The following is a 55,037-nucleotide window of genomic DNA, read 5'->3' as shown; positions in this document are numbered from 1 at the left end:
GGAGCACGGTGAAGGCGTCGAACGCCTCGCTGCGCAGCTTCGAAGCGCGGCAGCCGTGTAGCAGCTGACCGTGGAAGTACAGCTGCACGCCGTCCTCCAGGCCGTTTTCGAACAGGTTCAGGGCTCCGACAAGGTTGGCCCAGGCATCGCTGTCCGGTGCGCCGGCCGGCAGCATGGAACCGGTCAACAGCACCGGCGCCGGCAAACCCAGCAGCAGGAACGACAGGGCCGCGGCGCTGTAGGCCAAAGTATCGGTGCCATGCAGCACCAGCACGCCGTCGTGGCCGTCACGCTCGACCGCCTCGACGATGGCGTCGCGCATCGCCAGCCAGTTGGCCTGTTGCATGTTGGCGCTGTCGATCAGCGGATTCAGTTCACGCAGCGACCACTGCACCTTTGGCGCGTCGCCGCAGGCAGCGAAATGTTCGCGCATGCGCGTTTCAAAGCCACCGGCCGGCGCGAGGCCTTCGGCGGTCTGCAGCATGCCGATGGTGCCACCGGTGTAAAGGACGAGAAGATTCTTGACTGCACGCATGGGAATTTTCCGTAGCGATGTAGCGAAGGAAGAGGCAGCCGCCCACGAACGGGGCGGCTGGGGCAGGGGAGAATATCAGCGCTGAGCGTGCGCCTGAACGGCGGCTTTGTCAGTGGCTGTTTCAGCCTGCGGATTGGCCGGCCAGGCGGCACGGTCCAGGTCCAGGTCGGTGAACTTGCTGGAGTCGAACACCGGCTGCTTGATACCGGCCTTGCGCTGTGCGTCGTAGTCGCGCATGACGCGCAGGCCGACCTTGAACAGCATGGCCAGGGCGATCAGGTTGACGAACGCCAGGCAGGTCATGGTGATGTCGGCGAAGGCGAACACGGTCGACAGGTCCTGCGTCGAACCCCACACCACCAGCGCCAGCACCAGGCCGCGGAAGGTCATCAGCACGGCGCGGTTGCGGCTGAGGAACTGCAGGCTGTTCTCGCCCAGGTAGTAGTTGTAGAGAATGCAGGTGAAGACGAACAGCGACAGCGCGACGCTGACGAACACACGGCCCCAGTCACCGACCACGGCGGCCAGCGAGTTCTGGGTCAGGACGATGCCGTCACCTTCGAAGCCCGGGGTGTAGAAGCCCGACAGCAGGATCAGCAGCGCGGTGCAGGTGCAGATCACGAAGGTGTCGAGGAACACGCTGAAGGCCTGGACTACGCCCTGGGCGCCAGGGTGTTTCACGGCGGCCACGGCGGCGACGTTCGGCGCGCTGCCCAGGCCTGCTTCGTTGGCGAACACGCCACGCTTCACGCCCATGACGATGGCGCTGCCCAGCAGGCCAGCGAACGCAGGGTCGAGACCGAAGGCGCTTTTGAAGATGGTTTCCAGCATGGCCGGGACGTGTTCGATCTGGGTGCCGATCACGTACAGGGTCACGCCGATGTAGGCCAGGGTCTTGACCGGTACCAGCAGATCGGACACCGCGGCGATGCGCTTGATACCGCCGATGAAGGTCAGGGCCAGCAGCGCTGCCAGGACGATACCGGTGTGCTTCGGATCGAAGGCAAAGGCGTTCTGCAGCGAGTGGGTCACGGTGTACGACTGCAGGCCGATGAAGGCGAAGCCGTAGGTGACTAGCAGCAGGATCGAGAACACGATCGCCATGCTTTTCAGCTTCAGGCCGTGCTGGATGTAGTACGCCGGGCCGCCGCGGTACAGGCCATCGCCATCGGCGCGCTTGTAGACCTGGGCCAGGGTGCATTCGAAGAAGCTGCTGGACATGCCCACCAGTGCGGTAACCCACATCCAGAACACGGCGCCCGGACCGCCGAGGGTCACGGCGATACCGACACCGGCGATGTTACCGGCGCCGACGCGACCGGCCAGGCTCAGCATCAGGGCCTGGAACGAGCTCAGTTGGCCTGCCTGGCCGCGAAGGGATTCCTTGAAGACACCGAACATGTGGCCGAAATGGCGGAACTGGACGAACCGAGAGCGGATCGTGAAGTAACTGCCGAGACCGACAATCAGCACGATGAGAAGCTTCCCCGAAAGGAAATCGTTGAGTGCTTCGAGCATTGGAAAATGACCTCGATTCTTATTCTTCGCGTGGAAAGACCAGCGGGCGGCAGGCGCACCGCTATTCATTGGGGGCGCATGGTTGGCTATGACAACTGTGGTTACAATTTCGCGGGTTGCTCCATTTTGGTGCGACTTGATGCTAGAATGGCGTCACTCGCATCATCCGGACCCACGCATCATGGGCGATCACTTCGCTACCAACCTCAAATTGGCCTGCAGCCACTACCGCTCTATCTCCGAGGTTTGCCGGCAGCTGTCGATCAATCGCGCGCAGTTCAACAAGTACCTGAGCGGCCAGAGCCGTCCGACGGCCTACAACCTCAAGCGCATCGGCGACTTCTTCGGCGTCGAGGATTACGAGCTGGGTCTGCCGCCCGAACAGTTTGCCCGCTTGATCGGCGCACGCAGTCAGGATCAGCGGGTCGGTTCCCAGGACGACCCGATCAGCGAACTGTTCAAGCCGCTGCATAAAGAAGCCGGCAACCTGTCGCGCTATTGCGGCTACTACTTCGAATACTCCAACTGCATGTCGGTGCCGGGCTCGATCCTGGTGTCGCTGGTGCACCTGTGGGAGGAGCGCGGCAGCTTTTTGTTCGAGCGCCAGGAACGCCAGGAGCGCAGCAGCGGCCTCGACCAGCACGCCGAGGTGCGCTGTCGCTATCTGGGCGCGGCGTTCCAGTTGCAGGACAGGATGTTCCTGATCGACTACGAGTCGCTGACCCTCAACGAGATGAGCCAGACCGTCCTCATCCCCAGCTTCAAGAGCCGCATCAGCCGTCTGAACGGCCTCAAGACCGGGGTCTCCAGCGGTGACCGGCGCAATCCGGCGTGCACCCGGGTGGTGTGGGAATACCTGGGCGAGGAGATCAATCGCATCAACGCCTTCCGGCAGATCAAGCTGTACCGCCCGGATGATCCGCGTATCGACGACGACATCCGTGACCGGCTGAGCGCGGGGATGGTCAGCAACGGGTTGTTCGAGATCGAGTGAGCCATCATTGATGGCGCATTGAGGGCGCATTGAGGGCGCATTGATGCGTGGGAGTGGGCTTGCCCCGCGATGGCGTCAGCACGACCAACGAGGTCGCCCGATCGGACGCCATCGCGGGGCAAGCCCGCTCCCACGCAAGTACAGCAGTCTTCGACCCACTTCAATCGAGAATGAACGCCGCCACCGCATCGGCCACCTGGTCCGCCACCTCCGGTCGGTCGCGCAGGTGCGCGGCGATGCCGTGGTCGCAGTCGGTGAGCATCAGGCATTCCACATGGGGCGCGGGCACCGAGCGCAGCAAGGCGTGGGTGACCTCCTCGGGAATCGGGCTGTAGCGCTCGACGCCCGCCAGCCGCCGGGTGCCGGCCGAGGTGCCGGGCCCCTGGCCGTGGACCCTGGAGTTGAGCCCGTCGTATTCACCAATCACCAGCAGCACCCGGCCCTGGAACTGGCGCAGGAAGGCGTAGCTGTCGCAGTCGAGGAAGGCAAAAGGCTTGCGGATGGCCTCGCTGAAGGCCGGCCCGAAAGGCGCGGCATGGGCCGCGTCGGGGTAGACCGCCGGGCAGATCAGCACCAGCTTGCGTACGCTGGGGCGCTGGGCGGCCAGCTTCAGGGCGATGGCGGCGCCCAGGCTGTGGCCGACCAGGGTGTCGCTGCGGGCGTCTAGGTGTTGGTGAAAGCGCAGGGCCTCATCCAGGTTGCTGGCCAGCGAGGCGTCCTTCGCCCCGGGTTCGCTGGCCAGGCTGTGGCCGGAGAGGTTGCCGGTCAACGAGCCGATACCCTGTTGCTGGAGGCGATAGAGCAACGGGTTGAGGCGGGTGAAGTCGGAGCGTGCGCCGCCGACCACGAATACCGTGGGGGCACGCTCGGTGTCCGGTAGCAGCAGGCGCGCCTGCTGGCGATAGTCGTCGAAATCCTCGTCGATGAACCGCTCCGGGCCGGGCGCGGGCTCGTCGAATTGCCAGCTGGCGCGTTGCGCAGTGTTCAGTTCGGCATCCATGTTGATCTCCTTGAACAGGCCTGGCGCAGTATAAGTAGCTGTCGGCAAAGGCGGAATACCGCCCCGACCGGCGCCAATCGCCACGCGGTGCGTGCCAGGCCTTGCCTGGGTTGGACTTCCCCTGCCGGAAACAGCAAAATGAACCCTTTCCTCCATCGACCAGACCGGACCTGTTGACTCTATGCGTATGCGCCTGATGCTGTTGGGTGGTGGCAATGCCCTCGGGCAAGCGCTGATTCGTCTCGGGGCCGAGGAAGACATCGCCTTCCTGGCGCCTCGCCCGCCGGAAAACGGCTGGGATCCGGCCAGCCTGACTCTGCTGCTCGACGAGCAACGCCCGCACGCCGTGGTCAACCTGGCCTATTATTTCGACTGGTTCCAGGCCGAGTCCGTCAGCGAGCAACGTCTGGCCCAGCAGGAGCGGGCGGTGGAGCGGCTCGCCGAACTGTGCCAGCACCACGAGATGATCCTTGTGCAACCGTCCAGCTACCGTGTGTTCGATGGCTCGCGCGCCACCGCCTACAGCGAGAAGGACGAGCCGGTGCCGCTCGGCCTGCGTGGCCAGGCGCTCTGGCGCATCGAGCAGAGCGTGCGCGCTACCTGCCCGCAGCATGTGCTGCTGCGCTTCGGCTGGCTGCTGGACGAAAGCATCGACGGCGCGCTCGGGCGCTTCCTGACCCGCGCCGAACAGCCCCAGGAACTGCTGCTGGCCGATGACCGACGCGGCAACCCGACGCCGGTGGACGATGCCGCGCGGGTGATCCTCTCGGTGCTCAAGCAGCTCGATTGCCAGGCGCCGTTGTGGGGCACCTACCACTATGCTGGCAACGAGGCCACCACGCCGCTGGTGCTCGGCCAGGCGATCCTCACCGAGGCCACCCAGTGGCGCAAGCTGGCCGTGCAGGCGCCAACCGCCCAGGCCCACGCCGCCCGCCCGGATGCCAGCGAAGAGCCGCAGCACGCGGTGCTGGCCTGCAAGAAGATCCTTCACACCTTCGGCATCAAGCCCCGTGCCTGGCGCGCCGGCTTGCCGCCCCTACTGGACCGATTCTACCGACATGGCTGACGCCCCCATCCTGATCACCGGCGGTGCCGGCTTCATTGGCTCCCACCTGTGCGATGCGTTGCTGGAGAAAGGCTACGCGGTGCGTATCCTCGACGACCTGTCGACCGGCAAGCGCAGCAACCTGCAGCTCGGCCATCCGCGCCTTGAGCTGCTCGAAGGCGATGTCGCCGACGCCGCCCTGGTGGCCCGTGCCGCCAGTGGCTGCCAGGCGGTAGTGCACCTGGCCGCGGTGGCCTCGGTGCAGGCCTCGGTGGAAAACCCGGTGAAGACCCACCAGAGCAACTTCATCGGCACGCTCAATGTCTGCGAGGCGATGCGCCTGAATGGCATCCGCCGCGTGCTGTTCGCCTCCAGCGCGGCGGTGTACGGCAACAATGGCGAGGGCCAGTCGATTGCCGAGGACACGCCCAAGGCACCGCTGACCCCCTATGCGGTGGACAAGCTGGCCAGCGAGCAATACCTGGACTTCTACCGTCGCCAGCATGGGCTGGAGCCGGTGGTGTTCCGCTTCTTCAATATCTTCGGGCCGCGCCAGGATCCTTCCTCGCCGTATTCGGGGGTGATCAGCATCTTCTGCGAGCGCGCCACCCGGGGTACGCCGATCACCGTGTTCGGTGATGGCGAGCAGACCCGCGACTTCCTGTTCGTCGGCGATCTGGTCCAGGTGATGGTGCAGGCGCTTGAGCAGCCGGTGGTGGAAGAGGGCGCGGTGAATATCGGCCTGAACCAGGCGACTTCGCTGAACCAGCTGCTCAAGGCGCTGGAGCAGGTGGTGGGCGGTTTGCCGGCGGTCAGCTACGGTCAGGCCCGCTCGGGCGATATCCGCCATTCGCGGGCGGACAATTCGCGCTTGCTGGCGCGCTTCGCGTTCCCTGAGCCGACGCCGTTCGTCGAGGGGCTGGCGCGGTTGCTCGGCAAGGTCTGAATCCCCATCGCGGGGCAAGCTCGCTCCCACGCCGCCATGGGGGGCTGGTGGGAGCGGGCTTGCCCCGCGATGACATCACGAGTGTCGGACCACCCGCCGGCGGCAATCCTCCGGCCGCACCTCCCGCCCATCCCGGGCCCGCACCTGCAGCGTCTCCAGGCCCTGGCCACGATCATCGACCAGCTGCGAGCGTGACTCCCCCGCTGTGAACAGGTAGCGCTCCCCCCACTGACGCAAGCCGATCACGATCGGAAACACCGAGCGCCCCCGTTCGGTCAGCACATATTCCTTGTAGGCACTGCCATCCGAGGCCGGCTGCTGCACCAATAGCTCAGCCTCCACCAGCAGCTTCAAGCGCGAAGCGAGGATGTTCTTCGCCAGCCCCAGGTTCTTCTGCAATTCGCTGAAGCGGCGCAGGCCGTCAAAGGCATCGCGCAGGATCATCAGCGCCCAGCGGTCGCCGAGCACCTCCAAGGCGCGGGCCACAGGGCATTGCTGGTTGTTCTCGTCGAGCATGGCGCGATCCTTGGGTGTCTATCTGGTTGCAGAATAAAACCACCTTTGTTAAAAGGCCAGTCATGTGGTTTTAAATTGAAACCAGAATTGAAAGGGAGTCTTCGATGTCGACGCTCACCCGCGGATTGACGTTGTTGTTGGCCGCCGCCTGCGCCCTGGCCGTGGCCACGGTGTATCTCGCCCAGCCGCTGCTGGAGTCGATGGCGGCGAGCCTTGGGGTGAGCAGCGCCCGCGCCGGCCTGGTAGTCGGGATGACACAGGCCGGCTATGCCTTGGGGTTGCTGCTGATTGTGCCGCTGGGGGATCTGCTCGATCGCAAGCGGCTGATCCTCGGCCAGTTGCTGGTCTCATCCGGCGCCTTGCTGGCCGTGGCCTTTGCCGTGGACTGGGCCGTGCTGCTGGCCGCAATGGCCCTGGTCGGCCTGGCCGCGGTGGTGGTGCAAGTGATGGTGGCGCATGCCGCCACATTGGCCACGCCCGCCGAACAAGGGCAGGCGGTGGGCACGGTGACCAGCGGCGTGGTGCTGGGCATTCTCTCGGCGCGCCTGGTGTCGGGCGCAGTGGCCGACCTGCTCGGCTGGCAGGGTGTGTATGGCGTGGCGGCGGTGCTTGCACTGGCAATGGCGGGGCTGCTCGCCTGGCGCTTGCCCGCCGCCAGGCCGCAGGGGCAGAGGCAGCGCTATCGGGCGTTGCTGGCATCGGTGCTGCGGCTGTATCGACATGACCGCCTGCTGCGTCAGCGCGGCCTGTTCGCGGTGCTGGTATTCGCGGCGTTCAGTGTGCTGTGGAGCGCGATGGTGCTGCCCTTGAGCGCCGTGCCACTGGCGCTGGATCACACGCAAGTCGGGCTGTTCGGTCTGGCCGGCGTGGCGGGGGCACTGGCGGCATCGCGTGCCGGGCGTCTGGCGGATCAGGGGCATGGACGGCGGGTGACTGGCTGGGCATTGGGCCTGCTGACCCTGTCGTGGCTACCCATCGCCTACCTCGAGCAGTCATTGCTGGCGCTGGTAATCGGGATTCTGATGCTGGACCTGGCCGTGCAGGCGGTGCATGTGACCAACCAGAGTCTGCTGCTGGCGGGGCGCGGCGAGATGGCCAGCCGGCTGATCGGCGCCTACATGTGCTGCTATTCGATCGGTAGTGGGGTGGGAGCGATCGTGGCGACCTGGGTGTACGGGCAGTGGGGCTGGGTGGCGGTGTGCGGGTTGGGGGCGGGGATAAGCGCGCTAGCCTGGGGCTACTGGGGGTATCTCTGGAGCGTCGAGACGATGCGTGGCGCGCCCGCTCCAGAGGGAGCAGGCGCGCCTGCGGATCAGAACTTGTAGCCGATACCGACCATGTAGACCCACGGATCGACATCGACGTCGACCTTGGTCTTGCCGACGCCCAGGGCGCTCGGGCCGTCGATGCTGGCCTTGGTGTCGATGTCGACGTACCAGACCGCGGCGTTGAGCAGCAGGTTGTCGGTGAGCATGTAGTCCATGCCCAGCTGGCCGGCGATGCCGACCGAGTCCTTCAGTTTCATGTTGCTGAAGCCCTGGGCCTTGCGGTCGCTGGTCAGGTCTTCATCGAAGAACATCGTGTAGTTGATGCCCACGCCAGCGTACGGCTGGAACTTCGAGGACGGCGCCATCGGGTAGTACTGCAGCGACAGGGTCGGCGGCAGTTGCTTGATGTCGGCCAGCTTGCCGTCCAGTCCAGGGCCGAGGCCCTTGACGCCGACTTTGTGCTGGAACGGGGTGGCGGCCAGCAGTTCGAGACCGATGTGATCGGTGAGCATATAAGCGAAGGCCAGGCCCAGCTGGGTGTCGCTGTCCAGGGTCGCCTTGGTGCCCGAGACCTTGGCGCCGTCGAGCTTGATGTCGCCGCTGTTCTCGTTAGGCGCGGTGGTGATGGCGCCGGCGCGGAGGATGAAGTCCCCCGCCTGGTGGGCGTGGGCGACAGGGGCTGCAAGCGCCAACGCGACGAGCGAGGCACCGAGCAAGGACTTGTTCATGGAAGCTCCCAGAGGACGTGAGTAATCGAGTAGTCCAATGGTACGAAGCTGACTAAACAGAAAGTTTGACCCAGCTCAAAGAAGCCGTGCTATCGGGGTGACGCAGTGCTCACTTCAGCTCGTAAGCGTAGATTTTCTCTGCTTCCATCTGGTAGCCGGCATCCGCCAGCTCGCTGCTGCTGGCCTTGACCTGCATCGTGCCCTCGATCCAGTAGGGCTGGTAAAGGTCCTCGATGCGCACGCCCATCTCGCTGAAGATATGCACGATCTGGTTCGACGGCGGGGGCGGCACATGGATGCAGGCGCCGTAGTAGGGCACCAGGAGGAACTCGGTGGTGCGGCCTTCCTCGCTGACTTCCAGCGGCACGATGTAGCCGGGGATCTTCACCTGCTGGCCGTCCAGGGTTTTCACCACCGGCGCGTTGGGCGCCTGCTGGCGGGCGGCGGGGGCCGCCTCGGCGGACAGCGCGTCGCTGATCTGCGACAGGTCGTGCAGGGGCGTCAGTTGTGGCGGGATGACCGGCGCGCCCTCGGGGATCAGGGCAGGCCAGTCCAGTTCGCGAGGGTCGGCGGCCCAGGCTGGCAGTGAGAACAGCAGCAGTGCCACGAGCAGCACCCTGGCGTGGGAGCGGGCTTGCCCCGCGATCACCGGCAGCGCCGGTGCCAGGTGTCGAGGCGTCTGCTTCGCGGGGCAAGCCCGCTCCCACGCAGAGGCGCCGACCACGTTCGCTGGGGCTGCGAGACAGGCAGCGAGGATTCGGATCATTGGCATTTCTCAGAGATGAATCGACAAACCATCGGCCAACGACTGCCGATAGGCGCGCCAGGCTGGCACGCTGCCCATCAGCAGCGCCGCGCCGAGGATGATGGCCAGCAAGGTCCACTCGTGGGCGCTCGGCCAGGCCAGTGGCAGGTATAGCCCATAGTTGGCCTGCACATAACCCTGGGCCAGGGCGATGCCCGCATACAGCAACCCCAGCCCGGCGGCGATGCCCGCCAGCGCCAGGGCCAGCGCCTCGAGCACCAGCAGCCCGGCGATGTGCCAGGGGCGGGCGCCCACCGAACGCAGGATGGCCATTTCCCGGCGGCGTTCGTTGAGGCTGGTGAGAATGGCCGTGAGCATGCCGATCAGGCCGGTGAGCACGACGAACAGCGACACCACGAACAACGCCTGCTCTGCCGTGCCCATCAGGCTCCACAGCTCCTGCAGGGCCACGCCTGGCAGGATCGCCAGCAGCGGTTCGGCGCGGTACTCGTTGATCTCGCGCTGCAGGCTGAAGGTGGCGATCTTGCTGTTGAGCCCGAGCATGAAGGCAGTGATGGCCGCGGGCTGCAGGTCCATGGTGCGGGCCTGCTCGGCGCTGATGCGCCCGGCGCCACGGGCCGGCACGCCGTTGTGCCAGTCGATGTGGATCGCCTCCATGCCGGCCAGGCTGATGTGCAGGGTGCGGTCCACCGGGGTGCCGGTGCGCTCGAGCACGCCGACCACGGTGAACGGTTTGTCGTCATGCTTGACCAGGCTGATGGCGGCTACACCATGCGCCAGTACCAGCTTGTCGCCGAGCTTGTAGTGCAGCGCCTCGGCCACTTCGGCGCCGAGCACTACCTCGAACGGATCGTCGGCGAACGCCCGGCCCTGGTCGAGTGCCAAGTGCTGGCGGCGGCCGAACTGGTAATGGCTGAAGTAGTCGGTGGTGGTGCCCATCACCCGGTAGCCACGGTGCGAGTCGCCCAGGGAGATGGGGATCGCCCATTTCACCCGCGGGTCGCTGGCGTAGTGCTGGTAGCTGTCCCAGCGGATGTTGTTGGTGGCGTTGCCGATGCGGAACACCGAGTACAGCAGCAGGTTCACCGACCCCGAGCGGGCGCCGACGATCAGGTCGGTGCCGCTGATGGTGCTGGCGAAGCTGGCGCGGGCCTCGGTGCGCACCCGCTCGACGGCCAGCAGCAGGCACACCGACAGGGCGATGGCAAAGGCGGTGAGCAGGGCGGTGAAACGGCGGTTGGCCAGGCTGGCCAGGGCAAGGCGAAGCAGGTACATCAGGCCTCCCGGGGCTTGGCGGCGCGGTTGAGCTCGGCCAGGGACAGGTGGCGGTCGAACAGCGGCGCCAGGCTCTGGTCATGGCTGACGAACAGCAGGCTGGCGCCGGCGTCGCGGCACTCGTCGAACAGCAGGCGGATGAAGGCCTCGCGGGTATCGGCGTCGAGGGCCGAGGTGGGCTCGTCGGCGATCACCAGCTCGGGCTGACCGATCAGCGCCCGTGCCGCGGCAACCCGCTGCTGCTGGCCGATCGACAGGCTGTCGGCGCGGCGGGCGAGCAGGGTCGGGTCGTCCAGGCCCAGGTGAGCGAGCAGTTGGGCAGCGGCCTGGTCGATGCTGCCATGGCGCTGGGCGGCGCGGGCCGCGCGGCTTTTCGAGAAGCGGCAGGGCAGCTCGACATTCTCCCGCACCGACAGGAACGGAAGCAGGTTGAACTGCTGGAAAATGTAGCCGGTGTGATCGACCCGGAAACGGTCGCGCGCGCCCTGGCCCATGGCCGCGAGGTCCTGGCCAAGCAGGCGGATGCTGCCTTGCCCGGGACGGTTGACGCCGCCCAGCAGGCCGAGCAGGGTGGTCTTGCCGCTGCCGCTGGGGCCCTTGAGGAACAGTGCCTCGCCGGGCTCCAGGCGAAATGAAGGGATTTCCAGCAGCGGCGCCTGGCCGGGCCAGGCGAACACCAGGTCATGCAGTTCGATCAGCGGCTGGTTCATTCAGAACGCGACCACGGCCTTGGCGGGGGTGGCCTCGATGCCTTTCTGGCCGTTGGGGCCGATCAGTTGCACGTTGATCTTCTGGGTCTGCGGGAAGGTCTTGAACAGTGGGCCGAGATCGATCTGAGCGAGTTTGCCCGGGGTGGCGCAGGTCAGCTGATAGTGGGCGTTGACGTCGGCGTGGGCGTGACCGTGACCGTGCTCATGGCTGTCGCCATCCTCGTCGGCCTGGGCGGCGTCACCGAACAGCGGGCTTTCCAGCTCCTGGGCGTCTTCCTTGCAACCGGCGGCCGGGGCAACGCCAAACAGTTTCAGGGGCTGTTCGAGCTGCTGGCGGGCGGCGGCGACCTTGGCCTTGTCGGCATCGCTGCTGGCCACATGCTCGAAGCCGACCAGGTTCATCGCCGGGCTGTCCAGTTCCAGTTCGAGGGTGTTGCCGTCGAGCACCGCATTGAGCTTGGCCACGCCATGCTCGTGGGTGCCGAGGGTGCCATGGGCGTGGTCATGATCGTGGTCGTCGTGGGCATGGGCCACGGCCAGGGGCAGCAGGGCGAAGGGCAGGGCGAGCAACAGACGACGCATGGACGGCTCCACAGGCGGCTTGGAAAGATTTTGTGATGTTATAACAATTTTTCTTTGCCCCGCCAGCCTGCCTGGCACAGGTTTCATGTTCGTGGGAGCATGGCGGCATCGAGACTGGAGGCAGGGTACCTATCGTGAGAATTCGTGGACAGATCGGTGAATGGCCGGTGGACCTGACCGTCGAACTGGCGCCGGAAGAGTGGGCGCAGCTGGGACGTCGGCTGGAAGTGCCGGCAGCCGTCGAGACTCAGCCGGTCAGTGGCAGCCCGGCGCCTCGGCAGGATGACGGGCAGTGGGTGGCGGCGCGTGACGTGCTGCGCCAGGCGGGGCAGATGAGCGGGCCGGAGCTGCTGGAGCGCCTGGAAGGGCTGGCCGGGAGCGTGGCGGCGGGCAAGCGGCTGCTGGTGCGCTTGCGCCACAGCAGTGAGGTGAAGGTGGAAAGCGGCGTGGACGCGCCGGTGTATCGCTGGGTGGGATGAGGGGGCTGCAATGCAGCCCCAACAACCTCAGAACAGCGCAGCGGACAGCTTGCGGCGATACACGCTGACCAGCGGGTGAGCATTGCCCAGCAGTTCGAACACCTGCAGCAAGGCCTTTTGCGGCAGGCCGTTCTCGTAGGCGCGGTTGCGCTGGAACAGCTTCAGCAGCCCATCCATCGCGGCCTCGTACTGCTGGCGCGCCAACTGCTGGATGCACAGCTGGTAGGCCGCTTCGTCGTCCTGCGGATTCTGCGCCAGGCGGCTCTTCAGCTCGGCGGCTTCCGGTAGGCTGGCGGCCTGGCGCAGGAAGGTCAGCTGGGCCTTGGCGCCGGCCAGGGCGGCCTTGTGCTCGTCGGTCTTGACCGCGTCGAGCACCACCTGGGCCTCGCCCAGCTCGCCGCGCTCGGCCAGGCAGCGGGCGTAGAGGATCAGCGCCTCGGCATTGCTGTTGTCTTCACCCAGCAGCACCTGCAGCAGTGCCTCGGCTTCGCTGAAACGGCTTTCGGCGAACAGCGCCTTGGCCTGCTCCAGCGGCGCGGCGGCGGGCGGCGCGGGCATCTGTACATGGGGTTCGAGCATGGCGCGGATGGCCGACTCGGGCTGGGCACCGGCGAAACCGTCGACCGGCTGGCCGTCCTTGAACAGCACCACGGTCGGCAGGCTGCGGATGCCGAACTGGGCGACGATTTGCTGCTCGACGTCGCAGTTGATCTTGGCCAGCAGCAGTTCGCCCTGATAACCCTCGGTAATCTTCGCCAGCAGCGGCATCAGCGCCTTGCATGGCGCGCACCACTCGGCCCAGAAGTCGACCAGCACCGGCTTGTGGAAGGAGTTCTCGATGACCAGTTGCTGGAAGTTGGCATCGGTGGCATCGAAGATAAATGGTAGGCTTGTGTTAACAGGAGCTTGGCTCATCGTGACTCTCGCAAATCCGTGAATACCCCCACTATAAGGGCTCGCGGCTGGCATGGTACAGGCTGACCCGGCGGAATTCGTGCGGCTCGGCCAGATCCGGCAGGGTCAGCGCCTCGAGCACCCCGAGGGGGCGATACAGCGGGTGGCTGAAGTCGCGCACCCGCGAGTCGGCCACCAGCGCCTGGCGACCACGGCTGAGGAACTCGTCCAGCAGCGGCAGGTTGGCGCGGTCGTAGAGCACATCGGCGACCAGGATCAGGTCGAAGCGGTCGGCCTCGGCGAAGAAATCGCTGCTGTAGCTCAGCGTCACGCCGTTCAGCGCGGCGTTGGCGCGACAGGCGTCCAGCGCCAGCGGATCAAGGTCGCAGGCCACCACCTCCAGGGCGCCGGCCCGGGCGGCGGCGATCCCGGCGATGCCGGAGCCGGCGCCGAAATCCAGCACGCGCTTGCCGAGCACCCACTGCGGGTGCTCGGCCAGGTAGCGCGCCATGGCCAGGCCGCTGGCCCAGCAGAAGCTCCAGTAAGGCGGCTCCTCGAGAATGCGCCGGGTTTCCTCGCGGGTGAATTCGCGGTCCATGTTCTGGTCGTCGATCAACCAGAGCTTCAGGTCGCACCCGGGCAGCTCGCTGACGATCAGGCGCGCTTCGCCGATCAGGCCGCTCAGGGCCTGTTGCAGGATTGCCGGGGCCATCTAGGGTGCCTTTTCGAAACGCAGCGGGCCGGTGGCCTGAGTCTGGGCCTGAGCGATGCGAACCGGCGGCAAGTGCAGGATCAGCTGGCCGGAGCGGCTGGCGCGGCCGCGCAGTTCGACCCGGGCCCCGGCGGGGAAGGCTTCAGGGTTGAAGCGCAGGCGGTAGGGCAGGGCCTGGCCGGTGCCGTTCAGGGTGCTGCTGGCCAGCAGTTGCTGTGGCCGGCCGCGCTCGTCGATCACCAGCAGGGCCAGCTCCACGTCGGCGCCCGCCGGGATTTCCAGCAGGGTGCCGCTCAGTTCGCGCTGGTAGGCCGGCAGCGGGCCCAGGGGTTCGGTTTTCTTCGCCACCTTGGCCGGCACCGGGGGTGGCGCTTGTTCCGGCTTGGGGCGGTCGCTGCCGCAGGCGGCGAGCAGGGCGGCGCAACACAGCACGACGAGCGCTCGAGGGTGCATGGGGTAGTCCTTCACGGGCAGATTTGCATGGATGGTAAACCCTTTGGCTTGTCTTGCCAGTGCAATGCGCTACCATGGCCCTCCCTTTTTTTGTTGCCTGCCACCATGCACTGTCCGTTTTGCGGTGCCAACGACACCAAGGTCATCGACTCGCGTCTGGTCGCCGAGGGCGAACAGGTGCGTCGCCGGCGCGAATGCGTCGCCTGCGGCGAGCGCTTCACTACCTTCGAAACCGCCGAGCTGGTCCTGCCCCGGCTGATCAAGCAGGACGGCACGCGCCAGCCCTTCGACGAAGACAAGCTGCGCGCCGGCATGCAGCGCGCGTTGGAAAAGCGCCCGGTCAGCGTCGAGCGCCTGGAAGCGGCGCTGGCGCACATCAAGAGCCGCCTGCGCGCCACCGGCGAGCGCGAAGTGAAGTCGCTGGTGGTCGGTGAGATGGTGATGGCCGAGCTGCGCAAGCTCGACGAGGTGGCCTACATCCGTTTCGCCTCGGTCTACCGGCGGTTCCAGGACCTCGACGAATTCCGCGAAGAAATCGACCGCCTGGCCCGCGAGCCGGCTAAAGAGTAAGCATGTCCAGCCAAGCCATTCTCGACGCCCACTACATGGCCCGCGCCGTGGAACTGGCCCGCAAGGGCCTGTACAGCACCCACCCAAACCCCCGCGTGGGTTGCGTGATCGTGCGTGACGGCGAGGTGGTCGGCGAAGGCTGGCATGTGCGTGCCGGCGAGCCGCACGCCGAGGTCCATGCCTTGCGCCAGGCCGGCGAGCGCGCCCGCGGCGGCTGCGCCTACGTCACCCTCGAACCCTGCAGCCACCATGGCCGCACGCCGCCGTGCGCCGAGGCGCTGGTCAAGGCCGGGGTGGCGCGGGTGGTGGCGGCCATGCAGGACCCCAATCCGCAAGTGGCCGGCAATGGCCTGCGGCGCCTGCGCGAGGCCGGCATCGAAGTCGCCAGCGGCGTGCTCGAGGCCGAGGCCCGCGCGCTCAATCCCGGGTTCCTCAAGCGCATGGAGCAGGGCCTGCCGTTCGTGCGCGCCAAGCTGGCCATGAGCCTGGACGGCCGCACCGCCATGGCCAGCGGCGAAAGCCAGTGGATCACCGGCCCTGCGGCGCGTGCCGCGGTGCAGCGCCTGCGCGCGCGTTCCAGCGTGGTACTGACCAGCGCCGAGAGCGTGCTGTTCGACAACGCCCGCATGACTGTGCGTGGCGAGGAACTGGGCCTGGATGACGCCCTCACCGCCCTGGCCCTGTCGCGTCCGCCGTTGCGCGTGCTGGTCGACGGGCGCCTGCGCCTGCCGCTGGACGCGCCGTTCTTCCAGGCCGGCCCGGCGCTGGTGGTGACCGCCGCGGGCGAAGACCCGCGCTACGCGGCCGCCGGCCATGAACTGATCAACCTGCCCGGCAGCGCGGGCCGCGTCGACCTGCCTGCACTGCTGCGCACTCTGGCCGGGCGCGGGGTCAACGAAATCCTGCTGGAGGCCGGCGCCGGCCTGGTCGGCGCCTTCGCCCGCCAGGGCCTGGTCGACGAGTACCAGCTGTTCGTCGCCGGCACCTTCCTCGGCTCCGACGCCCGTCCGTTGCTGGACTGGCCGCTGTCGAAAATGAGCGAGGCGCCGCGACTGAAGATCACCGAAATGCGCGCGGTCGGCGATGACTGGCGAGTCACTGCCATCCCCCTGCCGCCCCCCGGCGTATAATGCCAGGCTTGCCTCGCGCAGCCCGTATCTAGGAGAACACCATGTTCACCGGCATCATCGAATCCATCGGCACCATCCGCAGCCTCACCCCCAAGGGCGGTGACGTGCGCGTCTACGTAGAGACCGGCAAGCTCGACCTGGGCGACGTCAAGCTCGGCGACAGCATCGCGGTCAACGGCGTGTGCCTGACCGCCGTCGAACTGCCCGGCGACGGCTTCTGGGCCGACGTCAGCGTCGAGACCCTCAAGCGCACCGCCATGGTCGATCTCAAGAGCGGCAGCCGGGTCAACCTGGAAAAGGCCCTGACCCCCACCACCCGCCTGGGCGGCCACCTGGTCAGCGGCCACGTCGACGGCGTCGGCGAGATCGTCTCGCGCGCCGATAACGCCCGTGCCATCCAGTTCCGCGTGCGCGCACCCAAGGAGCTGGCCAAGTACATCGCCCACAAGGGCTCGATCACCGTCGACGGCACCAGCCTGACGGTCAACGAAGTCGATGGCGCCGAGTTCGAGCTGACCATCGTCCCGCACACCCTGTCCGAAACCATCATGGCCGACTACCGCGCAGGGCGTCGGGTGAACCTTGAGGTCGACCTGCTGGCCCGTTACCTGGAGCGTCTGCTGCTGGGCGACAAGGCCGCCGAGCCGAACAAAGGCAGTGGCATCACCGAAAGCTTCCTGGCCGCCAACGGCTTCTTGAAATCCTGATTGAGAAGGGGGTGCCGCGTGGCGCTCAACAGCATCGAAGAACTGGTCGAAGACATCCGCCAGGGCAAAATGGTCATCCTCATGGATGACGAAGACCGCGAGAACGAAGGCGACATCATCATGGCGGCCGAGTGCTGCCTGCCCGAGCACATCAACTTCATGGCCAAGCACGCCCGTGGCCTGATCTGCATGCCGATGACCCGCGAGCGCTGCGAGACGCTCAAGCTGCCACTGATGGCGCCGCGCAACGGCTCGGGCTTCGGCACCAAGTTCACCGTGTCGATCGAGGCCGCCGAAGGCGTCACCACCGGCATCTCCGCCGCCGACCGCGCCCGCACCGTGCAGGCCGCCGCCGCCAAGGACGCCAAGGCCGAGGACATCGTCAGCCCCGGCCACATCTTCCCGCTGATGGCCCAGCCCGGCGGTACCCTGGCTCGCGCCGGCCACACCGAGGCCGCCTGCGACCTGGCGCGCATGGCCGGCTTCGAGCCGAGCGGGGTGATCTGCGAGGTGATGAACGACGACGGCACCATGTCGCGTCGCGCAGAACTGGAAGTGTTCGCCGCCGAGCACGGCCTGAAGATCGGCACCATCGCCGACCTGATCCACTACCGCATGATCCACGAGCGCACCGTGCAGCGCGTCTCCGAGCAGCCGATCGAGAGCGAGCTGGGCCAGTTCAACCTGGTCACCTATCGCGACGCGGTGGAAGGCGATGTGCACATGGCCCTGACCCTGGGCAAGATCTGCGCCGAAGAGCCGACCCTGGTGCGCGTGCATAACATGGACCCGCTGCGCGACCTGCTGATGGTCAAGCAGCCGGGCCGCTGGAGCCTGCGCGCGGCCATGAGCGCCGTGGCCGAGGCCGGCAGCGGCGTGGTGCTGCTGCTGGGCCACCCGCTGGACGGCGACGTGCTGCTGGCGCATATCCGCGAGAGCGCGGGCGATGCCCCGGCGAAAGCGCCGACCACCTACAGCACCGTCGGTGCCGGTTCGCAGATCCTGCGCGACCTCGGCGTGCGCAAGATGCGCCTGATGAGTTCGCCGATGAAGTTCAATGCGATATCCGGATTCGATCTGGAAGTTGTAGAATACGTGCCCTCCGAGTGACTTGAGGCGGCCTGATCGCCCATAGACTCGAGTCAAAACCCTCCCGAGGCCGCCACAGCGCGGCCTCGCTCTTGAAGATGAGAACTCCGGAATGACCCTGAAGACCATCGAAGGTACCTTCATTGCCCCCAAAGGTCGCTATGCTTTGGTGGTTGGCCGCTTCAACAGCTTCGTCGTCGAAAGCCTGGTAAGCGGTGCAGTCGATGCCCTGGTACGCCACGGCGTCAGCGAAAGCGACATCACCATCATCCGTGCCCCGGGCGCGTTCGAAATCCCGCTGGTAGCGCAGAAAGTCGCCCAGCAGGGTGCTTATGACGCGATCATCGCCCTGGGCGCAGTGATCCGTGGCGGTACCCCGCACTTCGAATACGTGGCGGGCGAGTGCACCAAGGGCCTGGCCCAGGTGTCCATGGAGTTCGGTGTTCCGGTGGCCTTCGGCGTCCTGACCGTCGACTCCATCGAGCAGGCCATCGAGCGTTCCGGCACCAAGGCCGGCAACAAAGGTGCCGAAGCTGCCCTGTCGGCCCTGGAAATGGTCAGTCTGCTGGCGCAGTTGGAGGCCAAGTGATTAGCGACGAAAGCGATCGTTTCAACCCGCGCGATCCAAAACCTGCGGATGCCGGCAAGCCCTCGAAGAGCGCCAAGCGTCGCGAAGCCCGCAAGCTCGCCACGCAAGCGCTCTACCAGTGGCACATGGCCAAGCACTCGCTGAACGAAGTGGAAGCGCAGTTCCGGGTCGATAACGATTTCTCCGATGTCGACGGCGCCTACTTCCGCGAGATCCTGCACGGGGTCCCGGCGAAGAAGGTCGAGATCGACGAGGCGCTCAAGCCTTGCCTGGACACGCCGCTGGAAGAACTCGACCCGGTCGAGCTGGCCGTGCTGCGCCTGTCCACCTGGGAGTTCATGATGCGCGTCGACGTGCCGTACCGCGTCGTCATCAACGAAGGCGTGGAACTGGCCAAAGTCTTCGGCGCCACCGACGGCCACAAGTTCGTCAACGGCGTGCTGGACAAGCTGGCTCCGCGTCTGCGTGAAGCGGAAGTCAAGGCGAACAAGCGCTGATCGCGGCGCTGACCAGCCATGGGTGAGTTCGAGCTGATCCGTCACTACTTCGCCGCCGCGCCTTGTGCGCAGGGTGGCGAGGGCGTGGCCCTGGGGATCGGCGACGACTGTGCCCTGCTGGACCTGCCCGCCGGCGAGCAGCTGGCGATCTCCACCGACACGCTGGTGGCCGCTGTGCATTTTCCTGCGGTCTGCGACCCGCTGCTGCTGGGCCAGCGTTCGCTCGCCGTGGCGGCCAGCGACCTGGCGGGCATGGGCGCCACGCCCATTGGCTTCACCCTCGCCCTGACCCTGCCCGAAGTCGGCCCGGACTGGCTGGCAGCCTTCGCCGATGGCCTCGGCCGCATGGCTCACCGTTGTCGCATGAGCTTGATCGGCGGAGACACCACCCGTGGGCCGCTGAGCATCACCGTGACCGTGTTCGGCCGGGTACCGGCAGGCCAGGCCCTGCGCCGCAGCGGCGCGCAGCCGGGCGACCTGCTGTGCGTCGGTGGTTTCCTGGGTAACGCGGCGGGGGCCTTGCCGCTGGTGCTGGGCGAGCGCGAGGCGGCTGCCGAGGTGGCCGGCCCGCTGCTGGAGCACTACTGGTCGCCCTTGCCCCAGCTGCAGCTGGGCGAGCGCCTGCGCGGCCTGGCCACGGCGGCACTGGATATCTCCGACGGGCTGTTGGCCGACTGCGGGCATATTGCCAAGGCGTCCGGCGTCGCGCTGGAGGTGAACCTGGCGCAGGTCCCCGTGTCTGCACCTTTACAGGCTTTCCTTGGGCGCGAGGCGGCAGTGCAGGCGGCGCTCACTGGCGGCGACGACTACGTGCTGGCGTTCACCCTGCCGGAAAGCGCACTGACCTCCCTGGCCCGCGAGGTGCACGTCATCGGGCGTGTGCTGCAAGGCCAGGGCGTGACCCTGCGTGACCCGCAGGGCCAGGACATCACCCCCGTGCAGCGGGGCTATCAACATTTCAGGGAGACACCGTGACCGACCACCCCAACCAGGTGCCTGCGGAGTTCGTTCCGCCTTCGGTCTGGCGCAACCCGTGGCACTTCATCGCCTTTGGCTTCGGCTCCGGCACCCTGCCCAAGGCCCCCGGTACCTGGGGCTCGCTGGTGGCGCTGCCGTTCATCCCGCTGTGGCAGATGCTGCCCGACTGGGGCTACTGGCTGCTGCTGGGCATCAGCATGCTGTTCGGCGTGTGGCTGTGCGGCAAGGTGGCCAACGACTTGCGCGTGCACGACCACGAGGGCATTGTCTGGGACGAGATTGTCGGCATGTGGATCACCCTGTGGCTGGTGCCGGAAGGCTGGCAGTGGCTGCTGGCGGGGTTCCTGATGTTCCGCTTCTTCGACATCCTCAAGCCTTGGCCGATCCGCTGGGTCGACCGCCATGTGCATGGTGGCTTCGGGATCATGCTCGACGATATCCTGGCCGGCGTGTTCGCCTGGTTGGGCATGCAGGTTCTGGTGTGGGCGGTGGCCTGATACAAGGAGCGTTGCGATGGCCTTGAGGAGTGTGTTGCTGGCGTGGGTGCTGCTTTGCGCGGCGCCCGGCGTCATGGCGCAGGAGCAGCAGGTGCGCCTGGTCAGCGAGGAGTGGCTCGACTACACCAACGCCGATGGCAGTGGGCTGGCCTGGGACGTGCTGCGCAAGGTGTTCGAGCCGGCCGGGGTCAAGGTCAAGGTGCTGAGCGCGCCGTACAGCCGCTCGGTCGGTTTGGTGAAACGGGGCGAGGCGGATGCCTGGGTCGGCTCGTACAAGGAAGAGAACGACGACAACCTCTATCCGCGCTGGCATTTCGACCTGGACCATATCTACGCCCTGGGTCTGGCCGGCAAGCCGCAGCCCACGTTGGACACCATCGGCCAGTACCGCCTGGCCTGGGTGCGTGGCTATGACTACGCCAGCTACCTGCCGAACGTGCACAATTTCCGCGAGGTCCAGCGCCGCGAAGGGATCCTGCCCATGCTTGAGCATGACCGGGTGGATTTCTACGTCGATGCGCAGACCGAGGTCGAGTATGTGCTCGGACAGGCGCCCGAGCCCCAGCGTTTTCGCAGCACCCACGTTGCCGAGCTGCCGCTGTACCTGGCCTTCACCCGCAGTGCGCAGGGCGAGGCCTTGCGCGACCTGTTCGACCGGCGCATGGAGCAACTGGTGCGCAGTGGTGAGTTGAAGCCGATCTTCGAGCGTTGGAAGCAGCCGTATCCGTTTACCAGCGATAGTCAGCCCCACTGACAACGCAAGGCTGGACATCATCCCTGTGGGAGCGGGTTTACCCGCGAAGGCTGCAGTGAGACAACCAACGCATTCGCGGGTAAACCCGCTCCCACAGGAATCTTGTGAGTCCATAAGCATCGAACTTTTCGATCTTAAGCCACCATATTCCTCCTGCGCACCTGCGCCGGGCTGCTGATACAATCGGCCGATCTGAAAAATCCTACTATCCAGGAGCACAACGTGCCCGTCGTCTTTGTTGCCGCCTCTAAACTCCCGACTCCCTTTGCGATCTTCACCATGCATGGCTTCCTCGACGAAGCCACCGGCCGTGAGCATGTGGTGCTCAGCCTGGGTGACATCGCGGACGGCGAGCCGGTGCTGGGGCGCCTGCATTCCGAGTGCCTGACCGGCGATGCGCTGTTCAGCCAGCGCTGCGACTGCGGCTCGCAACTTGAAGCCGCGCTGCAGGCCATCGCCCGTGAAGGCCGTGGCGTGCTGCTGTACCTGCGCCAGGAGGGCCGTGGCATCGGCTTGCTGAACAAGATCCGCGCCTATGAGTTGCAGGATGGCGGCGCCGACACCGTCGAGGCCAACGAGCGCCTGGGCTTCGCCGCCGACCAGCGCGACTACGCCATGTGCCTGCCGATGCTTGAGCACCTGGGCGTGAAATCGCTGCGCCTGATGACCAACAACCCGCGCAAGGTCAAGGCGCTGACCGACATGAGCATCAAGGTTGCCGAGCGCGTGCCGCTGCACACCGGTCACAACCCGCACAACCGCCTGTACCTGGCCACCAAGGCCGACAAGCTTGGCCACATGATGGGCAACAAGCACCAGGGCGAGGTGCCACAGGCGTGACCCGCGGCGAGGTGAAGCGGCGGCTGGCCCTGGCCTGGTGGCAGTACCTGGCCGTGGGCCTGTTGCCATTGCCGATAATGGCCTGGGCGTTCGGCGCTGGAGAACCGCTGATCCCGGTGCTGGCCATGCCCTTGTTCATCGCCGGGGCCGCGACCATGTTCCTCAGCCTGCCGCGCTTCGGCGCCTACAAGCGAGCGTTGATCGCCACCGATAAGCAATTGGGCACGCCGGACGAACCCGCTGCCTGGATCGAGTTGGCGCGGGTCAGGCGTCTGGCCATGCTGTTCGCCTGCTTCCCGGCCTGGGTCGCGGCGCTGTCGGTGTTGGTCGGGCTGGAGGCGGTGCCGCAGATCCTCCTTGCCCTGTCCACCGTCGTGGTGCTGTACCTCTACCGTATTCCGCGCCAGCTCGGCTGATGCGGGCGTTTCTCGCCTCCCTCGCTTTATTGTGCCTCGGTACCCTGGCCGAGGCCGGGCCGCGAGTGGTCAGCCTGGCACCGTCGATGACCGAGATCGTCCTCGAGCTGGAGGCCGGCGACCTGTTGGTGGGCCTGCTGGACGCGGGTGAGCGTCCGCCGAGCCTTCAGGCCCTGCCCTCGGTCGGGCGCCATGGCCAGCTGGACATGGAGCGCTTGCTCAGTCTCAAGCCTGACCTGCTGCTGCTCTGGCCCGGCAGCGTCGCGCCGGCCCAGCGCGACCAGCTCAAGCGCCTGGGCATCGCCACGTTCAGTGGCGAGCCCGGCGACCTCGACCAGTTGATCGAGCAGATCGAAGCCATTGCCCGGCGCCTCGGGCGGGATGAGCAGGGCCGCGCCTATGCCGCCGACCTGCGTGAGCGACTGCAGGCGCTGCGGGAGCGCTATCGGCGTGACACGCCGCTGAGGGTGTTCTACCAGGTCTGGGACAAGCCGCTGTACACCCTGGGTGGGCGCCAGGTGGTCAGCGATGCCCTGCGCGTCTGCGGGGGGCGCAATGTGTTCGATGACCTGACCCAGCCCGCGCCGCAAGTCAGCGTGGAGTCGGTGCTGTTGCGCGATCCCGAGGTGATCCTGGCGGGTGACACGGCGCAGCTGGCCAGCTGGCGTCGCTGGCCGCAGCTGAGCGCGGTGAAGGAGGAAGGCTTGCTGGTGGTACCGGACAAGGGCCTGGAGCGGCCCAGCGGGCAGATGATCGAGGCCACCGCCCGGCTGTGTGCGCTGCTGGAGGCTAGAGGGTCGGGGTCCAGGTAAAGCTCAGCAGCCAGGTGCGGCCTTCTTCGCGGTAGCCGTAGTCAGTCCCCTGATGGTTGTACAGGGTGCGGCTGTAACCCTTGTCCAGCAGGTTGTCGAGCTTCAGGTCGACCTTCAGCTCACGGGTGGCCGTCCAGCCGCCGCGAATACCCAGCAGCCCATAACCACCGATGGGAGCGTTGTTGGTTTCGTCGTTGTAGCTGCCGCTGACTGCCTGCCAACTGGCGCCGACATTGAAGCGGTCGAATTGACGATCGATATCCAGGCTCAGGGTGCGCCGCGCACGACGAGCGAGTGTGTGCCCGCTTTTCTGGTCGCGCGGGTCGATCAATGCCAATCCCAGCTGCGATTTCCAGCCCCCCCATTGCTGCTCCAGCGCCATCTCGAAGCCATTGATGCGGGCTTGGGCAACGTTGCCCATGTTGTTGGCCTCTACGTCGTAACTGATGGCGTCTCGCAAGTCGGTGCGATAGAGCGAGGTTTCCAGGCGGCTGTTGTCGGTCAGTTGGCTGCGCCATTGCACTTCATAGGACTTCGAGTGCTCCGGCTTGAGGTCAGGGTTGCTGAACCCCGGGTAGTAGAGGTCGTTGAATGTCGGGGCACGGAAGCCCTCGCTGTAGGACAGCAGCAGGTCATTACGGGCGTTCAACGGCAGCGTCAGGCTGCCGCTCCAGGTGGTCTGGCCGCCGAACTGCTGGTTCTTGTCGTGGCGCACGCCAAGCTCGGTCGAGAAGTGCTCGCCCTGGAACCGGTGCTGGGCGAAGGCTGCACGGTTCCAGCGGCTGTCCTCGTTGAAGTCGGTGCTCGCGTGTACCCGATCCTCGTACCACTCGCCACCCAGCACCAGGCTGTTGTCGTCATTCAGGGTCAGATCGTTCTGCCAGGTGACCTGGTCGCGGTAGGTGTTGAAGGGTGAGCTCTTGTGCGTGAGCTTGTCGCGGCTGTCATCGCGGTTTTCACTGTGGGCCACTTCCAGTCGGGAGTGCCACTGCTCGGCCAGTTGGGCGTCAAGGTAGCTGCCCAGGCTGCTGACGGCGAAGTTCGAGTAGGGCATCTGCGGGCTGCTGCCACGAGGTTCGTCGAACTCACGACGTCCACGGTTATCGAGCAGGTTCAGACCTGCCTCGAAACGCTCGTTGAAGGTATGGCTCAGGCTCAGGTTGAGCGAGCGGTTGCGATAGGCGTCATGGTCGCCATCGCTGGCATACGACGGTCCGGTCGAATCGATGCCGGCGGTCTCGTCCAGGCTGGCGCCGAGGTTGAAGCGGGTCGCGCCATCACCGCCCGACAACCCCAGGCTGCGTTGCCAGGTCTGATTGCTGCCGGCCGCCAGGCGCAGGCGCGGTTGCAGGCCCTGGCCGCTGCCGCGACGGGTGAAGATCTGGATCACCCCGCCAATGGCGTCGCTGCCGTAGATCGCTGAACGCGAGCCGCGCAGCACTTCCACACGTTCGATCTGGTCGACGTCGAGAAACTGCAGGCCACTGTCGGCAGAGGTGGCGTTGGCGATGCGCACGCCGTCGACCAGCACCAGGGTCTGGGCGGCCTTGGTGCCGCGGATGAAGATGCCGGGCAGGCTGCCGCGACCGCCGGTGGGCGCCACCTGCACGCCGGGGACGCGGGCGAGCAGGTCGGTGACGCCGCTGGGTTGCAGGCGGTCGATATCGGCACGGGTGAACACTGTGTTGGCGGCGCTGGTGGCGGTGCGCGACTCGACCTGGCGGCTGGCGCTGATCAGTACGTCGGGAAGCTTCAGGGCGTCGTCGCGGGAGGGTTCGGCGGCCAGGGCGGCGGCGGGGAGGCAGAGCAGGGGGAGGGCGCGGATCTTCATGGGCAGTTCCATTGCAATCGCGGGGCAAGCCCGCTCCCACGAAACCTGCCAGGCATTCGTGGGAGCGGGCTTGCCCCGCGATTGGGTCTTAAAGGCCTAGCTTGGCCATGCGGGCCTTGACCGAGGCTTCGATCCCGGCCACATCCAGCCCACACTCAGCCAGCATCTGCGCAGGCTTGGCATGCTCGACATAGATGTCCGGCAGGCCCAGGTGCAGCAGCGGCTTGACCACGCCCTCGCGGGCCAGGAACTCGCCGACGGCGGCGCCGGCGCCGCCCATGATGGCGTTCTCCTCGATGGTCACCAGCAACTCATGGCTGGCGGCCATCTCCAGTACCAGGGCCTCGTCCAGCGGCTTGACGAAACGCATGTCGACCACGGTGGCGTCGATCTGCTCGGCCACCTGCAGGGCCTCGGTCAGTTGCACGCCGAACACCAGCAGGGCGACCTTGCCGCCCTGGCGGCGGACCACGCCCTTGCCGATCTCCAGTGGCTCGAGGTCACCGCTGATCGGTGCATTCGGGCCGGTGCCGCGCGGGTAGCGCACGGCGGCCGGGCCCTTGTAGTGGTGGCCGGTGCTGAGCATCTTGCGCAGCTCGTTCTCGTCGCTTGGGGTCATCACCAGCATGCCGGGGATGCAGCGCAGGTAGGACAGGTCGTAGGCGCCGGCATGGGTCGGGCCGTCCTCGCCGACCAGGCCGGCGCGGTCGATGGCGAACAGCACATCGAGGTCCTGCACCGCCACGTCGTGGATCAGTTGGTCATAGGCGCGTTGCAGGAAGGTGGAGTAGATCGCCACCACCGGCTTGGCGCCCTCGCAGGCCATGCCCGCGGCAAAGGTCACCGCGTGCTGTTCGGCGATGGCGACGTCGAAGTAGCGCTCGGGGTAGCGTTCGCTGAAGTCGATCAGGTCCGAGCCTTCCTTCATCGCCGGGGTGATGCCCACCAGGCGGTTGTCGGCGGCGGCCATGTCGCACAGCCACTGGCCGAATACCGAGGCGTACTTTGGCCCGCTGGCTTTTTTCGGCGCGACCGGCTTGTCGGCCGGCTCCAGCTTGGTGATCGCGTGGTAGCCGATCGGGTCGACCTCGGCCGGGGCGAAGCCCTTGCCCTTCTTGGTCACCACATGCAGGAACTGCGGGCCCTTGAGGTCGCGCATGTTGCGCAGGGTGGCGATCAGGGTCGGCAGGTCGTGGCCGTCGATCGGGCCGATGTAGTTCCAGCCCAGTTCCTCGAACAGGGTGCCGGGCACCAGCATGCCCTTGGCGTACTCTTCGGTGCGACGGGCAATCTCCCAGGCCCCGGGCAGGCGCGACAGCACTTTCTTGCTGCCTTCGCGCATGCTGGCGTAGGTGCGGCTGGAGAGGATCTTGGCCAGGTAGTTGGACAGGCCGCCGACGTTGCGCGAGATCGACATGTCGTTGTCGTTGAGGATGACCAGCATGTTGGCATCCACTTCCTGCGCGTGGTTCAGCGCCTCGAAGGCCATGCCGGCGGTCAGCGCGCCGTCGCCGATCACGGCGATCGACTTGCGCGGATCGTTCTGCAGGCGGGCGGCGATGGCCATGCCCAGCGCGGCGCTGATCGAGGTGCTGGAATGACCGACGCCGAAGGTGTCGTACTCGCTCTCGCTGCGGCGCGGGAAGGCGGCGATGCCGTCCTTCTGGCGCAGGCTGAGCATGCGCTCGCGGCGGCCGGTGAGGATCTTGTGCGGGTAGGCCTGGTGGCCGACGTCCCACACCAGCCGGTCATCCGGGGTGTCGAAGACGTAGTGCAGGGCGATCGTCAGCTCGATGACGCCCAGGCCTGCACCAAAATGCCCACCGGTCTGCCCCACGGTATAGAGCAGGTCCTGGCGCAGCTCGTCGGCCAGGGTCTCCAGGTCGGCTTCGGCCAGCCGGCGCAGGCCGGCGGGCGTGTCGGCGCGGTCCAGCAATGGCGTGACCGGGCGTTCGCGGGGGATCTCTTGAAACGTCGTGGGCATCAGGCGTGTCGTTATAGGTGTGAAGACGCGGCAGTTTACCCCATTGTAGGAAAAGCTGCCCATTCGGACGGGTGTATGAGGGCCACCGGTGCGGCAGAGATCCTGTAGGCGCGGCCTTGTGTCGCGAAAGGGCCGCACAGCGGCCCCGGCAATCTTTGCGTCAAGGCTGAAATCCCGGGGCTGCTGCGCACCCCTATCGCGACACAAGGCCGCTCCTACAGGGGGATGTGTCAGGCCTTAGTGGCGGCGCTCGACGATGTAGCGGGCCAGCGCCCGCAAAGGCTCGGCGTTGTCGCCAAAGCTCTCCAGCGCGGCCAGCGCCTGGTCGCGCAGCTCCAGGGCATAGGCCTTGGCCGCTTCCAGCCCGAGCAGCGCCGGGTAGGTCGGCTTGTCGCGGGCGATGTCGGCGCCCTGGCGCTTGCCCAGAGTGGCGGTGTCGCTCTCCACGTCGAGGATGTCGTCCTGCACCTGGAACGCCAGGCCGATGGCCTGTGCATAAGTCTGCAGGGCATCGAGCTGGGCCTGATCGGCGCGGGCGCTGGCCAGGGCGCCAAGGCGCACGCTGGCTTCGATCAGCGCGCCGGTCTTGTGCCGGTGCATGTATTCCAAGGCTTGCTGGTCGAGCTTGACGCCCACCGAGCCCAGGTCGATGGCCTGGCCGCCGACCATGCCGGCGGGGCCGGCAGCCCTGGCCAGGGCCTGGACCATCTGCAGGCGGATGGCGTCGGCCTGCGGGCTCAGGCGCGGGTCGAGCAGGGCGCTGAAGGCCAGGCTCTGCAGGCCGTCGCCGGCGAGAATCGCGCAGGCTTCGTCGAACGCCTTGTGGGTGGTGGGCTGGCCGCGACGCAGGTCGTCGTCGTCCATCGCCGGCAGGTCGTCATGCACCAGCGAGTAGGCGTGGATCAGCTCCACCGCGCAGGCCGCGCCGTTGGCATGCTCGGGCGGCACGCCGAAGGCTTCGCAGGCGGCATAGGCCAGCAGCGGACGCACGCGCTTGCCGCCGTTCATCACGCTGTAGCGCATGGCGGCGTAGAGGCGTTCGAGCTCCTTCGACGGCGCCTGGAACAGCGGTTCGAGGGCGGCGTCGACCCGTGCCTGGGCGCTCTGCTGGTACTGGGCGATCATGCCTCGGGCTCCGTGTCGAACGGCTGGGCGGCCAGTTCGCCGTCACGCTCCAGCAGGATCTGTACTTTCTGCTCGGCCTGGGCCAGGGCACCCTGGCAATCGCGGGTCAGGGCGATGCCCTGCTCGAAGGCGGCCAGCGACTCTTCCAGCGACAGTTCGCCGTTCTCCAGGCGTTCGACCAGGGCTTGCAGGTCGGCGAGGGATTGTTCGAAATCGATGGAGGTTTTTTTGCGGGCCATGGCGACTGTCTCGGTGGCATTCAGAACGGCGCGACACTAGCAGAGCGGGGCAGGGGGAGCAAATTGCATGGGCCTATCGTTCGTCGCATTTTGTTGCACTTGTTCGGTGTGAGCCATCTTGCAATCCGCGAAGCAATCGAATTGTGGGGGTGACGGCCCTCTGCCATAATCCGCGCGCTCTGGCCTGCGGGTCAGGGACCTTTCTTCCCGACGTCATGTAATGGACTACGTTGTGAGCTTCCTCTCGATCGAATTCGGCCTCTGTTTCACGCTGTTCTTCATGCTTTATTGGAGCCTGTGCTGGAGCGTGCGGTTGCAGAACCTGCTGCTCCTGACCGCCAGCTATGGCCTGGTGGCGAGCTTCAGCCTGCAGTCGCTGTATATCCTGCTGGGCTACAGTGCGCTGGTGTACCTGCTCGGCCTGCTGGCGGGACGCTATCCCAGGCGCTGGTTCAGTCGCGTGTTGCTGCTGATGCTGGTGCTGGGCTGCTTCTACCTGTTCAAGTACCAGGAGTTCTTCGTCGGCGGCGCCCAGAGCGCCCTAGCGACGGCCGGGTTCGAGGTGTCGCTGCCGTTGCTGGAAGTGCTGGTGCCGATCGGGCTGTCGTTCTACACCTTCCATTCAGTCAGCTACCTGGTGTCGATCAACCGCCGGGAGCTGGCGCCGGCGGCGCCGCTGGACCTGGCCCTGTACCTGGCGTTCTTCCCCAGCCTGGTGGCCGGGCCGGTCAACCGCGCCCTGCACATGCTGCCGCAGATCCGCCCACCGGCCATGCGCCAGGTGCTGGAGCCGCAGCGGGCGCTGGGGTTGATCGCCATGGCGGTGGTCAAGCTGTTCTTCCTCAGTGCCTGGCTGGGCAGCGAGTGGGTCGACCCGGTATTCGACACCCCGGGCAGCGCCAGCCCCGAGCAGGTGCTGTTGAGCGTGTACGGCTACAGCTTGCTGATCTACTTCAACTTCAGCGGCTACACCAACCTGGTCACCGGCATCGCCCTGCTGCTGGGCTTTCGTCTGCCGGACAACTTCGATGCGCCGTACGCCGCGCACAATCTCAAGGAATTCTGGGGGCGCTGGCACATCAGCCTGTCGCGCTTCATTCGCGACTACGTGTACATCCCGCTGGGCGGCAACCGCAAGGGCGCATGGCGCGGCAACCTGAACATGCTGCTGGCGATGCTGGTGTCCGGCCTGTGGCACGGGGCGAGCGTGAACTTCATCATCTGGGGCGCCCTGCATGGCGTCGGCCTGGCCATTTCCAAGCTGTTCAGCCAGTGGTTTCCGGGCTTCGCCCGGCTGCCGGGTTCCGGCCTGCTGGCGCGCCTGATGACCTTCCATTACGTGGCCTTCGCCTGGATCTTCTTCCGCAGCCCGACGCTGGACGGCGCGCTGGAGATGCTCGGCGACATCGGCCAGCTGAGCCTGGCGGGGCTGAACAGTGCCACGGGTCTGATGCTGCTGGCCTGCGTGCTGTTCGTGGCCAGTTATCCACAATGGCTGGCGCTGTTGCGCCAGAGTGGCGCGCTGTTCCAGCGCCTGCCGTGGCAGCTGTATCCGATCCCGCTCGGGGTCGGTGTGTCGCTGGTGATTTTCGCTTCGCAGTCGGGCGTGCCGGGGTTCATCTATGCAAGCTTCTGATAGCAAACAGCTGTTCCAGGTGCAGATGGGCGCCGCCCGTGGCTTGTATGCGATCGTGGTCACCACCGCGTTGCTGTTCTGGCTGAACCAGGACTCGATCAAGCTCTACTGCCAGCAGAAATACCACCAGAGCTGCGAGATACCGCTGCTGGGCCAGATGCCTGCCTGGCGCGCGGGGGCGCAGCTGACGGCGATGCTGGAAGCGCAGCGCGATGACCTGCTCGAGCAGTTGCTGTCCGCGCCGCAACTGGCCGAGGAGGGGCCGGCGGTCGAGGTGCTGCCTGCACCGTTGCCGGTGGTCACGGTCGATCTTGAAACCCCGGCGGCCGTGGCCAAGCCGTTGCCACCGGTGTCGACGCCCGCGCATGTGCAGCCGACGCCTGTGCCGGTTCATGTGCCAGCCCCTGTCATCGTCGCCCAGCCTGCACCGTCCACTCCGGCACCGGCATTGCTGCAGCCGGGCACCGTGGCTTCGCTGGCCGTTGGCGACGAAGTGTTCCTGGTCGGCGACTCGCTGATGCAGGGCGTGGCGCCGCACCTGGCCAACAGCCTGCGCAAGCGCTACCAGATCCGTACCGTCAACCTCAGCAAGCAGAGCACCGGCCTTGCCTACCCGGGCTTCTTCAACTGGCCGAAGACCGTGGCCGACACCCTCGACCATGAACCGAACGTGCGCCTGATGGTGGTGTTCCTCGGCCCTAACGACCCCTGGGACATGCCCCAGGGCAAGGGCAAGCCGTTCCTGCGCTTCAAGTCGCCGGAGTGGGAGCTCGCCTACCGCGCCCGCATCGATTCGATCCTCGAGCAGGCCCGCGCGCACAACGTGCAGGTGATCTGGGTCGGGCCGCCGAACATGGAGAAGGCGCGACTGTCCACGGCCATGGGCTATCTCAGCGGCCTGTACCAGGAGCAGACCGCGCTGTTCGGCCAGCACTACGTGTCGGCCAACCCGATCCTCGGCTACGCCGACGCCAACTTCTCGTATACGGTGCAGACACCGCAGGGCAAGCGGGTCAAGGTGCGGGTCGACGACGGCATTCATTTCACCATCACAGGCCAGAAGATGATCGCCGAACAGGTTCTGTCGCTGATCAGCTTCCCGGGCCTGACCGTTACAGGACATTGAGATGCGCCAATGGCATCACCTGCTGGGCCTGGCCCTGCTGATCAGCGCCGCGCCGGGTTGCAGTACCGGCGCCAACAGCGTGAGCGCCCAGCCCACGGCCCGGCCCGCCGCCGCGCCAGCCGCCCGCCAGGACGGCAACCTCGCCTTGCTCGCCGGCAAGCTGCGCAACGCTGGCCGGGCACCGGTTGCCATCGTCCAGCTGGGTGACTCGCACACCGCCGCCGACCTGTTCAGCGGCGAGCTGCGCAAGCTGTTGCAGGCGCGCTACGGCGATGGCGGCATCGGCCTGGTGCCGGCTTCGCCGGTGCCGGGAATCCGCAACGACCGGGTGATCATCAAGAGCGAGAAGCGCCAGTGGGAGCTGGTGTCGGCGCGCAACCAGCAGAGCCAGCAGTTCCCGTTGGGGGGCTACCTGTCGCTGCCGTTGGCCAATCGCGCCAGTGTCGTGTTGCAGGCGCGTGATGAGGACCGCCAGCGCTACAAGGTCTCGGCGTTGTACCAGTCGACCACCAGCGCCAGCCTCTTCGTCAATGGCGGCCAGCGCCGGGTGTTGCCGGCCAGCAATGGCCAGTGGCGCTTCAGCCCGGCCTACGCCAATGTCGGCCTGCCGGTGCAGTTGAGTGTCGAGGGTGGCCGGGGTGTCGCCCTGGGGGGCTGGTACATCCAGGGGCAGAAGAATGCCGGGGTGACTTACTCGGCGCTGGGCATCAACGGTGCGCGCCTGGACGTGGTGGACAAGTGGCAGCCGGGCTGGCGCGACAGCCTCAAGGCCGTGCGGCCTGACCTGGTGATCCTGGCCTACGGTACCAACGAAGCGTTCGACGACAAGCTCGACCTGGCGCTGTACCAGACGCAACTGGACGCAACCCTCACGGGCCTGCGCAAGGACCTGCCACAGGCGGCGATCCTGCTGGTCGGTCCACCGGACTCGATCAAACAGCGCAAGGCGCGCAGCTGTGCGGCGCGCCAGCCACAACCGCTGGCCTCGGTGATCCGTATCCAGAAGCAGATGGCGCACAAGCATAAGGCGCTGTTCTGGGATTGGCAGGGGTTCATGGGCGGGCCATGCTCGATCGCCGGCTGGCAGGCGGGTGGGTTGGCGCGGCCGGATCTGGTGCACCTGACGGCTGATGGCTATCGCAAGAGTGCGGCGGGGTTGTATGAGTTTCTGAAGGGGCCGCTGGGGTTGCGTTGAGGCCTGGCCTCATCGCGGGGCAAGCCCGCTCCCACGGTGATCGGGGCGGGCTTGCTCAGGTATCAGGCCGGCTCGGCCTGCAGCTCGACCATCGCCTCGCGATAGCGCGCCAGTTCCTCGATGGTCAGTACCGGCAGGTTGTACTGCCGCGCATACACCGCCACCTGCTCGCCGCGGGCCATGCTGCCGTCGGGGTTCATCAGTTCGCACAGCACCGCCGCCGGGCGCAGGCCGGCCAGGCGGGCCAGGTCCACCGAGCCTTCGGTGTGGCCGCGACGGGTCAGCACGCCGCCATCGCGAGCGCGTAGCGGGAACACATGGCCCGGGCTGACGATATGACGTTCCTGGGCGGTCGAGCGCAGCGCGGCTTCGATGGTGGTGATGCGGTCCTGCGCCGACACGCCGGTGCTGACCCCTTCGGCGGCCTCGATGGTGACGGTGAAGCCGGTGCCATGGCGGGCCTGGTTGTTCTGCACCATCGGCGCCAGCTGCAGGGCATCGACGGTGGCTTCGTCCAGGCACAGGCAGACAATGCCGCTGCAATCGCGGATCATCATGGCCATGGTCTGCAGCGAAAGGTTCTCGGCGGCGGCGACGATGTCGGCTTCGTCCTCGCGGTCGTCGTCGTCAAGCAGCAGCACGGGGCGCCCGGCCTGGAAGGCGGCGATGGCGGCGCTGACATTGGGGAAATGCTTGTGGTGCATGGTGGACATGAAACGCTCCTCGTGAATGATCGATGAACGTCTCGGGGCGAACAAAATGCGCGCGCAGGGGCGCCTGGACGGCCCCTGCCAAACGCCTTCTTTCATCCGGACTATGACCGTCGGCCCTGGAATCTCACCAGGTCTGCTGACCCCCGGCATGGCCGGGGCGCTCGCGGGCTCATCTTTCGATTTACCGCCGGTGGGGACTTTCACCCCGCCCTGAAGACCGGCCAAGCATACAGCACTGCGCCAGCGGGCTGGCAAGCCCTACGACTTTAGTTGCTGCCAGTCCAGCCCGAAGCGCGCCAGGTATTTGCGCAGGCGGTCGGCGTCGTTGGGGTTGGCCTTCTCCTGGCGCGATACCGCGAACAGCTGACGCCCGGCTTCTGACAGGCTCGGTGCGCGGCGGCAGACGTCGATCACCGCCTGCAACTGCACCTGGTCGAACAGGTCGAGTGCGCGGTCGGCCAAAAGTGGCTCGCTGGCCGACTCCAGGCCCCATGCATAGCGCAGCCGGGCAATCTCCTCCTCGACCATTTCCTCATCGATGCGCCCGCTGTCGGCCAGGGTCGCCATGCGCGTGATCGACGCCGACAGCTCACGGAAGTTGCCGGCCCAGCGGGCCTCGCCGGCATGAGCGAAGGCCAGGTAGCGGCGCTTGGCCTCGAGGTTGAAGCGCACCTGGCGCCCTTGTTCGCGGGCATGGCGCTGCAGCTCGAAATCGAGGTTCGGCTCGATGTCCTCGCGGCGTGCGGCCAGGCCCGGGAGGGCGAAGGTCCACAGGTTGATGCGGGCGAACAGGTCCTCGCGGAACGAGCCGTCGGCGACCTTGGCGCGCAGGTCGCGGTGGGTGCCGGCGATCAGCTGGAAGTCGCTTTCCACTTCGCGGTCCGCGCCCAGCGGGAAGAAGCGTTTTTCCTCGATGGCCTTGAGCAGCATGGCCTGTTCGTCGGCGCCCAGTTCACCGATCTCGTCGAGAAACAGCATGCCGCCGTCGGCGGCGCGCAGCAGGCCGTCGCGGGCGTTCTGGGCGCCGGTGAAGGCGCCCTTGGCGTGGCCGAACAGGGTCGACATGGCGCCGTCGCCGCGCAGGGTGGCGCAGTTCACTTCGATGAAGCGTCCGCCCAGCTGATGGCGCCCGCGCTTGAGCTCATGGACGCGGCGGGCAAGAAACGACTTGCCGGCGCCGGTCGGGCCGACCAGCAGCATGGGGGCCTTCGAGCGCAGGGCGACCCGCTCGATCTGTTCGATGGTGCGGTTGAAATCCGGGTTGCGCGTGGCGATGCCGGACTTGAGCAGCGACTGCCCCTCGACCTGCTCGCGGCGAAAGCGCGAGGCGATCGGGTCATAGCGCGACAGGTCGAGGTCGATCAGGGTGGCGATGCCGGCCGGGTCGCTGTTTTCGTCCTGCTTGCGCGAGGGCGAGGTCTGCACCAGGCGCGCCGGCAGGTAGCGTGCCTCAGTGAGCAGGAACCAGCAGATCTGCGCGACGTGGGTACCGGTGGTGATGTGCACCAGGTAGTCCTCGTGCTCGGTGTCGAAGCTGTAGCCGCTGGCGAAGTCGTGCAAGGCGCCGTAGACCTCCTCGAAGTCCCACGGGTTGCGCAGCGCCAGCGGGTGCAGGCGCACCTCGGTGCCGGGTGAGACCTGCTGGATGTCGCCGCGGATCCGGTCGGCCAGGCTCTGGTCGCGTGCGCTGGGGCCGTGGATCAGTTCCAGGCGGTCCAGGGACAGGTCGGCTTGCTGGCACAGGCCGATGGTCGGCCGCCAGCGGTTCCAGCGTGCGGCGCCCTTGCCGTTGCGGTCGAGGGTGGTGCCGAGGAAGCCGATGGCGACGAGAGGCTTGCTCATCCTTGATTATCCTAAGAGATAAATTTCTATCTAATGGTATACGAAAAATTGAATGTCCATGTGTGATTCGAGCTGTGCGTAAATTAATCAGATAAAAATAAACCTATATAAAACAATTAGTTAGATGATTTCATCAGTGCCGAATGAAAACCTGGCACGCCGCTCGCAATATCCCACTCGACCGCATCGCCAGGCAGGCCCTCGGGACAGGGGAACCCCCCGCCGGTGCACGTACCCACCTTCAGGTGTCGGTGTCGTGCATGCCGCCGCCGCAACGACCGGTCATTGCTGCGCTGGGCCCCTGGAAAGGCCGGCGCAGACGCTCGCCGGGCAACGCCCCGGCACTACCCTCCTAAGGTAGCTGTAACCGCAACACCCGCCGGTGGGGCACAGGCAACGCAAGCAGGGCCAGGACGGCCCGTCACTGCGAAGGACGCCTGGCCCACCGCTGGCCCACCCGGCTCGCCGGCCGGGCCTGGCGCAACGATGGTGGCCGCCGGAGCAACGCTCCCGGCCCCGGACTCCGCCAGGCTTCGCTCGCGACGCCCGCTGGGTTGGCGACCCCGGCACTCAAGGACATTGGAAAAGGATGAGCAAGATGAAACTGTTGAAACGCTTTGTTGTGAAGAAAAACGAACGCGGCCTGTTGATGAGCGAAGGCGATTTCGTGTCGATCCTCGAGCCTGGCCAGTACCAGCGTTTCGACTGGCAAGACCGGCTGACGGTGACCACCTTCAGCCTCCAATCCCCGTTGTTTGACCACCCGCTGGCGCAATACCTGCGTGGGCATGAGCCGGCACTGGTCGAGCAGTATTTCGAAGCAACGGACCTGGCGCCGCACGAGGCCGGCCTGCGCTTCGAGGACGGCCGCCTGGTCGAGTTGCTGGCCCCGGACAGCCGCCGCCTGTACTGGAAAGGTCAGGTCGAACATGGCTTGCAGCGCATCGACCTTGATCAAGGACGGCGCCTGGACGACGAACTGGTGGTTCGCCTGAACCGCCCCGGCGTGGCCGGCACGGACCTGGTCCTGCTGGCGCTGGTGCCGGCCTTCCATGTCGGCGTGCTGAAGATCGATGGCGTGGTGGCCGGGTTGCTCGAGCCAGGCCGGCATGGCTACTGGCGCTGCGGCAGCCAGGTAGCGGTGGAGATGGTCGATACCCGCCTGCAGGCGCTGGAGGTCAACGGCCAGGAGATCCTTACCCGCGACAAGGTCAGCCTGCGCCTGAGCCTGGTGGCCAACTGGCGCTACACCGATGTGCTCGGTGCACACGGGCAGATGAGCAAACCGGTGGAGCACCTGTACCGCGAGCTGCAGTTCGGCTTGCGTGCGGCAGTGGGTACCCGCACCCTCGACGAGCTGCTGGAAGACAAGCAATCCATCGACGGTAGCGTCACCGAGCACCTGCTGGCGCACCTGCAAGGCAGTGGCCTGGAGGTGAGCAGCCTGGGGGTGCGCGACATCATCCTGCCGGGCGAGATGAAGACCCTGCTGGCACAGGTGGTGGAGGCGGAAAAGGCAGCCCAGGCCAACGTGATCCGGCGCCGCGAGGAAACCCAGGCGACCCGTTCGCTGCTCAACACCGCCAAGGTGATGGAAGGCAACCCGACGGCCCTGCGCCTTAAGGAACTGGAAACCCTGGAGCGGGTGGCCGAGCGCATCGACCGGATTTCGGTGTTCGGTGGCCTGGATCAGGTATTGAATGGAATGGTCAGCCTCAAGGCGGGTTGACCCTTTGCGACACGACGTAGCGCAACAAGGAACAAGGCAATGAACATACTCGAAGTGGCGGGCGGCAAGCCGATCAAACTGTGGACCGACGGTGTGCCGGTCGAGGACGACGCCCGTAAGCAACTGATGAACACGGCGAAGATGCCGTTCATCTTCAAGCACCTGGCGGTGATGCCGGATGTGCACCTGGGCAAGGGCTCGACCATCGGCAGCGTAATCCCCACCGTGGGCGCGATCATCCCGGCGGCGGTGGGCGTGGACATCGGCTGCGGCATGATCGCCGCGCGCACCTCGCTGCACGCCCGCGACCTGCCGGACAACCTGCACGGTCTGCGCACGGCCATCGAGAAGGCCGTGCCCCATGGCAAGACCTTCGGCCGTCGCGACCAGGGTGCCTGGGACACTGTGCCGAACCAGGCCGACCAGGTGTGGAGCGGCCTGGCCGGGCGCTTCAAGGCGATCACCGACAAGCACCCGCGGCTGGAGAAGACCAACAACCGCCAGCACCTGGGGACGCTGGGTGGCGGCAACCATTTCATCGAAGTCTGCCTGGACGAGGCCGACCGGGTCTGGTTCATGCTGCACAGCGGATCGCGTGGTGTGGGCAATGCCATCGGCAACCTGTTCATCGAACTGGCCCAGGCCGACATGCGCCAGCACATGGTCAACCTGCCGGACCGCGACCTTGCGTATTTCGAGGAAGGCAGCCGGCACTTCGCCGACTATGTCGAGGCGGTCGAGTGGGCGCAGGACTTCGCCCGGCACAACCGCGAGCTGATGATGCAGGCGGTGGTCGCCGCCACCCGTAAGGTGCTGGGCAAACCGTTCGAGGCCAGCCTCGAGGCGGTCAACTGCCACCATAACTATGTGCAGAAGGAGCAGCACTTCGGCCGTGAGGTGCTGGTGACCCGCAAGGGCGCGGTGTCGGCGCAGAAGGGCCAGCTGGGCATCATCCCCGGCTCCATGGGCGCCAAGAGCTTCATCGTCCGTGGCCTGGGCAACGAGGAATCGTTTTGCTCATGCAGCCATGGCGCAGGCCGGGTGATGAGCCGTACCAAGGCCAAGAGCCGCTTCACCGTCGAGGACCAGCAGCGCGCCACCGCCCATGTGGAGTGCCGCAAGGACAAGGATGTGATCGACGAGATCCCGATGGCCTACAAGGACATCGATGCGGTGATGCAGGCCCAGCGGGAGTTGGTCGAAGTGGTGCACACCCTGCGCCAGGTGGTGTGCGTGAAAGGTTGAAACGGGCGCCGTGTGGCGCCCTGTACAAGGAACGAAGACATGTATCAGGACGACCCCCACCCATTGCCCGAGGCCATGCGCGCCCGGGTGCTCGATGAGCTGCAACGCATCGAGCGTGAGCATGATGTGACCGTGCTCTATGCCTGCGAGTCCGGCAGCCGTGCCTGGGGCTTCGCTTCGCCGGACAGCGATTACGATGTGCGATTCGTCTATGTGCCGCGCAACGACTGGTACCTGCGGGTGGACGAGCCTCGCGATGTGATCGAGCGGCCGCTGAGCGACGAGCTGGACATCAGCGGCTGGGAGCTGCGCAAGACCCTACGCCTGATGCGCGGCGCCAACCCGAGCCTGCTCGAGTGGCTGGGCTCGCCGCTGGTGTACCGCGCCGACGCCGAAGCTACCGGGCGTTTGCGCGAGCTGGGCGAGGCTTTCTACTCGCCGCGCGCGGTGCGCCACCACTACCTGTCGATGGCGCGCAAGAACCTGCGCGGCTACCTGATGGGCGAGACGGTGCGCTTCAAGAAGTACCTGTATGTGCTGCGGCCGTTGCTGGCGGTACGCTGGATCGACCAGGGCCTGGGCATGCCGCCGACGGCGTTCGCCGCGTTGATGGCGCGTACCGTCGATGACCCGCGACTGCAGGCAGCGATCGACGCGTTGCTGGCTGTGAAGCGCCGCAGCGGCGAGGCCGATCACGGACCACGGGATGAGGTGTTGCATGGGTTCATCGAGGCCGAGCTGGCGCGGGCCGATGAGGCGCGGGAGGTGCCGGTGATACGGGGTGACAGCGGCTTGCTGGATGGGTTTCTGCGGGAGACCGTGAACAAATATCCTGCATGATTGAGTAGGAGATTGCCCCACGATGTGGTGTGTGGCACCGGCTTCGCCGGTGTTCGCGGGGCAAGCCCGCTCCTACAGGCGTCCGTCATGCCCGGACATCCTGTCCATCACGAACCGCAGCGAGGCAGGCAGCATTGGCCCGTGATCCAGGCCATCGAATGGCTGGAAGGCCACTGACAATCCCTTCACTCCGGCCAGACAGGCCACCAACGTCCGGGCAGGTCGTTGCGCATCGCCCTGCAGCGGCCCCCGGGGATTGGCTGGCTCCCGCGTGCCGCGCATCAGCAGCAGGCTTGGCCGATGGCTGCCCAGTCGCCCCTGCAACCCTTGCATCTCGGCCACGATGGCGCCGTCGTTCCACCACAACGATGGGCTGGCCGCCGCATAGTCGCTGAACAACCACGGGCGGGTGAACAGCGTATGCAGCGTCAACAGCCCGCCATAGGAGTGACCCCAGAGTGTCTGCCGATGCGGGTCGACGGGCGCCACAGCGGCGACCATCGGACGCATGCGCTGTTCCAGCAGGTCGAGGAACTCGTCGGCACCACCACTGGCCTGGCCAGTCAGGGGATCGCGTTGCTCGGCCAGCCCGGGCACAACGGGGGTGTAGTCGTAGGTGCGAGCGACACGCTCGATGCGTTGCTCTGTCTGGTAGCCGATGGCGACCAGCAGCGGTGCCTGGCCGCCGGCGAGCGCCTGCAGTTGCTGTGGCCCAAGGGCGCTGATGGCGGCGTTGCCGTCGAGCATCCACAGCACCGGGTAACCGCTGGCGGGGGCCGGGCGCCGGGGCTGGCCGATCCACAGGCGGTAATGGCGCTGGCCGTCGCGCGAATCCAGGTCGAGGTGGCTGAAGCGATAGGCCAGGTCCTGGCGCTGCAGCAGGGTCGTGTCCATCTTCTGCTCGGGTTGCGGCTGGGCCAGGGCCGTGCCGCTCAGCGCCAGCGTCAGGACAAGGGAGAGGATCTTCATCGGGCGTTCTCGTGAGGTCATCCATGACAGGCCGCCGCGGCATCGTCGGATGCAACGGCGGCATGGGTTCAGAAGGAGGCGGTCAGGCTGGTGTAGAGGGTGCGCCCGGGTTCGTTGTAGGTGGCCGCGCCCGCGCCCTCGATCCCGTTCACCGCCTGGGCATTGCCGGCCCGGTACAGGCGCTTGTCGAACAGGTTGTCGATGCCGGCGGTAACGCTCAGGTTTTTAGTGAGTGCATAGGTGCCGCTGGCGCCGACCAGGGCGTAGGGGGCCACCTGGTCGTTGGCGGTGCCAGTGACCCGCTTGCCCTGGTAGTCATACTTCTTCGGCGTCTGCTTGCCGTACCACGCCACGCTCAGCTGCAGCGACAGGTCGTCGGAGGCTTGCCAGTCGAGCATCGAGTTGAGGGTATAGGCCGGGGTCACCGACAGGGTCTCACCGGTGGTCTTGTTCTTCGATTGCAGCATGTAGGTGAAGTTGTTGCTCCACTTCAGCTGTTCGCTCAACGGGATGGTCAGGGTGCCTTCAAGGCCCTCGACCAACGCCTTGGGGATGTTCTCCCACTGGTAGAGGGTGGCATTGGCGTTGGCGCCGACGCCACCGGATGCCTGGCCGATGCCGCTCAGGCCCGAGTCGATCTTGTTCTTGTAGTCGTTACGGAAGTAGGTCAGGCCGGCGACCCAGCCGTTGTCCTGGAACTCGATGCCCAGTTCCTTGTTGACGCTGGTTTCGGCCTCCAGGTGCGCGTTACCTTGCAGGTAGCAACTGGTGCTCTGCCCGTAGCAGCCCTGGCCACGGCTGTAGAGCAGGTAGTCGGGGTTGAGCTGGTACAGGTTTGGCGCCTTGTAGGCGCGGGCGATACCGGCCTTCAGCGTCAGGGTGTCGGTCAGCGCGTGGGACAGGTTGAGCGACGGGCTCCAGTTGTCGCCGACGATGCTGTGGTGATCGAAGCGCAGCGCCGGGGTGAGCATGGTGCCGGGCAGCAGTTCGATGTTGTCCTCGGCAAACAGCGAGAAGATCTGCGCCTGGCTGCTGGTGCTGCGGCCGCTGCTGGTCAGGCCGGGCACGCTGCCGCCTTCGCTGGTGGTCTGGGTGTTGGCGCTGGGGTCGTCCAGCTTCTGCTGGCTCCATTCGCTGCCCAGGGTCAGGGTCTGGTCGCGCCAGGCGTGCAGCGGCAGGTTGAGTTCGCCGTGGGCGGTCAGGTCGCGCAGGGTTGAGGTGTAGAAGTCGGTGTTGCTGAAGATGCCTTCGGTGCCGCCGGCCAGGCCTTCGTTGATGCGCTGGTTGCGGGTCTTCTCGTATTGCAGGAAGGCCATGCTGCTGCCGAAGCCCCAGTCGCCACGGTGGGTGATGGCGAAGTTCTCGCGGTAGAGAATGTTGGTCTCCTTGCCAAGCATGCTTTTTACGTTGGCATTGGAGTTGGTGTTCTGCGTATCGCCCGCGTACAGGTTGCCCTGGCGGCTGAAGCCGGCTTCGAGCTCCAGGGTCTGTTCCGGGGTCAGGCGCCAGCTCAGCAGACCGTTGAGGTCCTTGTTGCGCACGCCTTCGCGGCCGGCGGGCAAGGTACCGGCCTGGGTGCCGGTGCGCGCGGACTGGTGGCCGGCGTTGATGTCCCAGTCGTCCGCGTCGGTCTTGGCCACGTTGCCGTAGACCCGGTAGCTGAGGCTGTCGGTCAGCGGGCCGTTGAGGCCGAAGCTCACGCGCTTGGTGGCGCCCTCGTCACCGTGCTGCGGGAAGTTCTGGTACACGGTCATGTTGCCGTGGGTCTCGCCCGCCGGTTGCTTGGTGATGATGTTGATCACCCCACCCATGGCCCCGGAGCCATAGCGCGCCGCTGCCGGGCCACGAATCACCTCGATGCGCTCGACCTGGTCGGCCGGCACCCAGTTGGTGTCGCCGCGCGAATCGCGTTCGCCGCGCCAGCCGTAGCGCACCGAGCTGCGGCTGCTGACCGGCTTGCCGTCGACCAGGATCAGGGTGTTCTCCGGCCCCATGCCGCGGATGTCGATCTGCCGGTTGTTGCCGCGCTGGCCGCTGGTGGAGTTGCCGGTCAGGTTGACCCCCGGCATGGTGCGGATGATCTGCGACAGGTCGTTGGCCGGTGGTCGTTTCTGGATGTCCTCGGCGGTGATGACCGACACACCCGGCGCCTGCTTGGTCTCCTCCAGGGCGGTGGCCACCACGTTCTGGCTTTCCAGCACAATCGGCTCTGGCTGGTTGGCGGCCTGCACGGCGCTGCTCAGCAGGCAGCTGGACAGCAGCAGGAAGGGGGCGAGGGGAAGCGGGCGGGGCGACATGTGTGATCTCCGGCACGGCGGGCTGAATTCAAGAGATCACAAATAGTAATTACTCACATTTGAGAGTAAAGCGCATTAACTTTCTAAACACTTTCACTGGCCGGCAGCAGCAGGTGCAGGCACAGGCCGGGATGCCCATTGCTCGCCCATAGGCGCCCGCCCTGCAGCTCGATGGCGCGCCGGGCGATGGCCAGGCCCAGGCCGAAGCCGGCACCGCTGCCGGGTAGGCGGCGGTAGGGCTGGAAGATCTGCTCGAGTTCGTCCTCTGGTACTCCGGGTCCTTGGTCGCGCAGGCAAAGGTGCCAGAAGGCGCCCTCGCGCCAACCGTCCAGGCTGACCCGGCCAGTGGCGGGCGAATGGCGGATGGCGTTGCGCAGCAGGTTTTCCAGAGCCTGGGCCAGGCTGTCCAGATGCGCCTGGACCTGACAGTCGAGCCCGAGCGAGCAGGGCAGCCGTGCGGCCAGCCAGCCGCTTTCGAAGCAGCTGTCCTGGACCAGCGCCTCCCAGACCGAGAGCACCAGTACCGGCTCGGTCTCCAGTTGCGGCCGCTCGGTGTCCAGCCAGGCCAGGTCGAGAGTGTCCTCCAGCAGTTTCTGCATGTCGTCCACCTCGCGGTCCAGGCGCTGGCGCAGCAGTTCCGCCGGCAGTTCGCTGTCGTGGGCGATGCGCAGGCGCGCCAGCGGCGTGCGCAGTTCGTGGGACAGGGTACGCAGCAGCAGGCGTTGCTGGTCGAGGCTTTTGCGCAGGCGCACGGCCATGTGTTCGAAGGCCTGGGCCAGTTCGCCCAGCTCATCGCGACGTTCCTGCAGGGGCAGGCCGGGGCTGTCCAGATCGTCGGCCCGCAGGGCGTCGGCGCGGTCGCGCAGGCGGTTGAGCGGCACGACCAGGTGGCGGTACAGCGCCAGGCCTAGCAGCAAGGCGAGCAGGGCGGGGGCCACGCCGTGGGTGATTACGTGGGTCCAGGGTGTCAGGCCGGTGGGCAGCAGGTGTTCGGGGAGCTGGATGACCAGGCGGCCGTCCTCGGGGTGCTCGGGGAACGCAATGCTTACGTACGGCAGCTCGTCCTGCAGGCGCCGACTCATCGGCCAGTCGAGCTTGCGCATGAAGGTCAGGCGGCTGGCTTCATCGGCGCTCAGCGGGGTAGTGCCTAGGCTCTGCAGATGAGGGCCGATAATCGCGATCCAGGTGTTCTCATCGGCTTCGAGCCGACGGCGCAGACGTTCCACGCCATCGGCGCCTTCCGCGCGCCAGACCTGCTCGGCCTGTTCGGCGAAGCCGGCGAGGAATACCCGGTCGGCCGGCGCCAGGAAGTAGGTGCTGCGTTCGACCGACAGGCCCCAGGTCCAGATCAGCCAGGTCAGCAGCAGGCAGAAGCACACCTGCAGCAGCGCCAGCTTCCACAGCAACGGATGACGGCGCATCAGGCGGTGCCCGTGTCGACCAGGATATAGCCCTGGCCGCGCACGGCCTGGATCTCCAGGTGTCCGGCGCCAATGGCGGCGAGCTTGCGGCGCAGGTTGCACACATGCACGTCCAGGCCGCGGTCGAGGCGGGTGTAGGCCCGGTGCAGGACGCTCTGGTACAGGAAGGCCTTGCTCAGTGCCTCGCCGGGATGGGCCTGCAGGGTCACCAGCAAGCGGTATTCGGAACCGGTCAGCCCGGCGCTCTGGCCATGCTGGACGACATCATGGTTGGCAGTATCGAAGGTCAGCGTGCAGGCGTTGCGTGGCGTGGGCGGGCGTCGGTCCAGCGCCACCCGGCGCAGCAGGGCATCGACTCGGGCATCCAGCTCGGCCAGGCTGAAGGGCTTGGGCAGGTAGTCGTCGGCGCCGCGGGTGAAGCCGCTGATGCGGTCCTGCTCGGCACCCAGGGCCGACATCAGCATCACCGGTACCGCCTGGTGCCGGCGCAGTTCATCGAGCAGGCTGAGCCCGTCGATCCCGGGGAGCATGATGTCCAGCAGCAGCAGGTCGAAGGGGGCCTGGTGCATCGCGTTCAATGCCTGGGTGCCGTTCTCGCAGGCCTGGACGCTGAAGCCGCGGCGCAGGAAATGCTGTTCCAGGTCCTGGCGCAGGCGAGGGTCGTCTTCGGCAAGGAGGAGCTTGGGGGGCACGGGCATGACCTTGATGAGAATTCGTTGCAAATACGAATCATCCCATTGGCGATGGTGCCGGGGCAATGGCCGGATACTGGCATTTCGTCGCGTGGTTGAGGCTTGTGGCCTCTGTTTCAGCGACTGATGAACATCCCGCCGGCTTCGCTGCGCACGCGCAGACCATGGCTCTCGCTCAGCATGGCCAGGGCCAGTGGCAGGTCATCGACCGGGAAGCTGCCGGAGACCCGCGACTCGGCCACGGCCGGATCGCAGACCAGGCGCTGGTCGCCGTAGCGCATCAGCTCCTGGGCCCACTGCAATAGCGGCATGTCGTCGACCACCAGCAAACCCCTGCGCCAGGCCAGCTGGGTATCGCGGGCGGTTTCCACCAGGCCTAGCCGGTCGCGGTCGAAGCGCACCTGCGAGCCTGCGTGAATCACGGTGCCACTGCCTGCCTCGGGGGTGACACGCACGGCGCCTTCAAAGACCGCGAGCTGGGTCTCGCGAGGGCGCTGATACACGCTGAAGCGGGTGCCCAGCGCCTGCATCAGGCCGTGCTCGGTCCGCACCCGCAACGGTCGCGATGGGTCCGCCGCGGTGACGATGTACACCTCGCCACGGCGCAGGTGCAGCAGGCGTTCCCCGGCCGAATACAGCACACGCAGCTCGCTGTGGCTGTTGAGGGTGACCTGGGTGCCATCGCTCAGCAACAGCTCGCGGCGCTCGCCCATTGCGGTCTGGTAGTCGATACCCTCCTGGGTCTGCCGCCATACCCACCAGCCCAGCGGGGCCGCGCCGATCAGCACCAGCAGGCCACGCAGCACGGTGCGCCGGCTGCTGTCCTGCGGACGAACCAGGGTTTGCCGGGCGAGGGTCGGCGGCAGGGTGCCGAGGCGGGTCAGCAGGCGCTGGGCACGCTTCCAGGCACGTTCGTGGTCCGGGTCGCGGCGCCGCCAGCGCTCCAGTTCGAGCTGTTGCGCCGGCATCAGCGGGCCTTCCTGCATCAGCAGCAACCAGGCGGCGGCCTCGGCGAGCACGGCCTGGGCAATGGCGGGCTGGTCACTCATCGGGCATCTGGCTCAGGCAGGCCATGTAGCCCTCGTGAATGTACTTCTTCACAGTCGGCAGGGCGATGTTCAGGTTCTGGGCGATGTCTTTCTGTTTCATGCCGTCCAGGGTGGCCATCAGGAACGCCTGCCTGACCCGTGGGCGCAGGCCGTCGAGCACCGCGTCGATTTCGTGCAGGGTCTCGAGGATGACGCTCTGCTGTTCCGGGGATGGCTGCAGCGCCTCGGGTACCAGCGCCAGTGCCTCGAGCCAGGCCTGTTCCAGCGAATGGCGTCGGCGCCAACTGACCAGCACGCAGTTGGCGATGCGGGTCAGGTAGGCGCGTGGCTGGCGCAGGGTGTCGGGCTGGTTGCTGTCGCGGCTGGCGAGCACGCGCACGAAGATGTCCTGGGCCAGGTCGTCGGCCACACCGCGCCCCCAGGAGCGCAACCGGTACGCCAGCCAGCCGCGCAGCCAGGCGTGGTGCTCGATGTACAGCGTGGTGACGGCGCACTGCTCGGCGGGCTGGGGCGAGGTCTTGAAAAGGGTCATGGCTGGGAGGCGTCAGGGTGTAAATGCAAACAATTATCACTAAATTTGTCTAAATCACAAGATCAAGTGAAAATGCGAATCGCACGCATATACCTTTTTCGCCGTCATGCGACAGAAGGGGTGCAAGCCCGCATCGAGTGCCGGGCACTGACCTCACGAGCGAGAAAAGCATGCCCGCAATCCGTCGGCTCCCCCCTGTTTCGCGTCCTTCGCAACGCTTGTCCCCGATCAGCTTCGCCGTGCGTTGCGCGATGCTCGGCTGCCTGATGGGCACGGCTTCGACCCTGGCCCAGGCCGCCGAGTCCCCGGCCGTGGCGTCCACCCGGCTCGACGATGCCACGCTGCGCGACTACGACATCGCCAAGGGCCCGCTGGGCATCGCGCTGGGCGTGTTCGCCAGCCAATCGGGGCTGCTGCTGTCCTATGACCCCGAGCTGACTCGCGGCCGCGCGGCGCCGGCGCTCAAGGGCCGCTATACCGTGCAGGAGGGGGCCCGGCGTCTGCTGGCCAACAGTGGCCTGCAACTGCTGGCGAACTCGCGGGGCGCGTACATCCTTATCCCGCAGGCCCAGGCATCAGCGACAGCGACGGAGCTGACGCCGACCATGGTCGCGGCCAGCGAGCTGCTTGACCCACAGCGCGACACCTATCGCGCGCCACGCTCGACGGTGCACCTGTCGCGTGAAGACCTCGACCGCTTCAGCACCGTCTCGGTGGGTGACATGCTCAAGGGCGTGGCCGGCGTGCAGGTGGGCGACAGCCGCAACGGCGGCGCGCTGGACGTCAACATTCGCGGCATCCAGGGGCAGAGCCGGGTGGCGGTCAGGGTCGATGGTTCGGAGCAGGCGGTGGATGTCTACCGGGGCTACGGCGGCACCCAGCAGCGCAGCTACATCGACCCCGACCTGATCAGCAGCGTCACTGTGAACAAGGGCCCCAGTACCCGCTCGGGAGCAATCGGCGGCTCGGTGGAGATGAAGACCATCGGCGTCGATGACATCCTGGTCGATGGCAAGGATGTCGGCGTGCGCCTGACCGGCAACCTGTGGAACAACGGTGTGGAGCCCGAGCACCGCAACCGCAACTCCAGGGACGAGGACCTGAGCGCGGTGCCACGCGACGAACGTGGCAGCCTGTTCGGCTCCAAGGCCGAGTCCGGCAGCGCCGCCTTTGGCTACTCCCACGAACGCTTCGACCTGGTGGCGGCCTATGCGCACCGCAACCAGGGCAACTACTTTTCCGGCAAGAAGGGCCAGGACCGCTACCGGTTCTACGACCGCTACGGTGACGAACAGCCGAGCGTCGCCAACACCTACAACGCCGGCGAGGAGGTGCTCAACTCGTCGTCCGAGACCGACTCCTACCTGCTCAAGACCACCTGGCGGCTGGCCGACGACCATACCCTGGACCTGGGCTACCGCCGCTTCGACGGACACATGGGCGAGATCATGCCGTCGGACATCTTCCGCTATGGCACCGCCGGCATTTACCAGTACCCCACCAGCGAAATCCAGATCGACACCTACACCGCCCGCTATCACTACCTGCCCGAGGGCAATCCGTGGGTGGACCTCAGCAGCAGGCTGTGGATGACCGACTCGAAGACCAGTACCTTGAGCGCGGCCTGGATGGCGCCCAAGTCGCAGCTGTACCGTACCGATCGCGCCTGGTCCCGCCAGGACAACCGCCGCATCGGCGGCGACCTGAACAACGTGTCGCGCTTCACCACAGCCCATGGCGATTTCAAGCTCGACCTGGGCGGCGCGTTCCAGCTCGAGGACCTCCAGCCGCAAAGCAACGTGGTCTCCACCCAGCACGACATCAACGCCAACCGCATGCTGCGCGACGCCTCGCGTCAGGAGTTCAGCTTCAACGGCAACCTGGAGTTCAAGCCCACTGAGGCGCTGACGCTGTGGGGCGGCGGCCGCTATGCCCACTACCAGACCAAGGACAACACCGTGCTGGCCGAGGCACGCCGCGAGGAGCGGGAAATGCGCTGGATCACCGCCAGCAGCCCGGGGCACTGGGGCAGCATGATGTGGTTCCCCGACCAGAACGGCCAGTACACCGATGCCACCGACCCACGCCTGAACAACGGCATCGTCTTCGAGAACAGCAACGAGCCGTTCAATGGCGTGCCGTTCAACGAGTCCGGCGCGACCAACGTGGAGGTCCATCCCGAAGGCGTCAGCAACGTGGTCACCGGCTACGCCTACACCCCGCAGGGCAAGAGCCGCGGCGGTGGCTTCGCACCGGCCTTCGGTATCAATTTCGAATTCCTCCCGGACACCTTCGTCTATGCCTCCTACACCGAGGGCCTGCGCCTGCCGTCGCTGTTCGAGACCAGCCAGGGCACCCAGCAGGTCACCCCGGGCAAGCACCTCAAACCCGAGCGTTCGCGCAGCTGGGAAGTGGGCGTGAGTGCCTTGCGCAGCGACCTGCTGACCGCGGGCGACGAGGCGTCGGCCAAGCTGGCCTGGTTCGACAACGACATCAAGAACTACATCACCCGCTACTACGACCCGAGCCCGGGCCTGTGGGGGCAGATGACCTTCAGCAACACCGACAGCTTCCACACCCGTGGCCTGGAACTGCAGTCGCACTACGATGCCGGGCGCGTGTTCGCCGACCTCTCGGCCACCTACTACCTGATGACCGAGACCTGCGACGCGGCCTTCGCCGCCAAGCTGCGCGCCAGCGCCAATCGCTACCAGCGCACCCAGGACACCCCGGACTGCACGTCGGGCAGCTACATGGGCTCGTACACCAACACCCAGAACCCGCCACGCTTCTCGGCCAACCTGCTTGGCGGGATGCGCTTCTTCGACGAGGCACTGACCGTGGGCGGGCGCATGACCTACAGCTCGGGACCCACCGCGCAGATGGACAAACCCTGGCAGACCGGCGCGACCACGCCGCAGATCGACTACCGTTCGGTGGCGTTGTTCGACCTGTTCCTCAAGTACAAGCTGCTGGAGCACACCGAGCTGAATGTGTCGGTGCAGAACCTGACCGACCGCTACTACCTGGACCCGCTGGCGCAGAGCTTCATGCCGGCACCGGGACGGACCTGGCGGGTGGGGATGGTGGCGCGCTTCTGAGGGGGCGCCCAACTTTTCGCCAGGCATTAAAAAGCCGGCTTGTGGCCGGCTTCTCGGGGACGGTCTTGGCTCATTTTTGATAAGCCGCAACCGCCTTAAACGGTTGGCAACATGGCCTGAAAAAGATGGCGGACGGCTGTGTGAGGCGTCGCCAGGCCCTCTGGAATGCGGCTTGCACCATCAGGGGGCATGATGTGCGGCGTAGCATACCCGTGTGCGCGGCGCATGCCCAGCAAAAAGTGGTGTTTCAGCCGGGGCGTGCCGGGCGCAGGCTTGACCACCAGAACACCCAGCCGAGGATTTCCACGTTCTGCACCCGGCGCTGATAGGCGGTATAGCGTTCACTGGGGTGGTTGAGGCGGTCATGGCTGTGCAGGCACAGGGTGCCGTTGTGGCCAAGGGTGAGGTGCTGCACGCGCAGGCGGCCGTTGTGCAGCAGGGCGTAGCATTCGCCTTCAACCACCCGGGTGCAGCCGCGGTCGATGGCCAGCAGGGCACCCTGGGGCAGCAGCGGGGCCATGTTATTGCCTGGCATGCCGAGGCAGATGGCCTTTTCCGCGTTGACCTGCACCCACTCCAGGGCTCGCCGGGGTATCGGCTGGTAGTGCCCTGGCAGCACCTGCAGTTTGCCATCGCGCACCTGGTGCAGTGGCAGGTGGGTCAGGTCCGTGTCCAGGGCCTGCAGCGGCGGAGGCAGCGCCAGGTTTGGCGCCGCCGATGTCGCGGGAGCCAGGGGCGTCGGGTGCTTCGGTCCCTCGCCACTGCGCAGCCAGCGCCTGCGCACGCAGAACAGGTCGGCGATTTCATCGAGCCGGGCCTGGGGCACGCCGCGCTTGAACCAGTTGTTGACGTGCTGCGACGAGACCTTGCGCTGGGCGGCAAAGTCGGAGGGGGTCAGGTTGCACTCCAGCAGGAGGGCCTTGAGACGGTCACCGGATGTTTTCATGGTGCCGAGTCTATAGGCCCCCGAACGGTGTGGAAATCAACCCGATGTCGAGGAAATTTGTAGGAAACGTAGTGGTTTGTAGGGCAATGCCTAGGATCGCGTGAGAGGTCTCTCTTTATGCCTATTCGAAGGGCGATTCCCCTTGGCGAGCGCCCATAAAAAAACCCTGCCGAAGCAGGGCTTTTCTTGTGTCAGGCTCAGCCCTTGTAGGCTGCGACCGACTTGGTGATCGCGGCGCGGGCGGCGTCGGCGCCTTCCCAGCCTTCGATCTTGACCCACTTGCCCTTCTCGAGATCCTTGTAGTTCGCGAAGAAGTGCTCGATCTGCTGGATCAGCAGGGCTGGCAGGTCGGTGTATTCCTTCACGTCGACGTACAGCTGGCTCAGCTTGTCGTGTGGAACAGCGATGACCTTGGCATCGCCGCCGCCGTCGTCGGTCATGTTCAGCACGCCGACTGGACGAGCGCGGATCACTGCGCCTGGAGCGACCGGGTACGGAGTCACGACCAGCACGTCCAGCGGATCACCGTCGTCGGCCAGGGTGTTGGGGATATAGCCGTAGTTGGCCGGATAGAACATCGGGGTGGCCATGAAACGGTCGACGAACAGGGCATCGCTGTCCTTGTCGATCTCGTACTTGATCGGCGCGTGGTTGGCCGGGATTTCGATGGCGACGTAGATGTCGTTCGGCAGGTCTTTGCCGGCTGGAATCTTGCTGTAGCTCATTGGGCAATGCCCCCGTGTTTGATCAAAAAAGTGGCGGCGATTATAGGCACATTCCCACGGTGGGTGCCACGCCCGGCCTGATGTGCGGGCGTTCAGGCGTGGCTTTCACGGTAGTCCGGATGTTCGGCCTGCAGGTGCATCAGACGCTTCAGCGGATCCTGGCGATAGAACAGCGACAGCTGCTGGTAGACCTGCGGCCAGGCCTGGTGCAGCAGATCGGGGGCGCTGAAGAAGTATTCGCTGGTGACGGCAAAGAACTCGGCCGGGTTCTCCGCGGCGTAGGGATCGATGGCCGTTTCGGCGTGGGGGTCGGCATCGAGCTGGCGATTCATCGCGTCATAGGCCTGCTGCATGGCCTGGGCCCAGTCCTCGACACGCATGCCGTGGTGCAGTGGCGGCAGGCCGTTGGCATCGCCGTTGAGCATGTCCAGCTTGTGCGCCAGCTCGTGGATCACCAGGTTATAGGCTTCCCAGCCGCCGCTGGCCAGGACCCCGGGCCAGGCCAGGATCACCGGGCCCTGCTGCCAGGCCTCGCCGCTGTGCTCGGCGTCCCAGACATGTTCGACACCGCTGGCGTCGCGATGGCGCTGGGGGCTCTTGAAGTCATCGGGGTAGAGGATGATCTCGTGGAAGCCCTGGTACCAGTTCAGCTCGCCCAGGTGCAGCAGCGGCAGCTGGGCCTGGGCGGCGAGGAACAGGCGCTGCTCGTCGTCCAGCTCGACGCCCGGCAGGGTGGTCAGGTGCTTGTCGTGCAGGAACAGCACGCTGGCTTCACGCAGCCAGCGGTCTTCCTCGTCGCTGATGCCGTCCAGCAGCGGCAGGCGATCGCGGATCACCTGCCATTGTTGTGGATCGACCGGATAACGGGCCAGGGTGCGCCGGCGGCGCCAGGCGCTGAACGACCACATGCGTCGGTCAGTGGGCCTTGGCCGTGCGGCCGAAGCGACCGCGCAGCAGGCCGAGGATCATCGGCACCAGCGACAGGATGATGATGCCGACCACCATCAGCGAAAGGTGCTGCTTGATGAACGGCACGTTGCCGAAGAAGTAGCCCAGGGTCACCAGGCCGCCCACCCACAGCAGCGAACCGGCCACGCTGAAGGCGAGGAAGCGCGGGTAGTGCATGTGGGCGATGCCGGCGACGAACGGCGCAAAGGTGCGCAGGATCGGCAGGAAGCGCGCCAGGGTGACGGTCTTGCCGCCGTGGCGTTCGTAGAACTCGTGGGTGCGCTGCAGGTAGTCCTGGCGGAAGATCTTCGATTTGGGGTTGCGGAACAGGCGTTCGCCAGCCGTGCGCCCGATCACGTAGTTGGTGCTGTCGCCGAGGATCGCCGCGGCCATCAGCAGGCCGGCCAGCAGCCCCGGGTCCATGCCGCCGCCGGCGGCCACGGCGCCGGCGATGAACAGCAGCGAGTCGCCCGGCAGGAACGGCATCACCACCAGGCCGGTCTCGCAGAAGATCACGGCGAAGAGGATGGCGTAGATCCAGGGACCGTAGTTGTTGACCAGCAGATCGAGGTAGGCATCGAGATGCAGGATGAGGTCCAGCGGGTTGAAATCCATGTACAGCACCTGTGTTCTTGACCCGCTACTACGGGCGCGCGATGACGGACAGCGCCATGGCAGGGGAAGGTTTACCGGCTAGGCGGGTAACTTTTCGCACATGACAGGAGGGGGATTATACGGCGAAGTCCGGATTGTGCCCGGAGAGTTTGTAGCGGAGCGTTACGACGGGGTAATTGGGCTTGCAAAGGATGAGTCTGCTGTCACGCGGTTCCTGTGGGAGCGGCCTTGTGTCGCGATGGGCCGCTGCTCGGCCCATCGCGACACAAGGCCACTCCCACAGAGAGCACAAGAGCGCCAGGCATCAATCCTGACTGATCGGCAAGATATAGTTCTCGAACTCGGTGTCCTTGCGAAAACCCATGGACTCATAGGTCTTGCGCGCCACTTCGTTGTCGCTACTGGTGGACACGCGCATGCGCACGGCGTTGGATTGCTTGGCCATCTTCTTGGCCTCGCGCATCAGGTTGTCGGCCACCAGCATGCGTCGTGAGTCTTCGGCCACGTAGATGTCGTTGAGGATCCACACGCGCTTGAGCGACAGCGAGGAAAAGCTCGGGTACAGCTGGCAGAAGCCCAGCAGGCGGTCGTCACCGTCATCCGGCAGGGCCAGGTAGATGATCGACTCCTTGCGCTTGAGGCGCTTCTCGAGAAAGGCCCGCGAACTGTCCGGGTAAGGCAGTTGCCCATAGAACTCACGGTATTTCACGAACAGCGGGGTGAGCAGGTCGAGGTGTTCCAAGGTTGCCTGGATGATGCGCATGGGCGGGCCTCTGAGTCCATTGGGGGTACGGCGGATTGCCTGCAGCGTCCTCTGGCATGCTGCCTAAAGCAGGCCAGAAGCGCAATCCGCCTTCCGTGACATGTTGTTTACCCTTCACCGAGCAGGAAGTTTCCACTTTTTCCGGCGGTTTCTTCACTGTCGATACTATGGACCTCTGCTTCGTCCTTCAGATTCACCCCCGACAACTGGCGTCGGCACGCTTCGCGCATCAGGTACAGCAGGCGGTGCGCGGCCATGCCGTAGCTCAGGCCTTCCAGGCGCACGTTGGAAATGCAGTTGCGGTAGGCGTCGGTCAGGCCGACCTTGGGCGCATAGGTGAAGTACAGCCCCAGGCTGTCGGGAGAACTCAGGCCCGGGCGTTCGCCGATCAACATGACGGTCATGCGTGCGCCAAGCAGCTCACCGACTTCGTCGGCCACCGCGACCCGGCCTTGCTCGACCAGGATCACCGGGGCGCTGGTCCAGCCATCGGCGGCGGCCTGCTCCTCGAAACGGCTCAGGAAGGGCAGGGTGTGGCGGTGCACGGCCAGCGCCGACAGACCGTCGGCGACGACGATCGCCAGGTCGACGCCGCCGGGGTTGGCCTGGGCGTGCTCGCGCAGGCACTGGGCCGAGTCCTCGTGCAGGCGCCGGCCAAGGTCCGGGCGTTGCAGGTACTGGTGGCGGTCGCTGGCGGCGCTGTGCAGCAGCAGGCTGTCGCGGCCGCGGTCGCCGAGCTGCTGGCGCAGGCCAACGTGGTCGAACGGCAGGTGCACGGCATCGCGGGCCTGGGCGTGGGCGAACTGGAAGTCCAGCTGGGCGCCGGTCGGCAGGCTGATGCCGGTGCGGCCCAGGGCGATGCGCGCCGGGGTGAGGTTGCGCAGGGCCAGCCAGGGATTGTCCGGAGTGGGTGTGTGTCGTTCCATGGTCACCTCTAGGCCAGCTGCGCCAGGGCCTGGCGGAAGGCCGGCGGCAGGTTGTCGCCGAAGCGGATGCGGCCGTCGGCCTGGGTGAAGATGCCGGTGCGCTCCAGCCACGCCTCGAATTCCGGCCCGGGCTTCAGGCCCAGGGTCTGGCGCGCGTAGAGCGCGTCGTGGAACGAGGTGGTCTGGTAGTTGAGCATGATGTCGTCGGAGCCGGGGATGCCCATGATGAAGTTGATCCCGGCCACGCCCAGCAGGGTCAGCAGGGTGTCCATGTCGTCCTGGTCGGCTTCGGCGTGGTTGGTGTAGCAGATGTCGCAGCCCATCGGCACGCCCAGCAGCTTGCCGCAGAAGTGGTCCTCGAGGCCGGCACGGATGATCTGCTTACCGTTGTACAGGTATTCCGGGCCGATGAAGCCGACCACGGTGTTGACCAGGAACGGCTTGAAGTGGCGGGCCACGGCGTAGGCGCGGGTCTCGCAGGTCTGCTGGTCGACGCCGTGGTGGGCGTTGGCCGACAGCGCGCTGCCCTGGCCGGTCTCGAAGTACATCAGGTTCTGCCCGAGCGTGCCGCGCTTGAGCGAGAGGCCCGCCTCGTAGCCTTCCTGGAGCACGTTGAGGTTGATGCCGAAGCCGGCGTTGGCCGCCTCGGTGCCGGCGATGGACTGGAACACCAGGTCCAGCGGCACGCCGCGGTTGATCGCCTCGATCGAGGTGGTGACGTGGGTCAGCACGCAGGACTGGGTGGGAATGTCGTAGCGCTGGATGATCGCGTCGAGCATCTCCAGCAGCGCGCAGATCGAGGCGATGCTGTCGGTGGCCGGGTTGATGCCGATCATGGCGTCGCCGTTGCCGTACAGCAGGCCGTCGAGGATGCTCGCGGCGATGCCGGCCGGCTCGTCGGTCGGATGGTTGGGTTGCAGGCGCGTCGACAGCCGCCCGCGCAGCCCCATGGTGCCGCGAAAGGCGGTGACCACGCGGATTTTCTGCGCCACCAGCACCAGGTCCTGCACGCGCATGATCTTCGAAACCGCCGCCGCCATTTCCGGCGTCAGGCCCGGCGCCAGGGCGCGCAGGCTGTGCTCGTCGGCGTGCTCGCTGAGCAGCCAGTCGCGCAGCCCGCCGACGGTCAGGTGGCTGACCGGGGCGAAAGCTTGCGCGTCGTGGGTGTCGATGATCAGGCGGGTGACTTCGTCCTGTTCATAGGGAATCAGCGCCTCGCTGAGAAAGTGCTTGAGCGGGATGTTGGCC

General features: G+C 66.3%; 55 protein-coding genes and 1 riboswitch (2 of these 56 cut by a window edge). Of the genes, 24 read left to right on the top strand and 31 right to left on the bottom strand.

Annotated features, from left to right (window positions below; translation table 11 throughout):
• Together HU735_RS16140 and HU735_RS16135 are read right to left on the bottom strand one after the other, a co-directional pair.
• Positions 1–535, bottom strand: partial view of an asparaginase gene (locus HU735_RS16140; protein WP_186714303.1) — the 5' portion only. It extends 455 nt beyond the left edge of the window; only the first 535 of its 990 coding nucleotides appear in the window; it begins with the start codon at positions 533–535; its stop codon lies off the left edge, out of view.
• Between the two features lie 75 nt (positions 536–610).
• Positions 611–2,053, bottom strand: coding sequence for an alanine/glycine:cation symporter family protein (locus HU735_RS16135; RefSeq protein ID WP_050703570.1), 1,443 nt, complete (start codon positions 2,051–2,053; stop codon positions 611–613).
• A 181-nt stretch (positions 2,054–2,234) separates the two neighbouring features.
• Here HU735_RS16135 and HU735_RS16130 point away from each other — a divergent pair, with 181 nt between their 5' ends.
• Entirely contained in the window at positions 2,235–3,047 is an 813-nt protein-coding gene (locus tag HU735_RS16130) for a helix-turn-helix transcriptional regulator (RefSeq protein WP_186714302.1), read from the top strand.
• A 160-nt stretch (positions 3,048–3,207) separates the two neighbouring features.
• Here the strand turns inward: HU735_RS16130 and HU735_RS16125 are convergent, their stop codons facing one another.
• Positions 3,208–4,047: an alpha/beta fold hydrolase gene (locus HU735_RS16125; protein WP_186714301.1), complete on the bottom strand. Its 840-nt coding sequence runs from the start codon at positions 4,045–4,047 to the stop codon at positions 3,208–3,210.
• 181 nt (positions 4,048–4,228) lie between these two features.
• Between HU735_RS16125 and HU735_RS16120 the strand changes: the two genes are divergently transcribed.
• Complete coding sequence (locus tag HU735_RS16120; protein WP_028690262.1) at positions 4,229–5,113, top strand: sugar nucleotide-binding protein; 885 nt, start codon at positions 4,229–4,231, stop codon at positions 5,111–5,113.
• Positions 5,106–6,038, top strand: coding sequence for an NAD-dependent epimerase/dehydratase family protein (locus HU735_RS16115; RefSeq protein ID WP_186714300.1), 933 nt, complete (start codon positions 5,106–5,108; stop codon positions 6,036–6,038). The genes HU735_RS16120 and HU735_RS16115 overlap by 8 nt, the downstream gene beginning before the upstream one ends.
• Positions 6,039–6,113: 75 nt before the next feature.
• On the opposite strand, the gene HU735_RS16110 is transcribed toward HU735_RS16115, so the two are convergent.
• Entirely contained in the window at positions 6,114–6,554 is a 441-nt protein-coding gene (locus HU735_RS16110) for a helix-turn-helix domain-containing protein (RefSeq protein WP_062575347.1), read from the bottom strand.
• Between the two features lie 104 nt (positions 6,555–6,658).
• Here HU735_RS16110 and HU735_RS16105 point away from each other — a divergent pair, with 104 nt between their 5' ends.
• Positions 6,659–7,879 (top strand): MFS transporter, encoded by a 1,221-nt coding sequence (locus HU735_RS16105; protein WP_186714299.1) that lies wholly within the window; start codon positions 6,659–6,661, stop codon positions 7,877–7,879.
• Here HU735_RS16105 and HU735_RS16100 read toward each other — a convergent pair.
• From HU735_RS16100 to HU735_RS16080, 5 genes are all read right to left on the bottom strand, one after another.
• Positions 7,867–8,550: an OmpW family outer membrane protein gene (locus tag HU735_RS16100; protein ID WP_028690266.1), complete on the bottom strand. Its 684-nt coding sequence runs from the start codon at positions 8,548–8,550 to the stop codon at positions 7,867–7,869. The genes HU735_RS16105 and HU735_RS16100 overlap by 13 nt on opposite strands.
• Before the next feature lie 109 nt (positions 8,551–8,659).
• Complete coding sequence (locus tag HU735_RS16095) at positions 8,660–9,196, bottom strand: DUF3299 domain-containing protein (protein ID WP_186714308.1); 537 nt, start codon at positions 9,194–9,196, stop codon at positions 8,660–8,662.
• Between the two features lie 129 nt (positions 9,197–9,325).
• A complete protein-coding gene (locus HU735_RS16090; protein ID WP_110738037.1) occupies positions 9,326–10,591 on the bottom strand; it encodes an ABC transporter permease in 1,266 nt (421 codons plus the stop codon).
• A complete protein-coding gene (locus tag HU735_RS16085) occupies positions 10,591–11,301 on the bottom strand; it encodes an ABC transporter ATP-binding protein (RefSeq protein WP_186714298.1) in 711 nt (236 codons plus the stop codon). The genes HU735_RS16090 and HU735_RS16085 overlap by 1 nt, the downstream gene beginning before the upstream one ends.
• Positions 11,302–11,883: a DUF2796 domain-containing protein gene (locus HU735_RS16080; protein WP_186714297.1), complete on the bottom strand. Its 582-nt coding sequence runs from the start codon at positions 11,881–11,883 to the stop codon at positions 11,302–11,304. It lies immediately after the preceding gene.
• A gap of 134 nt (positions 11,884–12,017) precedes the next feature.
• Between HU735_RS16080 and HU735_RS16075 the strand changes: the two genes are divergently transcribed.
• Positions 12,018–12,362, top strand: a complete 345-nt coding sequence (locus HU735_RS16075) for a hypothetical protein (protein WP_186714296.1) — start codon at positions 12,018–12,020, stop codon at positions 12,360–12,362.
• A 27-nt stretch (positions 12,363–12,389) separates the two neighbouring features.
• Here HU735_RS16075 and trxA read toward each other — a convergent pair whose 3' ends face one another.
• The 3 genes from trxA to HU735_RS16060 are packed head-to-tail and all read right to left on the bottom strand — an operon-like array spanning position 12,390 to position 14,421.
• Positions 12,390–13,277, bottom strand: a complete 888-nt coding sequence (gene trxA, locus HU735_RS16070; RefSeq protein ID WP_186714295.1) for a thioredoxin — start codon at positions 13,275–13,277, stop codon at positions 12,390–12,392.
• A gap of 31 nt (positions 13,278–13,308) precedes the next feature.
• Entirely contained in the window at positions 13,309–13,968 is a 660-nt protein-coding gene (locus HU735_RS16065; protein ID WP_186714294.1) for a 50S ribosomal protein L11 methyltransferase, read from the bottom strand.
• Complete coding sequence (locus HU735_RS16060) at positions 13,969–14,421, bottom strand: YbaY family lipoprotein (RefSeq protein ID WP_186714293.1); 453 nt, start codon at positions 14,419–14,421, stop codon at positions 13,969–13,971.
• Between the two features lie 105 nt (positions 14,422–14,526).
• Here HU735_RS16060 and nrdR point away from each other — a divergent pair, with 105 nt between their 5' ends.
• The 12 genes from nrdR (at position 14,527) to HU735_RS16000 (ending at position 23,300) form a co-directional block, all read left to right on the top strand.
• Positions 14,527–14,991, top strand: coding sequence for a transcriptional regulator NrdR (gene nrdR, locus HU735_RS16055; RefSeq protein WP_009685710.1), 465 nt, complete (start codon positions 14,527–14,529; stop codon positions 14,989–14,991).
• A gap of 2 nt (positions 14,992–14,993) precedes the next feature.
• Positions 14,994–16,121 (top strand): bifunctional diaminohydroxyphosphoribosylaminopyrimidine deaminase/5-amino-6-(5-phosphoribosylamino)uracil reductase RibD, encoded by a 1,128-nt coding sequence (ribD, locus tag HU735_RS16050; RefSeq protein ID WP_186714292.1) that lies wholly within the window; start codon positions 14,994–14,996, stop codon positions 16,119–16,121.
• Between the two features lie 41 nt (positions 16,122–16,162).
• Complete coding sequence (locus HU735_RS16045) at positions 16,163–16,828, top strand: riboflavin synthase (protein ID WP_186714291.1); 666 nt, start codon at positions 16,163–16,165, stop codon at positions 16,826–16,828.
• A gap of 18 nt (positions 16,829–16,846) precedes the next feature.
• Entirely contained in the window at positions 16,847–17,938 is a 1,092-nt protein-coding gene (gene ribBA, locus HU735_RS16040; protein ID WP_050703586.1) for a bifunctional 3,4-dihydroxy-2-butanone-4-phosphate synthase/GTP cyclohydrolase II, read from the top strand.
• A gap of 91 nt (positions 17,939–18,029) precedes the next feature.
• A complete protein-coding gene (gene ribE, locus HU735_RS16035; protein WP_003255395.1) occupies positions 18,030–18,506 on the top strand; it encodes a 6,7-dimethyl-8-ribityllumazine synthase in 477 nt (158 codons plus the stop codon).
• The gene (gene nusB / locus HU735_RS16030; protein WP_028690278.1) at positions 18,503–19,003 is read left to right on the top strand and encodes a transcription antitermination factor NusB; all 501 of its coding nucleotides are present in this window, start codon (positions 18,503–18,505) and stop codon (positions 19,001–19,003) included. Before ribE ends, nusB begins: the two co-directional genes overlap by 4 nt.
• Positions 19,004–19,021: 18 nt before the next feature.
• Positions 19,022–19,978 (top strand): thiamine-phosphate kinase, encoded by a 957-nt coding sequence (gene thiL / locus HU735_RS16025; protein WP_186714290.1) that lies wholly within the window; start codon positions 19,022–19,024, stop codon positions 19,976–19,978.
• A complete protein-coding gene (locus tag HU735_RS16020) occupies positions 19,975–20,478 on the top strand; it encodes a phosphatidylglycerophosphatase A (protein ID WP_023632630.1) in 504 nt (167 codons plus the stop codon). Before thiL ends, HU735_RS16020 begins: the two co-directional genes overlap by 4 nt.
• A 16-nt stretch (positions 20,479–20,494) precedes the next feature.
• On the top strand, positions 20,495–21,232 hold the full coding sequence (locus HU735_RS16015) for a transporter substrate-binding domain-containing protein (RefSeq protein ID WP_186714289.1): 738 nt from the start codon (positions 20,495–20,497) through the stop codon (positions 21,230–21,232).
• Between the two features lie 222 nt (positions 21,233–21,454).
• Positions 21,455–22,072 carry a GTP cyclohydrolase II gene (gene ribA, locus HU735_RS16010; RefSeq protein ID WP_011531972.1) on the top strand — a complete coding sequence of 206 codons (618 nt, stop codon included), beginning with the start codon at positions 21,455–21,457 and terminating at the stop codon, positions 22,070–22,072.
• Positions 22,069–22,488: a hypothetical protein gene (locus HU735_RS16005; RefSeq protein ID WP_062575335.1), complete on the top strand. Its 420-nt coding sequence runs from the start codon at positions 22,069–22,071 to the stop codon at positions 22,486–22,488. Before ribA ends, HU735_RS16005 begins: the two co-directional genes overlap by 4 nt.
• A complete protein-coding gene (locus HU735_RS16000; protein WP_186714288.1) occupies positions 22,488–23,300 on the top strand; it encodes a cobalamin-binding protein in 813 nt (270 codons plus the stop codon). The genes HU735_RS16005 and HU735_RS16000 overlap by 1 nt, the downstream gene beginning before the upstream one ends.
• Here HU735_RS16000 and HU735_RS15995 read toward each other — a convergent pair.
• The 4 genes from HU735_RS15995 to HU735_RS15980 all read right to left on the bottom strand — a co-directional run bounded on the left by HU735_RS15995 (position 23,278) and on the right by HU735_RS15980 (position 28,479).
• On the bottom strand, positions 23,278–25,143 hold the full coding sequence (locus HU735_RS15995; RefSeq protein ID WP_186714287.1) for a TonB-dependent receptor: 1,866 nt from the start codon (positions 25,141–25,143) through the stop codon (positions 23,278–23,280). The genes HU735_RS16000 and HU735_RS15995 overlap by 23 nt on opposite strands.
• 76 nt (positions 25,144–25,219) lie before the next feature.
• Positions 25,220–27,115, bottom strand: a complete 1,896-nt coding sequence (gene dxs / locus HU735_RS15990; protein ID WP_186714286.1) for a 1-deoxy-D-xylulose-5-phosphate synthase — start codon at positions 27,113–27,115, stop codon at positions 25,220–25,222.
• A gap of 237 nt (positions 27,116–27,352) precedes the next feature.
• Positions 27,353–28,240 (bottom strand): (2E,6E)-farnesyl diphosphate synthase, encoded by an 888-nt coding sequence (gene ispA / locus HU735_RS15985; RefSeq protein ID WP_186714285.1) that lies wholly within the window; start codon positions 28,238–28,240, stop codon positions 27,353–27,355.
• Entirely contained in the window at positions 28,237–28,479 is a 243-nt protein-coding gene (locus HU735_RS15980; protein WP_186714284.1) for an exodeoxyribonuclease VII small subunit, read from the bottom strand. The genes ispA and HU735_RS15980 overlap by 4 nt, the downstream gene beginning before the upstream one ends.
• 220 nt (positions 28,480–28,699) lie before the next feature.
• Here HU735_RS15980 and HU735_RS15975 point away from each other — a divergent pair, with 220 nt between their 5' ends.
• From HU735_RS15975 to HU735_RS15965, 3 genes are read left to right on the top strand one after another with little or no spacing between them, the layout of a single operon-like run.
• Positions 28,700–30,115 (top strand): MBOAT family O-acyltransferase, encoded by a 1,416-nt coding sequence (locus tag HU735_RS15975; protein WP_189657055.1) that lies wholly within the window; start codon positions 28,700–28,702, stop codon positions 30,113–30,115.
• A complete protein-coding gene (locus HU735_RS15970; protein WP_238349832.1) occupies positions 30,102–31,241 on the top strand; it encodes an SGNH family hydrolase in 1,140 nt (379 codons plus the stop codon). Before HU735_RS15975 ends, HU735_RS15970 begins: the two co-directional genes overlap by 14 nt.
• 1 nt (position 31,242) lies before the next feature.
• Complete coding sequence (locus tag HU735_RS15965) at positions 31,243–32,436, top strand: SGNH/GDSL hydrolase family protein (RefSeq protein ID WP_186714283.1); 1,194 nt, start codon at positions 31,243–31,245, stop codon at positions 32,434–32,436.
• Positions 32,437–32,498: 62 nt separating this feature from the next.
• Here the strand turns inward: HU735_RS15965 and ribB are convergent, their stop codons facing one another.
• Positions 32,499–33,149, bottom strand: coding sequence for a 3,4-dihydroxy-2-butanone-4-phosphate synthase (gene ribB / locus HU735_RS15960; protein ID WP_186714282.1), 651 nt, complete (start codon positions 33,147–33,149; stop codon positions 32,499–32,501).
• 80 nt (positions 33,150–33,229) lie between these two features.
• A riboswitch (FMN riboswitch) is annotated at positions 33,230–33,371 on the bottom strand.
• 36 nt (positions 33,372–33,407) lie between these two features.
• The gene (gene rtcR / locus HU735_RS15955) at positions 33,408–34,991 is read right to left on the bottom strand and encodes an RNA repair transcriptional activator RtcR (RefSeq protein ID WP_186714281.1); all 1,584 of its coding nucleotides are present in this window, start codon (positions 34,989–34,991) and stop codon (positions 33,408–33,410) included.
• Between the two features lie 598 nt (positions 34,992–35,589).
• Between rtcR and HU735_RS15950 the strand changes: the two genes are divergently transcribed.
• From HU735_RS15950 to HU735_RS15940, 3 genes are read left to right on the top strand one after another with little or no spacing between them, the layout of a single operon-like run.
• Complete coding sequence (locus HU735_RS15950) at positions 35,590–36,720, top strand: slipin family protein (RefSeq protein WP_186714280.1); 1,131 nt, start codon at positions 35,590–35,592, stop codon at positions 36,718–36,720.
• A 39-nt stretch (positions 36,721–36,759) separates the two neighbouring features.
• Entirely contained in the window at positions 36,760–37,965 is a 1,206-nt protein-coding gene (locus tag HU735_RS15945) for an RtcB family protein (RefSeq protein ID WP_186714279.1), read from the top strand.
• A 39-nt stretch (positions 37,966–38,004) separates the two neighbouring features.
• On the top strand, positions 38,005–38,805 hold the full coding sequence (locus HU735_RS15940; protein WP_186714278.1) for a nucleotidyltransferase domain-containing protein: 801 nt from the start codon (positions 38,005–38,007) through the stop codon (positions 38,803–38,805).
• 72 nt (positions 38,806–38,877) lie between these two features.
• Here the strand turns inward: HU735_RS15940 and HU735_RS15935 are convergent, their stop codons facing one another.
• From HU735_RS15935 to HU735_RS15910, 6 genes are all read right to left on the bottom strand, one after another.
• Entirely contained in the window at positions 38,878–39,774 is an 897-nt protein-coding gene (locus tag HU735_RS15935; RefSeq protein WP_186714277.1) for an alpha/beta hydrolase, read from the bottom strand.
• 68 nt (positions 39,775–39,842) lie between these two features.
• Complete coding sequence (locus HU735_RS15930) at positions 39,843–42,071, bottom strand: TonB-dependent siderophore receptor (RefSeq protein WP_186714276.1); 2,229 nt, start codon at positions 42,069–42,071, stop codon at positions 39,843–39,845.
• Between the two features lie 83 nt (positions 42,072–42,154).
• On the bottom strand, positions 42,155–43,492 hold the full coding sequence (locus HU735_RS15925) for a sensor histidine kinase (protein WP_186714275.1): 1,338 nt from the start codon (positions 43,490–43,492) through the stop codon (positions 42,155–42,157).
• Complete coding sequence (locus HU735_RS15920) at positions 43,492–44,184, bottom strand: response regulator (RefSeq protein WP_186714274.1); 693 nt, start codon at positions 44,182–44,184, stop codon at positions 43,492–43,494. Before HU735_RS15920 ends, HU735_RS15925 begins: the two co-directional genes overlap by 1 nt.
• Before the next feature lie 116 nt (positions 44,185–44,300).
• On the bottom strand, positions 44,301–45,233 hold the full coding sequence (locus tag HU735_RS15915) for a FecR family protein (protein WP_186714273.1): 933 nt from the start codon (positions 45,231–45,233) through the stop codon (positions 44,301–44,303).
• Entirely contained in the window at positions 45,226–45,765 is a 540-nt protein-coding gene (locus tag HU735_RS15910) for a sigma-70 family RNA polymerase sigma factor (protein WP_186714272.1), read from the bottom strand. The genes HU735_RS15915 and HU735_RS15910 overlap by 8 nt, the downstream gene beginning before the upstream one ends.
• A gap of 170 nt (positions 45,766–45,935) precedes the next feature.
• Here HU735_RS15910 and HU735_RS15905 point away from each other — a divergent pair, with 170 nt between their 5' ends.
• Positions 45,936–48,866: a TonB-dependent receptor gene (locus HU735_RS15905; protein WP_186714271.1), complete on the top strand. Its 2,931-nt coding sequence runs from the start codon at positions 45,936–45,938 to the stop codon at positions 48,864–48,866.
• 247 nt (positions 48,867–49,113) lie between these two features.
• On the opposite strand, the gene HU735_RS15900 is transcribed toward HU735_RS15905, so the two are convergent.
• The 7 genes from HU735_RS15900 to HU735_RS15870 form a co-directional block, all read right to left on the bottom strand.
• Positions 49,114–49,812 carry an XRE family transcriptional regulator gene (locus HU735_RS15900; protein ID WP_186714270.1) on the bottom strand — a complete coding sequence of 233 codons (699 nt, stop codon included), beginning with the start codon at positions 49,810–49,812 and terminating at the stop codon, positions 49,114–49,116.
• Positions 49,813–50,009: 197 nt separating this feature from the next.
• Positions 50,010–50,537 (bottom strand): inorganic diphosphatase, encoded by a 528-nt coding sequence (ppa, locus tag HU735_RS15895; protein ID WP_050707147.1) that lies wholly within the window; start codon positions 50,535–50,537, stop codon positions 50,010–50,012.
• A gap of 92 nt (positions 50,538–50,629) precedes the next feature.
• On the bottom strand, positions 50,630–51,445 hold the full coding sequence (locus tag HU735_RS15890) for a M90 family metallopeptidase (RefSeq protein ID WP_186714269.1): 816 nt from the start codon (positions 51,443–51,445) through the stop codon (positions 50,630–50,632).
• 7 nt (positions 51,446–51,452) lie between these two features.
• Positions 51,453–52,100, bottom strand: coding sequence for a DedA family protein (locus HU735_RS15885; protein ID WP_186714268.1), 648 nt, complete (start codon positions 52,098–52,100; stop codon positions 51,453–51,455).
• Positions 52,101–52,404: 304 nt separating this feature from the next.
• Entirely contained in the window at positions 52,405–52,863 is a 459-nt protein-coding gene (locus tag HU735_RS15880; protein WP_028690317.1) for a GNAT family N-acetyltransferase, read from the bottom strand.
• A 107-nt stretch (positions 52,864–52,970) separates the two neighbouring features.
• Complete coding sequence (gene eutC, locus HU735_RS15875; RefSeq protein ID WP_186714267.1) at positions 52,971–53,789, bottom strand: ethanolamine ammonia-lyase subunit EutC; 819 nt, start codon at positions 53,787–53,789, stop codon at positions 52,971–52,973.
• An 8-nt stretch (positions 53,790–53,797) separates the two neighbouring features.
• Positions 53,798–55,037 carry the 3' portion of an ethanolamine ammonia-lyase subunit EutB gene (locus tag HU735_RS15870; protein ID WP_186714266.1) on the bottom strand. It continues 155 nt past the right edge of the window, so the window shows 1,240 of its 1,395 coding nt (coding positions 156–1,395); the start codon falls outside the window, past its right edge; the stop codon is at positions 53,798–53,800.

The sequence above is a fragment of the Pseudomonas sp. BW16M2 genome, assembly GCF_014268865.1.
Classification (GTDB): Bacteria; Pseudomonadota; Gammaproteobacteria; order Pseudomonadales; family Pseudomonadaceae; genus Aquipseudomonas; species Aquipseudomonas peradeniyensis.
The sequence above is the reverse complement of the archived record's forward strand: the minus strand, read 5'-3'. Positions and strand labels throughout refer to the sequence as shown.

Excerpts from the sequence above, each read along its gene's own strand:
- HU735_RS16015 (WP_186714289.1), top strand. The coding sequence starts at position 20,495 with ATGGCCTTGAGGAGTGTGTTGCTGGCGTGGGTGCTGCTTTGCGCGGCG.
- HU735_RS15970 (WP_238349832.1), top strand. The coding sequence starts at position 30,102 with ATGCAAGCTTCTGATAGCAAACAGCTGTTCCAGGTGCAGATGGGCGCC.
- ribB (WP_186714282.1), bottom strand. The coding sequence starts at position 33,149 with ATGTCCACCATGCACCACAAGCATTTCCCCAATGTCAGCGCCGCCATC.
- ppa (WP_050707147.1), bottom strand. The coding sequence starts at position 50,537 with ATGAGCTACAGCAAGATTCCAGCCGGCAAAGACCTGCCGAACGACATC.
- HU735_RS16135 (WP_050703570.1), bottom strand. The coding sequence starts at position 2,053 with ATGCTCGAAGCACTCAACGATTTCCTTTCGGGGAAGCTTCTCATCGTG.
- ribD (WP_186714292.1), top strand. The coding sequence starts at position 14,994 with ATGTCCAGCCAAGCCATTCTCGACGCCCACTACATGGCCCGCGCCGTG.
- HU735_RS15900 (WP_186714270.1), bottom strand. The coding sequence starts at position 49,812 with ATGAAAACATCCGGTGACCGTCTCAAGGCCCTCCTGCTGGAGTGCAAC.
- HU735_RS16085 (WP_186714298.1), bottom strand. The coding sequence starts at position 11,301 with ATGAACCAGCCGCTGATCGAACTGCATGACCTGGTGTTCGCCTGGCCC.
- HU735_RS15905 (WP_186714271.1), top strand. The coding sequence starts at position 45,936 with ATGCCCGCAATCCGTCGGCTCCCCCCTGTTTCGCGTCCTTCGCAACGC.
- HU735_RS15965 (WP_186714283.1), top strand. The coding sequence starts at position 31,243 with ATGCGCCAATGGCATCACCTGCTGGGCCTGGCCCTGCTGATCAGCGCC.
- HU735_RS15890 (WP_186714269.1), bottom strand. The coding sequence starts at position 51,445 with ATGTGGTCGTTCAGCGCCTGGCGCCGCCGGCGCACCCTGGCCCGTTAT.
- HU735_RS16065 (WP_186714294.1), bottom strand. The coding sequence starts at position 13,968 with ATGGCCCCGGCAATCCTGCAACAGGCCCTGAGCGGCCTGATCGGCGAA.
- HU735_RS15945 (WP_186714279.1), top strand. The coding sequence starts at position 36,760 with ATGAACATACTCGAAGTGGCGGGCGGCAAGCCGATCAAACTGTGGACC.
- HU735_RS15925 (WP_186714275.1), bottom strand. The coding sequence starts at position 43,492 with ATGCGCCGTCATCCGTTGCTGTGGAAGCTGGCGCTGCTGCAGGTGTGC.
- ribE (WP_003255395.1), top strand. The coding sequence starts at position 18,030 with ATGACCCTGAAGACCATCGAAGGTACCTTCATTGCCCCCAAAGGTCGC.
- dxs (WP_186714286.1), bottom strand. The coding sequence starts at position 27,115 with ATGCCCACGACGTTTCAAGAGATCCCCCGCGAACGCCCGGTCACGCCA.
- HU735_RS15910 (WP_186714272.1), bottom strand. The coding sequence starts at position 45,765 with ATGACCCTTTTCAAGACCTCGCCCCAGCCCGCCGAGCAGTGCGCCGTC.
- HU735_RS15950 (WP_186714280.1), top strand. The coding sequence starts at position 35,590 with ATGAAACTGTTGAAACGCTTTGTTGTGAAGAAAAACGAACGCGGCCTG.
- HU735_RS15915 (WP_186714273.1), bottom strand. The coding sequence starts at position 45,233 with ATGAGTGACCAGCCCGCCATTGCCCAGGCCGTGCTCGCCGAGGCCGCC.
- thiL (WP_186714290.1), top strand. The coding sequence starts at position 19,022 with ATGGGTGAGTTCGAGCTGATCCGTCACTACTTCGCCGCCGCGCCTTGT.
- eutC (WP_186714267.1), bottom strand. The coding sequence starts at position 53,789 with ATGGAACGACACACACCCACTCCGGACAATCCCTGGCTGGCCCTGCGC.
- HU735_RS16125 (WP_186714301.1), bottom strand. The coding sequence starts at position 4,047 with ATGGATGCCGAACTGAACACTGCGCAACGCGCCAGCTGGCAATTCGAC.
- HU735_RS16090 (WP_110738037.1), bottom strand. The coding sequence starts at position 10,591 with ATGTACCTGCTTCGCCTTGCCCTGGCCAGCCTGGCCAACCGCCGTTTC.
- HU735_RS16045 (WP_186714291.1), top strand. The coding sequence starts at position 16,163 with ATGTTCACCGGCATCATCGAATCCATCGGCACCATCCGCAGCCTCACC.
- HU735_RS15885 (WP_186714268.1), bottom strand. The coding sequence starts at position 52,100 with ATGGATTTCAACCCGCTGGACCTCATCCTGCATCTCGATGCCTACCTC.
- HU735_RS15980 (WP_186714284.1), bottom strand. The coding sequence starts at position 28,479 with ATGGCCCGCAAAAAAACCTCCATCGATTTCGAACAATCCCTCGCCGAC.
- HU735_RS15930 (WP_186714276.1), bottom strand. The coding sequence starts at position 42,071 with ATGTCGCCCCGCCCGCTTCCCCTCGCCCCCTTCCTGCTGCTGTCCAGC.
- HU735_RS15940 (WP_186714278.1), top strand. The coding sequence starts at position 38,005 with ATGTATCAGGACGACCCCCACCCATTGCCCGAGGCCATGCGCGCCCGG.
- rtcR (WP_186714281.1), bottom strand. The coding sequence starts at position 34,991 with ATGAGCAAGCCTCTCGTCGCCATCGGCTTCCTCGGCACCACCCTCGAC.
- HU735_RS16110 (WP_062575347.1), bottom strand. The coding sequence starts at position 6,554 with ATGCTCGACGAGAACAACCAGCAATGCCCTGTGGCCCGCGCCTTGGAG.
- HU735_RS16120 (WP_028690262.1), top strand. The coding sequence starts at position 4,229 with ATGCGTATGCGCCTGATGCTGTTGGGTGGTGGCAATGCCCTCGGGCAA.
- HU735_RS16000 (WP_186714288.1), top strand. The coding sequence starts at position 22,488 with ATGCGGGCGTTTCTCGCCTCCCTCGCTTTATTGTGCCTCGGTACCCTG.
- HU735_RS15975 (WP_189657055.1), top strand. The coding sequence starts at position 28,700 with ATGGACTACGTTGTGAGCTTCCTCTCGATCGAATTCGGCCTCTGTTTC.
- HU735_RS15880 (WP_028690317.1), bottom strand. The coding sequence starts at position 52,863 with ATGCGCATCATCCAGGCAACCTTGGAACACCTCGACCTGCTCACCCCG.
- HU735_RS16080 (WP_186714297.1), bottom strand. The coding sequence starts at position 11,883 with ATGCGTCGTCTGTTGCTCGCCCTGCCCTTCGCCCTGCTGCCCCTGGCC.
- HU735_RS16105 (WP_186714299.1), top strand. The coding sequence starts at position 6,659 with ATGTCGACGCTCACCCGCGGATTGACGTTGTTGTTGGCCGCCGCCTGC.
- HU735_RS16100 (WP_028690266.1), bottom strand. The coding sequence starts at position 8,550 with ATGAACAAGTCCTTGCTCGGTGCCTCGCTCGTCGCGTTGGCGCTTGCA.
- HU735_RS16060 (WP_186714293.1), bottom strand. The coding sequence starts at position 14,421 with ATGCACCCTCGAGCGCTCGTCGTGCTGTGTTGCGCCGCCCTGCTCGCC.
- HU735_RS16130 (WP_186714302.1), top strand. The coding sequence starts at position 2,235 with ATGGGCGATCACTTCGCTACCAACCTCAAATTGGCCTGCAGCCACTAC.
- nrdR (WP_009685710.1), top strand. The coding sequence starts at position 14,527 with ATGCACTGTCCGTTTTGCGGTGCCAACGACACCAAGGTCATCGACTCG.
- HU735_RS15995 (WP_186714287.1), bottom strand. The coding sequence starts at position 25,143 with ATGGAACTGCCCATGAAGATCCGCGCCCTCCCCCTGCTCTGCCTCCCC.
- HU735_RS15935 (WP_186714277.1), bottom strand. The coding sequence starts at position 39,774 with ATGAAGATCCTCTCCCTTGTCCTGACGCTGGCGCTGAGCGGCACGGCC.
- ispA (WP_186714285.1), bottom strand. The coding sequence starts at position 28,240 with ATGATCGCCCAGTACCAGCAGAGCGCCCAGGCACGGGTCGACGCCGCC.
- trxA (WP_186714295.1), bottom strand. The coding sequence starts at position 13,277 with ATGAGCCAAGCTCCTGTTAACACAAGCCTACCATTTATCTTCGATGCC.
- HU735_RS16115 (WP_186714300.1), top strand. The coding sequence starts at position 5,106 with ATGGCTGACGCCCCCATCCTGATCACCGGCGGTGCCGGCTTCATTGGC.